Annotated in this window: 48 protein-coding genes (2 of these 48 cut by a window edge); 21 read left to right on the forward strand and 27 right to left on the reverse strand. The window is 72.4% G+C overall.

All coding sequences use genetic code 11. The features are described from left to right. Window positions 1-565 carry the 3' portion of an NAD-dependent epimerase/dehydratase family protein gene (locus ABH926_RS18840; protein WP_370366958.1) on the forward strand. 182 nt of this gene lie to the left of the window's left edge, so only the last 565 of its 747 coding nucleotides appear in the window; the start codon falls outside the window, past its left edge; the stop codon is at window positions 563-565. 31 nt (window positions 566-596) lie between these two features. Here ABH926_RS18840 and ABH926_RS18845 read toward each other — a convergent pair whose 3' ends face one another. From ABH926_RS18845 to ABH926_RS18855, 3 genes are all read right to left on the reverse strand, one after another. Beyond that, complete coding sequence (locus ABH926_RS18845; protein WP_370366959.1) at window positions 597-1,106, reverse strand: GNAT family N-acetyltransferase; 510 nt, start codon at window positions 1,104-1,106, stop codon at window positions 597-599. 169 nt (window positions 1,107-1,275) lie between these two features. Further along, window positions 1,276-3,513: a catalase/peroxidase HPI gene (gene katG, locus ABH926_RS18850; RefSeq protein WP_370366960.1), complete on the reverse strand. Its 2,238-nt coding sequence runs from the start codon at window positions 3,511-3,513 to the stop codon at window positions 1,276-1,278. A gap of 94 nt (window positions 3,514-3,607) precedes the next feature. Next, window positions 3,608-4,051, reverse strand: a complete 444-nt coding sequence (locus ABH926_RS18855; protein ID WP_370366961.1) for a Fur family transcriptional regulator — start codon at window positions 4,049-4,051, stop codon at window positions 3,608-3,610. Window positions 4,052-4,175: 124 nt separating this feature from the next. Here ABH926_RS18855 and ABH926_RS18860 point away from each other — a divergent pair, with 124 nt between their 5' ends. Next, a complete protein-coding gene (locus tag ABH926_RS18860) occupies window positions 4,176-5,126 on the forward strand; it encodes a hypothetical protein (RefSeq protein ID WP_370366962.1) in 951 nt (316 codons plus the stop codon). Continuing rightward, window positions 5,123-5,731, forward strand: coding sequence for a hypothetical protein (locus tag ABH926_RS18865; protein ID WP_370366963.1), 609 nt, complete (start codon window positions 5,123-5,125; stop codon window positions 5,729-5,731). Before ABH926_RS18860 ends, ABH926_RS18865 begins: the two co-directional genes overlap by 4 nt. A 92-nt stretch (window positions 5,732-5,823) precedes the next feature. Here ABH926_RS18865 and ABH926_RS18870 read toward each other — a convergent pair whose 3' ends face one another. Together ABH926_RS18870 and ABH926_RS18875 are read right to left on the reverse strand one after the other, a co-directional pair. After that, window positions 5,824-6,465: a LuxR C-terminal-related transcriptional regulator gene (locus tag ABH926_RS18870; RefSeq protein ID WP_370366964.1), complete on the reverse strand. Its 642-nt coding sequence runs from the start codon at window positions 6,463-6,465 to the stop codon at window positions 5,824-5,826. After that, a complete protein-coding gene (locus tag ABH926_RS18875; RefSeq protein ID WP_370366965.1) occupies window positions 6,453-7,685 on the reverse strand; it encodes a sensor histidine kinase in 1,233 nt (410 codons plus the stop codon). Before ABH926_RS18875 ends, ABH926_RS18870 begins: the two co-directional genes overlap by 13 nt. A gap of 163 nt (window positions 7,686-7,848) precedes the next feature. On the opposite strand from ABH926_RS18875, the gene ABH926_RS18880 reads away from it, so the two are divergent. The 4 genes from ABH926_RS18880 (at window position 7,849) to ABH926_RS18895 (ending at window position 13,512) form a co-directional block, all read left to right on the forward strand. Further along, window positions 7,849-8,589 (forward strand): ABC transporter ATP-binding protein, encoded by a 741-nt coding sequence (locus ABH926_RS18880; RefSeq protein ID WP_370366966.1) that lies wholly within the window; start codon window positions 7,849-7,851, stop codon window positions 8,587-8,589. Next, a complete protein-coding gene (locus tag ABH926_RS18885; protein ID WP_370366967.1) occupies window positions 8,586-11,087 on the forward strand; it encodes an FtsX-like permease family protein in 2,502 nt (833 codons plus the stop codon). The genes ABH926_RS18880 and ABH926_RS18885 overlap by 4 nt, the downstream gene beginning before the upstream one ends. Window positions 11,088-11,299: 212 nt before the next feature. Next, on the forward strand, window positions 11,300-11,794 hold the full coding sequence (locus ABH926_RS18890) for a hypothetical protein (RefSeq protein ID WP_370366968.1): 495 nt from the start codon (window positions 11,300-11,302) through the stop codon (window positions 11,792-11,794). Between the two features lie 86 nt (window positions 11,795-11,880). Further along, window positions 11,881-13,512 carry a GMC family oxidoreductase gene (locus ABH926_RS18895; protein WP_370366969.1) on the forward strand — a complete coding sequence of 544 codons (1,632 nt, stop codon included), beginning with the start codon at window positions 11,881-11,883 and terminating at the stop codon, window positions 13,510-13,512. A 102-nt stretch (window positions 13,513-13,614) separates the two neighbouring features. Here ABH926_RS18895 and ABH926_RS18900 read toward each other — a convergent pair whose 3' ends face one another. Both ABH926_RS18900 and ABH926_RS18905 read right to left on the reverse strand, forming a co-directional pair. Continuing rightward, a complete protein-coding gene (locus tag ABH926_RS18900) occupies window positions 13,615-16,092 on the reverse strand; it encodes a VIT domain-containing protein (protein WP_370366970.1) in 2,478 nt (825 codons plus the stop codon). A gap of 35 nt (window positions 16,093-16,127) precedes the next feature. After that, entirely contained in the window at window positions 16,128-16,868 is a 741-nt protein-coding gene (locus ABH926_RS18905; protein ID WP_370366971.1) for a MerR family transcriptional regulator, read from the reverse strand. Window positions 16,869-16,985: 117 nt separating this feature from the next. Here ABH926_RS18905 and ABH926_RS18910 point away from each other — a divergent pair, with 117 nt between their 5' ends. After that, on the forward strand, window positions 16,986-18,218 hold the full coding sequence (locus tag ABH926_RS18910; protein WP_370366972.1) for a D-alanyl-D-alanine carboxypeptidase family protein: 1,233 nt from the start codon (window positions 16,986-16,988) through the stop codon (window positions 18,216-18,218). Window positions 18,219-18,304: 86 nt separating this feature from the next. On the opposite strand, the gene ABH926_RS18915 is transcribed toward ABH926_RS18910, so the two are convergent. Then, the gene (locus ABH926_RS18915) at window positions 18,305-20,746 is read right to left on the reverse strand and encodes a PQQ-binding-like beta-propeller repeat protein (RefSeq protein ID WP_370366973.1); all 2,442 of its coding nucleotides are present in this window, start codon (window positions 20,744-20,746) and stop codon (window positions 18,305-18,307) included. 462 nt (window positions 20,747-21,208) lie between these two features. On the opposite strand from ABH926_RS18915, the gene ABH926_RS18920 reads away from it, so the two are divergent. Next, a complete protein-coding gene (locus tag ABH926_RS18920; RefSeq protein ID WP_370366974.1) occupies window positions 21,209-21,421 on the forward strand; it encodes a hypothetical protein in 213 nt (70 codons plus the stop codon). A 172-nt stretch (window positions 21,422-21,593) separates the two neighbouring features. Here ABH926_RS18920 and ABH926_RS18925 read toward each other — a convergent pair whose 3' ends face one another. From ABH926_RS18925 to ABH926_RS18955, 7 genes are all read right to left on the reverse strand, one after another. Then, window positions 21,594-24,785: a BTAD domain-containing putative transcriptional regulator gene (locus ABH926_RS18925; protein WP_370366975.1), complete on the reverse strand. Its 3,192-nt coding sequence runs from the start codon at window positions 24,783-24,785 to the stop codon at window positions 21,594-21,596. 151 nt (window positions 24,786-24,936) lie between these two features. Then, window positions 24,937-25,221, reverse strand: coding sequence for a hypothetical protein (locus ABH926_RS18930; protein WP_370366976.1), 285 nt, complete (start codon window positions 25,219-25,221; stop codon window positions 24,937-24,939). A gap of 122 nt (window positions 25,222-25,343) precedes the next feature. Continuing rightward, window positions 25,344-26,624: an ATP-grasp domain-containing protein gene (locus ABH926_RS18935; RefSeq protein ID WP_370366977.1), complete on the reverse strand. Its 1,281-nt coding sequence runs from the start codon at window positions 26,622-26,624 to the stop codon at window positions 25,344-25,346. Continuing rightward, entirely contained in the window at window positions 26,621-27,064 is a 444-nt protein-coding gene (locus ABH926_RS18940) for an FAD-dependent oxidoreductase (RefSeq protein WP_370366978.1), read from the reverse strand. The genes ABH926_RS18935 and ABH926_RS18940 overlap by 4 nt, the downstream gene beginning before the upstream one ends. A gap of 26 nt (window positions 27,065-27,090) precedes the next feature. Continuing rightward, a complete protein-coding gene (locus ABH926_RS18945; RefSeq protein WP_370366979.1) occupies window positions 27,091-28,362 on the reverse strand; it encodes a hypothetical protein in 1,272 nt (423 codons plus the stop codon). Further along, window positions 28,359-30,395, reverse strand: a complete 2,037-nt coding sequence (locus tag ABH926_RS18950; protein ID WP_370366980.1) for an anthranilate synthase family protein — start codon at window positions 30,393-30,395, stop codon at window positions 28,359-28,361. The genes ABH926_RS18945 and ABH926_RS18950 overlap by 4 nt, the downstream gene beginning before the upstream one ends. Beyond that, window positions 30,392-31,048 (reverse strand): isochorismatase family protein, encoded by a 657-nt coding sequence (locus ABH926_RS18955; RefSeq protein WP_370366981.1) that lies wholly within the window; start codon window positions 31,046-31,048, stop codon window positions 30,392-30,394. The genes ABH926_RS18950 and ABH926_RS18955 overlap by 4 nt, the downstream gene beginning before the upstream one ends. 236 nt (window positions 31,049-31,284) lie before the next feature. Here ABH926_RS18955 and ABH926_RS18960 point away from each other — a divergent pair, with 236 nt between their 5' ends. The 4 genes from ABH926_RS18960 to ABH926_RS18975 are packed head-to-tail and all read left to right on the forward strand — an operon-like array spanning window position 31,285 to window position 35,864. After that, complete coding sequence (locus tag ABH926_RS18960) at window positions 31,285-32,685, forward strand: peptide ligase PGM1-related protein (protein WP_370366982.1); 1,401 nt, start codon at window positions 31,285-31,287, stop codon at window positions 32,683-32,685. Between the two features lies 1 nt (window position 32,686). Continuing rightward, on the forward strand, window positions 32,687-33,505 hold the full coding sequence (locus tag ABH926_RS18965; RefSeq protein WP_370366983.1) for an SDR family NAD(P)-dependent oxidoreductase: 819 nt from the start codon (window positions 32,687-32,689) through the stop codon (window positions 33,503-33,505). A 41-nt stretch (window positions 33,506-33,546) separates the two neighbouring features. Further along, window positions 33,547-35,175, forward strand: coding sequence for a carbamoyltransferase C-terminal domain-containing protein (locus tag ABH926_RS18970; protein ID WP_370366984.1), 1,629 nt, complete (start codon window positions 33,547-33,549; stop codon window positions 35,173-35,175). Next, window positions 35,175-35,864 carry a methyltransferase gene (locus ABH926_RS18975; RefSeq protein WP_370366985.1) on the forward strand — a complete coding sequence of 230 codons (690 nt, stop codon included), beginning with the start codon at window positions 35,175-35,177 and terminating at the stop codon, window positions 35,862-35,864. The genes ABH926_RS18970 and ABH926_RS18975 overlap by 1 nt, the downstream gene beginning before the upstream one ends. Before the next feature lie 16 nt (window positions 35,865-35,880). Here ABH926_RS18975 and ABH926_RS18980 read toward each other — a convergent pair whose 3' ends face one another. Together ABH926_RS18980 and ABH926_RS18985 are read right to left on the reverse strand one after the other, a co-directional pair. Beyond that, on the reverse strand, window positions 35,881-37,971 hold the full coding sequence (locus tag ABH926_RS18980) for a LuxR C-terminal-related transcriptional regulator (RefSeq protein WP_370366986.1): 2,091 nt from the start codon (window positions 37,969-37,971) through the stop codon (window positions 35,881-35,883). Between the two features lie 179 nt (window positions 37,972-38,150). After that, window positions 38,151-38,696 (reverse strand): N-acetyltransferase family protein, encoded by a 546-nt coding sequence (locus ABH926_RS18985; protein ID WP_370366987.1) that lies wholly within the window; start codon window positions 38,694-38,696, stop codon window positions 38,151-38,153. Between the two features lie 365 nt (window positions 38,697-39,061). Here ABH926_RS18985 and fusA point away from each other — a divergent pair, with 365 nt between their 5' ends. Beyond that, the gene (gene fusA, locus ABH926_RS18990; RefSeq protein WP_370366988.1) at window positions 39,062-41,134 is read left to right on the forward strand and encodes an elongation factor G; all 2,073 of its coding nucleotides are present in this window, start codon (window positions 39,062-39,064) and stop codon (window positions 41,132-41,134) included. 234 nt (window positions 41,135-41,368) lie between these two features. On the opposite strand, the gene rpmB is transcribed toward fusA, so the two are convergent. Beyond that, window positions 41,369-41,590 (reverse strand): 50S ribosomal protein L28, encoded by a 222-nt coding sequence (gene rpmB, locus ABH926_RS18995; RefSeq protein WP_370366989.1) that lies wholly within the window; start codon window positions 41,588-41,590, stop codon window positions 41,369-41,371. Window positions 41,591-41,902: 312 nt separating this feature from the next. On the opposite strand from rpmB, the gene ABH926_RS19000 reads away from it, so the two are divergent. Further along, complete coding sequence (locus tag ABH926_RS19000) at window positions 41,903-42,808, forward strand: arylamine N-acetyltransferase (protein ID WP_370366990.1); 906 nt, start codon at window positions 41,903-41,905, stop codon at window positions 42,806-42,808. Between the two features lie 304 nt (window positions 42,809-43,112). Here ABH926_RS19000 and ABH926_RS19005 read toward each other — a convergent pair whose 3' ends face one another. Genes ABH926_RS19005 through ABH926_RS19025 form a run of 5 tightly spaced genes read right to left on the reverse strand, consistent with a single transcriptional unit; the run spans window position 43,113 to window position 50,432 of the window. Beyond that, window positions 43,113-43,706, reverse strand: coding sequence for a hypothetical protein (locus tag ABH926_RS19005; protein WP_370366991.1), 594 nt, complete (start codon window positions 43,704-43,706; stop codon window positions 43,113-43,115). A gap of 9 nt (window positions 43,707-43,715) precedes the next feature. Continuing rightward, on the reverse strand, window positions 43,716-44,441 hold the full coding sequence (gene narI, locus ABH926_RS19010; protein WP_370366992.1) for a respiratory nitrate reductase subunit gamma: 726 nt from the start codon (window positions 44,439-44,441) through the stop codon (window positions 43,716-43,718). An 11-nt stretch (window positions 44,442-44,452) separates the two neighbouring features. Then, window positions 44,453-45,121: a nitrate reductase molybdenum cofactor assembly chaperone gene (gene narJ / locus ABH926_RS19015; protein WP_370366993.1), complete on the reverse strand. Its 669-nt coding sequence runs from the start codon at window positions 45,119-45,121 to the stop codon at window positions 44,453-44,455. Next, entirely contained in the window at window positions 45,121-46,704 is a 1,584-nt protein-coding gene (narH, locus tag ABH926_RS19020) for a nitrate reductase subunit beta (RefSeq protein WP_370366994.1), read from the reverse strand. The genes narJ and narH overlap by 1 nt, the downstream gene beginning before the upstream one ends. After that, window positions 46,704-50,432, reverse strand: coding sequence for a nitrate reductase subunit alpha (locus tag ABH926_RS19025; RefSeq protein WP_370366995.1), 3,729 nt, complete (start codon window positions 50,430-50,432; stop codon window positions 46,704-46,706). Before ABH926_RS19025 ends, narH begins: the two co-directional genes overlap by 1 nt. 189 nt (window positions 50,433-50,621) lie before the next feature. Between ABH926_RS19025 and ABH926_RS19030 the strand changes: the two genes are divergently transcribed. Beyond that, window positions 50,622-51,062, forward strand: a complete 441-nt coding sequence (locus ABH926_RS19030) for an SRPBCC domain-containing protein (RefSeq protein ID WP_370366996.1) — start codon at window positions 50,622-50,624, stop codon at window positions 51,060-51,062. A gap of 128 nt (window positions 51,063-51,190) precedes the next feature. Next, the gene (locus ABH926_RS19035; protein WP_370367073.1) at window positions 51,191-51,511 is read left to right on the forward strand and encodes an ArsR/SmtB family transcription factor; all 321 of its coding nucleotides are present in this window, start codon (window positions 51,191-51,193) and stop codon (window positions 51,509-51,511) included. Window positions 51,512-51,693: 182 nt separating this feature from the next. On the opposite strand, the gene ABH926_RS19040 is transcribed toward ABH926_RS19035, so the two are convergent. The 4 genes from ABH926_RS19040 to mug form a co-directional block, all read right to left on the reverse strand. Then, on the reverse strand, window positions 51,694-52,641 hold the full coding sequence (locus ABH926_RS19040; RefSeq protein WP_370366997.1) for an N-acetylglucosamine kinase: 948 nt from the start codon (window positions 52,639-52,641) through the stop codon (window positions 51,694-51,696). 34 nt (window positions 52,642-52,675) lie between these two features. Beyond that, window positions 52,676-52,894, reverse strand: coding sequence for a hypothetical protein (locus ABH926_RS19045; protein WP_370366998.1), 219 nt, complete (start codon window positions 52,892-52,894; stop codon window positions 52,676-52,678). Window positions 52,895-52,965: 71 nt separating this feature from the next. After that, on the reverse strand, window positions 52,966-53,430 hold the full coding sequence (gene paaI / locus ABH926_RS19050) for a hydroxyphenylacetyl-CoA thioesterase PaaI (protein WP_370366999.1): 465 nt from the start codon (window positions 53,428-53,430) through the stop codon (window positions 52,966-52,968). 10 nt (window positions 53,431-53,440) lie between these two features. Next, complete coding sequence (gene mug / locus ABH926_RS19055; RefSeq protein WP_370367000.1) at window positions 53,441-54,007, reverse strand: G/U mismatch-specific DNA glycosylase; 567 nt, start codon at window positions 54,005-54,007, stop codon at window positions 53,441-53,443. 85 nt (window positions 54,008-54,092) lie between these two features. On the opposite strand from mug, the gene ABH926_RS19060 reads away from it, so the two are divergent. The 4 genes from ABH926_RS19060 to iolC form a co-directional block, all read left to right on the forward strand. Then, window positions 54,093-55,352, forward strand: a complete 1,260-nt coding sequence (locus ABH926_RS19060) for a cytochrome P450 (protein ID WP_370367001.1) — start codon at window positions 54,093-54,095, stop codon at window positions 55,350-55,352. A 131-nt stretch (window positions 55,353-55,483) separates the two neighbouring features. Then, window positions 55,484-56,536 carry a Gfo/Idh/MocA family oxidoreductase gene (locus ABH926_RS19065; protein ID WP_370367002.1) on the forward strand — a complete coding sequence of 351 codons (1,053 nt, stop codon included), beginning with the start codon at window positions 55,484-55,486 and terminating at the stop codon, window positions 56,534-56,536. Between the two features lie 59 nt (window positions 56,537-56,595). Next, window positions 56,596-57,462, forward strand: a complete 867-nt coding sequence (locus ABH926_RS19070; RefSeq protein ID WP_370367074.1) for a sugar phosphate isomerase/epimerase family protein — start codon at window positions 56,596-56,598, stop codon at window positions 57,460-57,462. Beyond that, window positions 57,459-57,482 carry the 5' end (the start) of a 5-dehydro-2-deoxygluconokinase gene (iolC, locus tag ABH926_RS19075; RefSeq protein WP_370367003.1) on the forward strand. The gene runs 921 nt beyond the window's last position, so 24 of the gene's 945 nt are visible here — the first part of the coding sequence; it begins with the start codon at window positions 57,459-57,461; its stop codon lies beyond the right edge, outside the window. The genes ABH926_RS19070 and iolC overlap by 4 nt, the downstream gene beginning before the upstream one ends.

Raw genomic sequence — 57,482 nt, forward strand, 5'->3', positions numbered from 1 at the left:
GGTGCACGCCGCGATGGGCCGGCGCTCCGACACCGACTGGCCGCACCCCGACACCGCCAGCGCGTTCGAGGTGAACGTGGCCTCGGTGTACGCGACGCTGGAGGCCGCGCACGCCGCCGGCGTGCCGCGCGCGGTGCTGATCGGCAGCCTGTCGGTGTTCGACGAGGGCCGGCTGATCGACCGGGACGTGGACGAGGACAGCGAGCCGGACGGCACGAACGTCTACGGCGTCACCAAGCGCCTGGCCGAGCAGGTCGGCCGGATCGCCGCCGACGCCCACGGCCTGACGGTCACGGTCCTGCGCCTGGCCTTCCCGACCCCGGACGAGGTCTGGCCGCGCTGGGCCCTGCCGGTGGCCGAGGAGCCGGTCGAGATCCGGCGCGCCGACGGCAGCCTGGTCCCGGCGCTGGCGGCCTCGGACCTGTCCGCCGCGGTGTCGGCCGCGCTGGAGCGCGACGGCGGCGGCTACGACGTCTTCCACATCGTCGGCGCCGACGACTCGGGCCCCGGCTGGCGTACGGACAAGGCGCGCGACGGACTCGGGTGGGTCGCGCGGCACCGGTAGAGCGGCAGCAGGCGGGCCGCGCTGCGGGCGATCACTTCTCCAAGTCGAGCCTCCACACGTTCGAGCGGATGAAGTTCCCCTTCGGGTATTCGAACTCCGACTCCTCGACGAGCTCGAATCCCGCCTTGCGGCACACGGCGTTCGACGCCGCGTGCTCGACCGACGGGAACGCGTACAGCCACCGGTGCCGGCCGTCGGCGCGCGCCGCCTCGGCGGCCGCGAGCGTCGCGGCCACCGCCAGCCCGCGCCCCTGGAACTCCGGCAGGATCCCGTATCCGGTCTCGTAGGCGGCCTCGCCGGCCCACTCGTGGTCCCAGAAGCCGGTCGAGCCCGCGACCTGGCCGTCCGGCAGCACGATCAGGAACATGGTCCCGTTCTCGGCCGGATCGAGGTAGCGCCGATGCCGGTCGGCGAGCTTCTCGGGGCTCTCCGGGCCGCCGAGGTGCTCGGTCATCTCCGGCGTGTTCTGCTTCTGGAGCACCTCGAAGCCCGCGTCCGACCAGGGCGCGAGGGTCAGCGGGGGAGTGTCGGCGGCGTTCATGGTCACCACGGTACGGCCGAGCACTGACAAGGACTGACAAGTCCTGTCCTCGACACCGCGCACACAGCAGAAAGCCCCGCCCGGACGCCGCGAAGCGTCCAGACGGGGCCCGGGTCAAACCTTCGGCCCGACAAGCCTGCTTACTTGTGCAGGCCTACTTATGCGGGACTTACTTGTGCAGGTCGTACCGGTCCAGCTCCAGCACCTTGCCGAACGCCGCTGCGAACTCCTTCGCGAACTTCTCCTTCGCGTCGTCGCCCGCGTACACCTCGGCCAGCGCGCGCAGCTCGGAGTTCGAGCCGAACACCAGGTCGGCGCGGGTGCCGGTCCACTTCACCGTGCCGGAGGCGTCGCTGCCCTCGAACGTGGTGGCGTCGGCGTCGACCGGCTTCCAGGTGGTGTCCAGGTCCAGCAGGTTGACGAAGAAGTCGTTCGTCAGCTTGCCGGGGGTGTCGGTGAACACGCCGGCGGTGCTGCCGCCGTGGTTCGCGCCGAGCACCCGCAGGCCGCCGACCAGGACGGTCAGCTCCGGCGCGGACAGGTTGAGCAGGTTCGCCTTGTCCAGCAGCAGGTACTCCGCCGGCAGGGCGGTGTCCTTGCCCTGGTAGTTGCGGAAGCCGTCGGCGCGCGGCTCCAGGTAGGACACCGACTCGATGTCGGTCTGCTCCTGCGTGGCGTCGGTGCGGCCCGGGTGGAAGGGCACGGTGACGTCGAAGCCGGCGTCCTTCGCGGCCTTCTCCACGCCGGCGGCGCCGGCCAGGGCGATCACGTCGGCCAGCGAGACCTTCTTGCCGCCGGCCGCGCCGGCGTTGAACGCCGAGACGACGCCCTCGAGCTTGCCGAGCACCGGGGCCAGCTTCTCCGGCTCGTTGACCTCCCAGCCGGACTGCGGCTCCAGCCGGATGCGGGCGCCGTTGACGCCACCGCGCTTGTCGCTGCCGCGGAAGGAGGCGGCCGCCGCCCAGGCCGTGGTGACCAGCTGCTGCACCGTCAGGCCCGAGGCCAGGATGCTCGCCTTGAGGGCCGCGGCGTCCGCGTCGTCGATCAGCGGGTGGTCGACGGCCGGGACCGGGTCCTGCCAGGACAGGCGCTCGCTGGGGACCTCCGGGCCCAGGTAGCGCTCGATCGGGCCCATGTCGCGGTGGGTGAGCTTGAACCAGGCGCGGGCGAAGGCGTCGGCGAAGGCCTGCGGGTCGTCCTTGAACCGGCGCGAGATCGGCTCGTAGATCGGGTCCATGCGCAGCGACAGGTCGGTGGTGAGCATGGTCGGCTGGTGCGTCTTGGAGCCGTCGAAGGCGTCCGGGACGGTGCCCGCGCCGGCGTTCTCCTTCGGCCGCCACTGGTTGGCGCCGGCCGGGCTCTTGAACAGCTCCCACTCGTAGCCGAACAGGATCTCGAAGAAGCTGTTGTCCCACTGCGTCGGGGTGTTGGTCCAGATGCCCTCCAGGCCGGAGGTGATCGCGTCGGCGCCGACACCGGTGCCGTGCGAGCTCTTCCAGCCCAGGCCCTGCTGCTCGATCGGGGCGTCCTCGGGGTCGGGGCCGACGGCTTCGGACGGGCCCGCGCCGTGGGTCTTGCCGAAGGTGTGGCCGCCGGCGATCAGTGCGACGGTCTCCTCGTCGTTCATCGCCATCCGGCCGAAGGTCTCGCGGATGTCGCGGGCCGCGGCCACCGGGTCCGGGTTGCCGTTGGGGCCCTCGGGGTTGACGTAGATCAGGCCCATCTGGACGGCGGCCAGCGGCTCCTCCAGCTTGCGGTCGCCGGTGTAGCGCTGGTCGTCCAGCCACACCTGCTCCGGGCCCCAGTAGACGTCGTCGTCCGGCTCCCAGACGTCGGGACGGCCGCCGGCGAAGCCGAAGGTCTGGAAGCCCATCTCCTCCAGCGCCACGTTGCCGGTCAGGATGATCAGGTCGGCCCAGGACAGCGACTGGCCGTACTTCTTCTTCACCGGCCACAGCAGGCGGCGGGCCTTGTCCAGGCTGGCGTTGTCCGGCCAGGAGTCCAGCGGGGCGAAGCGCTGCTGGCCGGTGCCGCCGCCGCCGCGGCCGTCGTGCACGCGGTAGGTGCCGGCGCTGTGCCAGGCCATGCGGATCATGAACGGGCCGTAGTTGCCGAAGTCGGCCGGCCACCACGGGCGCGAGTCCGACAGCACCGCGGCGATGTCGGCCTTCACCGCGGCCAGGTCCAGCGTGTTGAACGCCGCGGCGTAGTCGAAGTCCGCGCCGTTCGGGTTCGCCACCGCCGGGTTCTTCGCCAGGATCTTCAAGTTCAGGCGGTTCGGCCACCACTGCCGGTTGCCGCCGCCGGCGGTCGGGTGCGCCGCCCTTCCGTGCTGCACGGGGCAGCCGACACTCGCCTGGGCGCCGTGATCGATGTCGACGTCGATGTCGCCATGGTTCTCAGACATCTGGGGGAGTCCTTCCGGTTTCTGGCGGTTCACGCTGTTCGGATGTTCTCTGTCGTGATGTACCTGATGCGATGCTGCCGGTCCGGCCCGCGAGCTACCCCCGGGGGCCGTCCGGGACGGCGCAGTCGGGGCACAGGCCCCAATAGACGACCTCGGCCTCGTCGATGGTGAAGCCGTGGTCGTCGACCGGGTCCAGGCAGGGGGCCGCGCCGACGGCGCAGTCCACGTCCACCACCGTCCCGCAGCTCCGGCACACGAGGTGGTGGTGGTTGTCACCGACCCGGCCCTCGTAGCGCGCGGGGCTGCCGGCCGGCTCGATCCGCCGCACCAGCCGGGCGGCGGTCAGCGCGTGCAGCGCCTCGTAGACGGCCTGCAGGGAGACGTGGCCGACCCGCTCGCGCACCCCGGAGGCGATGGCGTCGGCGTCCAGATGGTCGCCGCCGCGCACGGTCTCGAGCAGGGCCACGCGAGCCGCGGTCACCCGGAGTCCGGCGCCGCGCAACTCCTGCGCGGCGGTCGGCGGGTGCGATGCGGTCATGGCTTCAACCTATCGGTCTAGAGACGAACAATTCAAGATAACGAGTAGTCCAACTTTTTGAGCGGCCCAACTACTCCGTTCGGGGGACGGACCCTGTCGGCCGCCTCCGCCATAATCGGCGCCCATGGACGACCCCGGCCCGCCCCGCGACCGCGACACCTGCCACCGCCTGGCCCTGGACCACGTCCTGAGCCTGATCGCCGGCGCGCGGTGGAGCGGCCACCTGGTCCTGCGGGGAAGCATGCTGATGACGGCATACGCCGGATCCGCGGCGCGCAAACCCGGCGATCTGGACTTCATCGTCGTGCAGGACGGCTGGCCGGTCGACGACCTGGACCCGTATCCCTACGTCGACGACCTCGCGCACGTCCAGCAGTGGCCGGAGGTCGCCGACGGTGCCGGGGCCGGCGACCTGTGGGCCGACGAGGAGTTCGAGGCCGGCGGGCAGCATCCGCGGGTGGCGCCGGAGGGGCTGCACTGGATCCGGACCGGGGACTGGGAGGAGTCGGCGCCGTTCGAGGACTTGCAGCGGCGCATCCGGGAGAGCCCGCAGGTGGGGGCCGGGGTGGTGCTGGAAGCGGAGCAGTTCGAGGACTCCGGCGGCTGGGCGTATGCGGACTACGCGGACTATGCGATGCGGGGGACGCGGGTGACGGTGCCCTGGCGGGTCGAGGGGTCGGAGGTCTGCGGCAAGGTGCAGATGGACTTCGCGATGGACGAGCCGATGCCGGCGCGGCCGCGGTGGACGCGGATACCGCGGCTGGACGGCGGGTTCAGCGTCGTGCTGGGCGCCGGCCCGGAGCTGTCGCTGGTGTGGAAGCTGATGTGGCTGATGGAGGACTCCAAGGAGGGCATCAGCCAGGGCAAGGACTTGTACGACGCGGTGGTGCTGGCCGAGCTCGCCGGCCTCCGGGAGGGGATCCGGGCCGGGGGTTCGGCGCGGGCCGGGTTGAGGCGCCGCGATGTGGAGGGTTGGGAGGTCGGGTGGGAGTCGTTCGTCGCCGAGAACCCGGAGGTGGAGGGCTCGCTCGAGCAGTGGAAGCGGCGGCTCGTGGACGCGCTGGGGCTGGCGTGAGCGGCGAGTTCGAGTTCCACATCACGGTCGGTGCCGGCGATGCCGCCGGGCTCGCGGCGTGGGCGGGGGAGCGCGGGGCGAAGTTCACGCACATCGTGTTGGCGCGTGGGGAGACGGTGTCGCAGCCGATGCTCACGGTGCGGGCCGACGGGGCGATGGAGGCGGTGCTCGGTGAGGCCGAGGGCATGGCGGGGGAGCTGTGTGCTGCGGGTTTTGAGGTGACGCGGGTGAAGGTGGAGTCCTCGCCGTACGGGGATGGGGTGCCCGCGACGGCTGCGGAGGCTTTGGAGCAGCCGGAGGACCGGTACTTCGAGCACCATCTCAAGCTGCTGCTGGCGCCGGGCGTCGATGAGGCGGCGCTCGCCGAGTTGGTGACGCCGCACGGTGCGCACTTGTCGCGGAACGCGCGGCGGGTGCGGGAGGACGGACGCGCGGAGCGGTTCGTGACCCAGCGGTGCTACCGGGTCGGTGCGGACGCGGCGGTCGGGGAGTTGGAGCGGCTGGTCGCGGCGGTGCGGGGCGCGGGGTACGAGATGGTCGGTTTCGAGCGTGAGTACGTGGTCTACGACAGTCGGCCGTCGGTGGACGCCGGGTGGATCGGGTGAGGGGAAATCGACTTCAGCCGCTGGTTGGCTGAGCACCCGCGGCAGGCCACGGAGATCCGCGACCGGTTCGTGGCAGGGACGCCCGCGCCGCCTCAGTCCCCCGCCTCCAAATAAGCCAGCACCGCCCGCACCCGCCGGTCCCCGGCCTCGTCCGGCGGCAGCCCGAGCTTGCCGAAGATGTTCCCGATGTGCTTGCTCACGCTCCGCTCGGTGATCACCAGCGTGGTGGCGATGGTCGGGTTGTCCAGCCCCTGCGCCATCAGCGCCAGCACCTCGCGTTCGCGCGGGGTCAGGGCGTTCAGCGGGTCGCGGCGGGTCAGGAGCTGGGTGACCACCTCGGGGTCCAGGGCGGTGCCGCCGGCGGCGACGCGCTCCAGGGCCTCCTGGAATTCCGAGACGCGGGCCACGCGGTCCTTGAGCAGGTAGCCGATGCCGCTGGCGCCGTCGGCCAGGAGTTCGGCGGCGTAGGTCTCCTCCACGTACTGCGACAGGACCAGGATCGGCAGGCCGGGGAGGAGTTTGCGGGCCTGGATCGCGGCGCGTAGGCCCTCGTCGCGGAAGCCCGGGGGCAGGCGGACGTCCAGGACCGCGGCGTCGGGGCGGTGCTCCAGCAGCGTGGGGACCACCTCCGGGCCGCTGCCGGCCACCGCCACCACCTCGTGGCCGACCGTGGTCAGCAGCAGTTGCAGGCCCTCGCGCAGCAGCACGTTGTCCTCGGCGATCACAATCCGCACGGAAGCTCCACTTCCACGTTCGTCCCGGTGCCGTCTTCCCGGGCGCCGATGCGGGTCACGCCGTCCAGGGCGGCCACGCGGCGCCGGATGCCGGCCAGGCCGCTGCCGGCCGACGGGTCCGCGCCGCCGCGGCCGTCGTCCCTGATGGCGATGGTCAGGTATGGGCCATGATGCCGCACCGTCACCCAGGCGTGTGCGGCACCGCTGTGCTTGGCGACGTTGGTCAGGGCCTCGGCGACCACGTAGTACGCCGCGGCCTCCACCGCCGCCGGGCAGCGGCGCTCCGGGTCCGGGATCTCCACCGACACCGGCATCGGGCGGCCGGCGGTCAGGGCGCGGACCGCCCCGGCCAGGCCGCGGTCGCTCAGGATCGGCGGGTGGATGCCGCGGATCACGTCACGCAGCTCGGCCAGGGCGTCCTCGATGCCGGCGCGGGCGTCGAGCATCAGCTTGCGGGCTCCGCCGGGGTCGCCGTCGAAGGTCTGGTCGGCCAGGCCCAGCCGCAGCGCCGCGCTGACCAGCTGGGCCTGGGTGCCATCGTGCAGGTCGCGTTCGATGCGGCGCAGCTCGGCGCCGTGCGCCTCCAGCGCCTGGGCACGGGTCTCGGTCAGCGACTCCACACGGGCCGCCAGCTCGGTGCGGCGGGTCGGGCCGAGCAGGCGCGCGGCGTACCAGCCCTGGAAGCGGGCCAGCTGGGGCTGCAGCCACAGTTGGAGGATGGTCAGGAATACCGCCATCCCCAGCGGGTAGGCGATGGCCTGCGGCCAGGTGTAGATCTGCGCGCCGGCGCCGAGCGTGCCCGGTTTGAGCGTCCACCACCAGAACGGCAGCCCCAGGTCCCACGGGATCCCGATCCACAGCTCGACCGAGATCACCGGGACGAGCAGGCCGAGGAAGCCGTGCACCACCATCCACGCGATGTCCCGCCACACCGAGGCCGAGCGCATCAGCGCGAAGTACTGCCGGTAGGGGTCGCTGTGCAGCGGCGTGGACGGCTCCCGGATCGGGTGCCCCAGCACCTTGGCCGCCCGGCGGCGCTCGACGTTGGTCAGGGCCCGGATCCGCCCGGCCACCCAGGGCAGCCCCGGCACCCCGAACGCCAGCAGCAGCGCCAGCGGCAGCAGGCACACGCCCAGCAGTGCGGGCAGGGCGGTGCGCAGGCCCGCGACCAGGTACCAGGTCGCGCGCAGGCTTCGAGCGAACCGGGCGCGGATCTTCATCGTCCCCAACTCTAGAGCCCAGGTGGCAGTGCGTCGGCCGGGCGTGCCCCACCTCCGATGGTGTAGCGCGCTACACCATGAAGAGGGGACCGGGGCTGCTGGGGCCGGCGGTGATCGGAAACTAGCGTCGAAGGCGTCCTGATCCACCGACCGCAGGAGCCCCATGACCGCCCCGAACACCCTCGCCGCGACCGGCACCGCCGTGTCGCTGGAACGCGTGACCAAGTCCTACGACCGAGGCCGCGTGACCGCCCTGGACAACGTCTCCTGGGCTTTCCGGCGCGGCACCTTCACCGCGATCATGGGTGCCTCCGGCTCCGGCAAGAGCACGTTCCTGCACTGCGCCTCAGGCCTGGACCGGCCCAGCTCCGGCACGGTCCGGCTCGGCGAGACCGACCTGGGCGCCCTGAAGGAGACCGAGCTGACCCGGCTGCGGCGCGACCGCGTCGGGTTCGTGTTCCAGGGCTACAACCTGGTGCCCTCCATGACCGTTGAGCGCAACATCACGCTGCCGTTGTCGCTCGGCGGGCGGCGCGCGGACCGCGGCTGGTTCTCCGAGGTCGTGCACCGGGTCGGGATGGCCGAGCGCCTCGGCACCAAGCCCTCGCAGCTGTCCGGCGGGCAGCAGCAGCGGGTCGCGGTGGCGCGGGCGCTGGTGACCCGGCCGGAGATCGTCTTCGCCGACGAGCCCACCGCCGCGCTGGACCCGCGCACCGCCGGGCACGTGCTGCGGCTGCTGCGCGAGGCCGTGGACGCCACCGGGCAGACCGTGGTGCTGGTGACGCACGACCCGGCCGCCGCGGCGTGGGCCGACAGCGTCGTGTTCCTGTCCGAGGGGCGGATCGTCGACGAACTGCCGCGCCCGACCGCCTCGGCGGTCCTGACCCGCTGGGAGACGCTGTGAAGAAGGGCATCGCCTTCGGGGTCGCCACCGCGCTGGCGGTGGCGGCCATGATCCTCGGCGCCTTCGGGGTGCTGATCGAGTCCGGCGTCCGCGCGCACGGCACGCTGGAGCGCTACGCCTCTGCCGCCGCGGTGGTCCACGGCCATCAGAGCGTGACGCATGTCAAGGGCAGCGGAGACAACAAGAACTCTGAGAGCCGGCCGCTGGTCGAGCCGAACCGGGTGCCGGTGGCGGATGGAGCGGCGCTGAAGGCGGTGGCCGGCGTCGGGGACGTGGTCGCGGACTTCTCCCTGCCGGTGGTGGTGGCGGAGTCCGGGGCCGGTGCTACATCTGGTGCCACCTCCAGTGCGACATCCGCTTCCGTCTCCGGGACCACGCTGACCGGCCACGGCTGGGACTCGGCGAAACTGACCCCGACCACGCTCGCCTCCGGACACGCACCGGCCTCGGCGCAGGACGTGGTCCTCGATGCGAAAACGGCTGCCGGCTTGGGAATCAGCGCCGGTCTCCACCTCCGGTTGCAACTCGGGGGCGAGCCCCAGAACTACCTGGTCTCCGGCCTCACATCCGGCGGCCCGGCCGGGACGCTGTATTTCACCCAGCAGCAGGCCGCGACGCTGTCCGGCCACCCGGACCGCGCCGACGCGCTGGTCGTGCTGCCGGCCGCCGGCGCGCACGTCTCCGCCTCCGCGCTGCGCGCGGCCGTCCCGGGCCTGGACGTGGCCACCGGCGCGGCACGCGGCGACGTGGAGAACCCGGCGATCCAGGCCGGCCGCTACGACAACCTGGGCTCGGCCGGCACGCTCGGCGGCGTCGGGCTGCTGGTGGCGCTGCTGGTCGTCTCCGGGCTGCTGGAGCTCTCGGTGCGCGACCGGACCCGGGAGCTGGCGGTGATGCGGGCCGTGGGCGCCACACCGCGGCAGGTGCGGCGGGTCATCGTGCGCGAGATGCTCAAGATCGCGGTGCCCTCGGCGCTGCTCGGGGCAGTGGCCTCCCTCGGGCTCGGAGCACTGCTGCATGCCTGGATGACGTCGCAGGGCGTGCTGCCCGCCGGCTATGCACTCGCCCTGAGCCCGATCCCGGTGTTCGGCTCGGCGCTGCTCACCGTGCTGGCCGCGGTCGGCACCGGCTGGCTCGCCTCCCGCCGGGTGTCGAAGATCAAGCCGGTGCAGGCGCTCGGCGAGAGCGCCGTGGAGCCGACCCGGCTGCCGCGCTGGCGGGTCATCACCGGGGCGGTGTTCCTGGTGTTCGGCGCGGGGATGCTGGTGCTGACCTTCACCGCCGGCGGCCAGACGGCGGCCTCCTCGGTGGCCGGGCTGGTGATCTCGCTGATGTGGGCGGTGGCGCTGCTCGGGCCGTGGATCGCGCGCGCCGGCGTCCGGGTGCTGGGCGCGCCGCTGCGCCGGCTGTGGCCGATCACCGGCGACCTGGCCGCCACCTCGGCGCGCGCCGCCGCGGTGCGGATGGCCGCCGTCATCACGCCGGTCGCGCTGGCGGTGTCCTTCGGCGGCACGCAGCTGTTCGCGCAGACCACCACCGCCAACGCCACCTCCGCCCAGGCCCGCGACGGCCTGCACGCCACCAGCGTCCTGACCTCCTCCGGCCCCGGCATCCCGCACGCCGCATACGACGCCGCCAAGGCGCTGCCGGGGGTGACCGACGTGACCGCGGTGAAGCGGACCACGGTGGTGATGCTGGTGTGGAACCTGGACATGTCGCTGCAGTCGCTGTCGGCGCAGGGACTGGAGGGCGGAGCGTCCGCGACACTGGACCCGACGGTCACCGCCGGCTCGCTGGCCGGGCTGAACGAGCCCGGTACCGTCGCGCTGAGCACGATGGTCGCGCACGACACGAAGGTCGGCGACGTGCGCCAGCTCTGGCTCGGCGACGGCACGCAGGTGTCGCTGAAGGTGGTGGCGCTGTACGACCGGGGGCTCGGCTTCGGGGACGTGCTGCTGCCGCGGGACCTGGTGGCCGCGCACGCCGCCACCTCGCTGGACGACGACATCCTCGTCGACGGCACCGGCGATCTCAGCCCCCTGATGGCGCGGTTCGCGGGGCTGCACACCGCCTCGGCCGCGGACTATGGCAGCACCCTGAGTGAGCAGGCCCACCGCGACGGCCTGATGGGCCTGATGGCGGTGGTGGCGATCGCCGGCTTCATCCTGATCGGCGTGGTGACCACGCTGGGCGTGGCCACGGCGTCCCGACGCAGGGAACTGACACTGCTGCGCCTGGTCGGAGCGACCCGCGACCAGCTGTTGCAGGCCCTGCGCCTGGAGACGGTGATCATCCTCGGCGTCGGCATCCTGGCCGGCGCGGCGGTCGCGGGCCTCACGCTGATCGCCTTCGCCGCCGGCGTCACCGGCCTGCCGATGCTCTCGATCCCGCCCCTGGCCTGCGCCGGAATCCTGGCCGCGGTGGTCATCCCGGGCGCGGCGGCGGTGCTGGTGCCGGCGCGCCGGATCGTGCGCCGGCGCTCGCCGCGGATCGAGTAGCGCCGAATCAGGGTGCGTTCACGGTCGGTTGCTATGGTGCGGTTGAACCACCTCGCACCGGCCGTGCGTTCCATCGGTGTACACGCCATGGGGCGTGATATGCGCGGCGTGTCCGTCAGGGAGGATTCCCGCAGCCTCCGTTCACTCCCCAGTGGTTGGCGGGCACGCCGCTCGGCGGTTTGTGGCGTCGGCAGGGTCGATAGGCTCGAGCGGTGAGTTTGGTGGCGTGCCTGGCGCGGTTCGCGGAGACGGCCTCGCTCGGACAGATGCGGGTGGGCGCGTCGTTCGAGGACGTGGTGCGGATCCACGGCGAGTACTACGAGGCCGGCGGGCCGCATCGGGGGTGGCCGCGCCTGTTCGGGTTCGGCGACGTCGAGCTGTCGGTCTGTCGGTGCCGGCGCGTGAACTTGATCTGCGTTCAGACATGGCGCGAGGAAACCGAGCTTCCTGATGAGAATCGAGTCGGCTGCCAGGTGTTCCCCGGGCGACCCACGCAGGAGGAGGTCACCGAGGCCCTGGACGCGGCCGGAGTCGGCTGGCGCCCCCACCCGCCCCTGACCCTTCCGGGCCAGACCGCGATCCTCGCCGACATCACCGCCGTCTCGTTCGTGTTCGAGCTCGAAGACGACGAGCCGCCGCATCTGAACGTGGTCGGCGCCCCCGGTGACTACCACGAGTGCCCCGAGGCCCCGGCCCCGCGAAGATGACTCTTGTACCATCACGCAGTCCCTCCTACAGTGCAGCGACCTACCGTGATCACGCGGCGCTCGCCGCGGGAGGGGGTGCCGCCCGTATGGGACAGCGTTCTTCGAAGCCTGCGATACCCGGCGAGGCCGACTACGTCGTCGTCGGTGCCGGCAGCGCCGGTTGTGTGCTGGCCGCGCGGCTGGCCGCGAGCGGCGCCCGGGTGGTGCTGATCGAGGCCGGCGGGTCCGACCGGACCACGCTGGTCCGCAAACCGGGGCTGATCGCCGCGGTGCACAGCGTGCCCCAGTTGAAGGCGCGGCTGGACTGGGGCTACTACTCGGTGCCGCAGGCCGACGCCCTCGGGCGCAAGGTCCCGCAGACGCGGGGCAAGGTGCTCGGCGGCTCCGGGTCGGTGAACGGGATGCTGTTCGTGCGGGGGAACGCCGCCAACTACGACGCGTGGGCCGCGCAGGGTTGTCAGGGCTGGTCGTACGCGGACGTACTGCCCAGCTTCAAGAAGCTGGAGAGCTGGGAGGACGGCGAGAGCGAGTTCCGCGGCGGCGCCGGGCCCATCAAGGTGCGGCGGCAGACCGATGTCACCACCGCGACGCTGGGTTTCATGGAGGCGTTCGCCGACACCGCCGGGGTGAAGGTGCTCGACGACTACAACGGCGAGTCGCAGGAGGGCATCGGGATCGTCCAGCAGAGCGCGCACGGCGGGCTGCGGTACAGCTCGTCGGTCGGGTACCTGGACGACCACGGCATGGCGCAGCTCCACGTCGTCACCGGGGTGACCGTCGCTCGGGTGGTGCTGGAGCAGGGCCGGGCGGTCGGGGTCGAGGTCGTCGCCGAGGGCGGCGGGCGGCAGGTGGTGCGGGCCGCGCGCGAGGTGGTGCTGTGCGCCGGGGTGTTCGGGTCGGCGCAGCTGCTGCAGCTGTCCGGGATCGGGCCGGCCGGGCACCTGCGGTCGGTGGGCGTCGAGGTGGTGGCGGACCTGCCGGTCGGCGACAACCTGCACGACCACTTGTTCGTCCCGATGTGCTTCCTGATGCCCGAGGCGCGGAACAAGGGGACGGCGCCGTACTTCGCGCGGGGCTTCGTCAAGGAGATGACGCGCGGCGGGACGTGGGTGGGGCGCACGGTGTTCGAGGCGGTGGGGTTCGTGCGCAGCCCGTCCGCCGAGACCGTGCCGGACATGCAGATCCATGTGCTGCCGTGGTCGTACCCGGGCCCGAACCAGGACGCGCCGGTCCGGCACAAGGCCGACCCGCGCCGCACGCTGACGGTGATGCCGACGCTGATCTACCCCAAGAGCCGCGGGACGCTGCGCCTGGCCTCGGCCGACCCGGCGGCCGCGCCGCTGATCGACCCGGCGTACCTGCACGACCCGGCGGACGCGAAGCTGCTGCTCGACGGCATGGAGCTGGTCCGCGAGGCGATGGCGCACCGCTCGCTGTCCGGCCGGGTCCACGGCGAGAGCGCGCCGGGATCGGCGCACGCGAACCGCGCGGCGCTGGCCGCCGAGCTGCCGAACCGCGCGACGACGGTGTACCACCCGGTCGGCACCTGCCGGATGGGCGTCGACGAGCGCGCGGTGGTGGACCCGGCGCTGCGGGTGCGGGGGATCGAGGGGCTGCGGGTCGCCGACGCGTCGATCATGCCGAGCATCGTCGGCGGGAACACGAACGCGGCGGCGATGATGATCGGGGAGCACGCGGCGGGGTTGATGCTGGGGTGAGGGGCCGAAGAGCCGGGGGGCTGAGGGGCTGAGGAACTGACACCAGGGGAGAGACGGGCCCGGCTCGGCGGGATGCCGAGCCGGGCCTGTTGTTCTTCTGGCCTACCGCTTCCAGAACGGCGCGCGGCGGGGCTTGGCGGCCGGCTTCAGCGACTCCAGGAACGCGATGGCGCTGCCGCGGCGCTCGTCGACCGGCTTGTCGGAAGCGGTCAGAGTGGTGAGGAGTTCGGCGATCTCCTCGGCGTGTGTGCCCGGGGCGAGCTCTCGCAGCTCGGCGGCGAACTCGGCCAGCAGCTCCTCCTGGACCTCGGCGGTGTCGTTCTCGGCGGCGGTCAGGCGGGCGAGCCAGGTCGTCGCGAGGGTGCCGAGGTCGAGGGCCCCGGGGAACGCGACCTGGTCCAGCGTCATCTTCAGCGACTCCTCCGCGAAGGCGGGCTCCTTCGCCAAAGGCAGCGGCACCTGCCCCCTTGGGGGCGACGCCGGCATCGGCGCGCTGGGAGACGGCAGCGGGGCGCCGAAGCCGGGCGCGCCGCCGGGACCCGCCGGGCTCGCCATGGGCGCGGCGTGCCGGACGCGGATGGATCGGCTGGACACGACCAGATCGTCCAGATCGTCGCTGAGCGCCGAGGCCATGGACAGGCTCGCGTCCCAGCCGTCGGGAAGGTCGACCGGCTGCGTGACCTGCTTGAGGGTGCCGCCCTTGTTCACCACCCGGGTGTCGACCACCACGAAGGCGGTGAAGCGGGACAGCACACTGTGGTCCACCGAGGTCGCGACGATCGCCTGTTCGATCTCGGCCTGCCCGTCGTAGGTCGAGAGGTAGCGGTCCTCCAGGTCGCGGATGCGGCCGCGGGCCCAGAACTGCGCCAGGCCGGCGTCGGCGGCCTCGACGGCGGGCACGCGCGTGTTCCAGGCGGAACCGTCGGCAGCGGTGCCGGTGATGACGATGGTGGGGGAGCCGATGGTGGGGGAGTCGCTGGATTCGGCACCATCGCCGACCGCGGTCTCCGTCCCGCTGAACCGCCCCGCCACCACCAAAGGCGCCCCGACGAACAGATCCGGAAGCCGCGCCGGCGTCACCGAGTCCTGATCCACCACCAGGCCGCCGGCCCCGGCCAGCCGCAGTCCGGTCACCAGCGGCGTGCCGATGCGCCGGTGGATGGCGTCCATCGCCTCGTCCAGGCGGTCCTCGGACTCCACCAGCTCGCAGTGTCCGCCGCCGAGCGTGGCCAGCCGGCGCAGGAATCCGGCGTTGACCGCGCTGTCGATGCCGACCGTGTGGACCCGGATGTGCTTGAGCTTGCGGCCCAGGGACTTCAGCATCCCGTCCTCGTTGCCGACCTGGCCGTCGGTCACCAGGATCAGGACCCTGTCGCGATCCGTGCCGTCGCCGGTCAGCAGGTCGGCGGCCTGGTGCAGCGGCGTCTCCATCTCGGTGCCGCCGCGCGCGTCGACGGCGGCCAGGTGCTGCACGGCGCGGAAGCGGTGGCGGTCGGTGGCCTCGGACAGGCCGGAGGTGAGCCCGTCGGGGACGTCGATCTCGTCGTCGAAGGTCAGCACCGAGAACCGGTCGGCGGCGGTCAGCGTGTCGACGATGCGGGCCGCGGAGCGGCGGGCCGCCGCCATCTTCCAGCCGCTCATGCTGCCGGAGCGGTCCAGGACCAGCGCCACGTCGCGGGGCCGGACGGCGCCGGTCGGCTCGGGCGGCAGGACGGTCAGCAGGAACGTGCCGGCCGGACCCTGCTCGTCCCGGGCCACCGCCAGCGACGTCGCCGCCGCCGAACCGCCGTAGGCCAGGCGCAGCACGAAGTCGCGGTCGGCGCGCGCGCCCGGGTCCAGGCGCACCAGGTAGCGTCCGGCGTCGGGCTCCTCGACGCTCACCCCGTGCAGACTCGACGTCAGCCCGGTCAGCGGCAGCTCCACCGGGTCCACCGCCACCTCGATCGAGAGCCGCACCGGATTCGGGAAGCCGGGCAACAGGATCGGCGGGCTGATGCGGGAGGCGTCGGGCACCTGGTCGGTGTCGTCCGCGGTCCCGCTGCCCACCTGCTCGCCGGGCAGTCCGGCGCCGGGGACGTAGCGGGGCGCGACCACCAGCGGGAAGCGGAACGTGGCCTGGCCGTCCTCGTACGGCAGCCGGCCCGACAGCGTCGTGCGCACCACCACGCGCTCCCCGGGCATGATGTTGCCGACCCGCAGGGTGAACACCCCCGGCCGCTCCTCCTCGGCGATCGAGGCGCGCTTGCCCTCGGCGATCGCCGCGTCGTAGTCGGCGCGCGCCGCCTCCCGCTCCTTCACCACGCCCTCGACCACGCGGTCCGCGGCCTCCATCCGCAGCCGGGTCACCGCCGCGCGGTCCGGGAGCGGGAAGATGTACGTGGCCTCCAACGGCACGTCGTACGGGTTGCGGAAGCCCTGCGCGAGCTCGGTGCGCACCGCCAGCCCGGCCACGTGGGAGCGCACCTCGATCAGCTCCAGCGGGAGGTTCCCGCGCTCGGTCCGCAGCGCCCCGAGGCCGCCCTCGGGCTCGGGCCGCGGCGCTTCCTCGACGACCTCGACGACACCAGTGCGAACAGTCATATCGCTTCCCCCTCTAGGAGCAGTTGCAGGCGGTATCAGGCCTCGGCCAAGCCGAGTCGGTCCAGCAGGTCCAGCAGCGGCCGCGCCGCCTCGGCGATCGCGGCCCGTTCGGCGGCCTCCGGCGCGCGGCCGGACGGCAGGAGCAGGGTGACGCCGGAGCCCAGGCGGATGCCGTGGACGGGTGGTGCGACGTCGGTGGATGTGTTGGCGTTGGCGGATGTGGCGGTGTCGGTGGATGTGTTGGCGTTGGCGGATGTGGCGGTGTCGGTGGATGTGTTGGTGTCGGCGGATGTGACGGGCGAGCCTGATCCGGGTGCTGATCCCGCGGCCGCCGACGGCGCCGGGGACGTGACCCAGAACCGCTTCCTGGCCTCGGGCTCCGAGCTCGCCCCGGGGCTGGCGGGTGCCGGCTCGTCCGCCGCCTCCACCTGGGCCAGCAGCGCGTCCAGGTCGGCGGGCAGCATGGCGATCTCCTCGACCGCGGACTCATCCGCCCCGAGCAGCCGCTCCTGCACCGCCGCCACCGTCAGCCCGCTCGCCTGCAGCCGCTTGATCGCGACCAGCTGCGCCAGGTGCGACCGGTCGTACAGCGCGGTCCGGCCGCGCATCGCCGCCGGACGGCCGAGCAGGCCGATGGAGGTGTACCAGCGGATGGTCCGCACGTCGGGCACCTCCCTGATCCGGCCGTTGGGTTGGGTCGGTGACGCGTCCGTCAGCGCCGCCGCGGCCAGCCGTGCCAGCCGGTCGATGGTCCATGCCGCCGAGTCACCGTTCACGGGACCTATAGTGACACTGTCATATGACAGTGTCAACGTGTCGGGGGATCGTTGATCCGGCGGTAGGGCGCTGATACGGTCCCGCGTGTGGTCGTGAGTCCTCGGTACCGTGCGCCGGTGCTGCTTGCCGCCGCCGCTGTCGTCGCTGTCGTCGGCGCGGCGCTGGCCGCCGCCGGTCCTTTCGCGGCGCCGGCCTCGGCGGCCTCGGCGTCAGGGACGGCCGCGGTGCCGCCCCCGCCGAGCGTGGACGTCGCCTCCTACGTGCTCGTGGACTACGACACCGGCCAGATCCTCGCCGAGCAGGACCCGCACCGCACGCTGTACCCGGCCAGCACGCTCAAGGTCCTGACCGCCGACACCCTCATCCCGCGCCTGGACCCGTCCCGCCGGATCATCCCGCAGGCCGCCGACTTCGCCGCCGAGCCCGACGGCAGCGTGGTCGGCATGACCGCGGGCGTCACCTACACCGTGGCCGACCTGTGGCGCGCGACGTTCGTGGAGTCGGCCAACGACGCCGTCGCCGAACTGGCGCACCTGTCCGGGGGCCTGAACGCCACGGTCGCGGCGATGCGCCACGAAGCCCAGACCCTCGGCGCGCACGACACCACGGTCGTCGACGCGGACGGCTACGACCAGGACGGCCAGCTCACCAGCGCCTACGACCTGGCCCTGTTCGCCCGTGCGGGGCTGCGCCTGTCGGCCTTCCGCGGCTACTGCGACCTGAAGCAGACCACGTTCCCCGGGCCCAAGGGCACGACCCTCACGCTCACCAGCCACGACCCGATGGTCAAGGACTACCCGGGCATGATCGGCATCAAGGGCGGCCTGACCACCAAGGCCGGCCACACCTACGTCGGCGCCGCGACCAGGAACGGGCACACGGTCGTCGAGACCCTGATGCTCGGCGGCACGGACATCTTCGACCAGGCCTCGAAGTTGATGGACTGGGCTTTCCAGGCCGACGGGCAGGTCGCGCCGGTGGGGACGCTCGGGGGCGCTTCCGGTTCCGGGTCGAAGCCTTCGCCGACGCCCAGCCCCACACCCACACCCACGCCTTCGCCGACACCGTCACCCACTCCGACTCCGATGCCGACTCCGACTCCGGCGTCAGTGACAGCGTCGCCGACACTGTCAGATTCAGATACAGACAGCGGAACCGGCCAGACGCCCACCGCGCCGGGGACGGCCACCCTCCGGTATACGGGCTCGAACAACCCCATCGCCGCCGCACGATCGCAGCCCTCTGTGACACCCTGGAAGGGCGCGGCGTGGCTGGGCGCCGCGGCGGCCGTGGCCGCGATCGCCGTGCCGGTGGGCGCGCAGGGAGCCCACCGGCGCCGGAAGCGATAGGGCGAAAACCAACGGCGCCTGGCCCCGAAGGACCGGACGCCGCTGGACGCCAGACGCCGAACGTCAGAGGTTCGCGAGCGAACCCGCTACTTCCCGTTCGCGTTGAACCCGAACACGGCCTGTCCGGCGGTGTAGTACACCTTCCCGCCGCCGGCGGTCAGCGTGGACACGATCTGCCCGGCCATCAGCGAGTTCGAGTACGACCAGTTGCACTTGCCGGTCTTGGCGTCGACCGCGTACAGCGCCAGCTTGTAGTCGGCGACGTAGACCTGGCCGTCGCCGGTGGTGCAGGCGCCGTCGACCTGGAACTGGTCGGAGTCCGGCAGCGTGGACTGCCACAGCAGCTTGCCGTTGCTGCCGTCCACCGCGACCAGGTAGCTCTCCGCGGTCACATAGACCCGGCCGCTGCCGTCGGTGAAGGGGTGGTTGGCCAGGCTGCCGCCCGTGTCGATGCTGCCGAGCTGGGTCGCCCACTTGACCTGGCCGGTGGCCGGGTCCAGCGCGGTGAGCTTGGTGCCGCCGGCGATCAGCATGTTGTCAACGTAGGCGAAGGGGTCCGACCCGGCGCTGCCCATGGTCGCGCCCTTCTGGGTGACCTGCCAGACCTTGGTGCCGGTGGTGGCGTCCAGGCACGTGATCGTGGCGTCGGTGTCGGCGCTGGTGGAGTCGCGCGCGGTGAAGATGTACTTGCCCGACGGCGGCACGTGGATGGCGCCGATGTCGGCGTTGTTCTGCTTCCACACCATCTTGTGGGTGTTCTTGTCCACCGCGAACAGGCCGTCGCCCTGCACGTTGACGTTGGCCGTGACGATGATCAGGTTGCCGATGACGCCGGCCACGCCCTGCGCCTGCCAGTTGCGGTCGAACTGCGCCAGCTGCCACAGGACCTTGCCGGTCTGGATGTTGATCGCGAACAGCGGGTCGCCGCCGTTGGGGTCCAGACCGGTGGTGTAGACCGTGGTGCCGTCGGTGTCCATCGCGGTCAGGATGCCGATGGTGCCGCTGCCGCAGGCGATGTCGGGCCACTTGGTCTTGCCCTGGCTGTTCAGGCCGTGGGTGTTGTTCACGCCCTCCAGCAGCACCACGTCCTGGCCGATCGCGCTGGCGTAGATCTGGTCGTTGGTGGTCTGGTTCCAGGCCGGGTTCGCCTGCGGGGCGCCGCTCAGCGAGCCCGAAGGGGCGGAGTTCGGGTCCTGCAACGTCTGGTTGCCCTGGGTGGTCGGCACGCCGCCGGAGGAGGCGTTGGTGGGCCCGGGGGCGCCGCTGGTGCTCGACCCGTTGTTGACCGGCAGGGTGCCGCCGGTGGTGCTGCCGGCCTGCTTGTCGGAACCGCCGGTCAGGGCTATCGCGGCGCCGCCGCCGCCGAGGACCACCACGCCGCCGCCGATGACGCCGAACAGCGCGCGGCGGCTCAGCTTGCCGGCGCCGTTGGGGTTGGGGCCGGGGTACTGCTGCTGGGGGCCGGAGTTCGGGCCGGGGCCGGGGCCGTAGGGGCCGACGCCCATCATGCCGCTCTGCGCGGTCGGGGCGTAGGCCGGGGTGAAGGTGCCGTTGCCGTGCGGGGGAGTGCCGCCGCCCTTATAGGCCGGCGGGCCGTACGGCGGGGTGTTCGGGCCCACGTGCCCGGTCGGCCCGGAGGTGACGCCCATGTGCGTCATCACGCTGCTGGCCTGCACGATCGCGTCGGTGTAGTGCGGGGGCAGCCAGCCGCCGGCGGTCGGCGCAGGGGCGTTGGCGTCCAGGTATTCCAGGATCTGCTGCGTGGTGGGCCGGCGGGCCGGCTCCTTGTGCAGACACGCCGAGATCATGTCGCGCAGAGAGTCCGGGACACCGGTGATGTCCGGCTCCTGGCTCACCACGCGGTACAGCAGCGCCGGCGTCGGCCCGTCCCCGAACGGGCTGCGCGCGGTCGCGGCGTACACCAGGGTGGCGCCCAGGGAGAACATGTCGGTCTCCGGGCCCACGCGCACGCCCGAGGCCTGCTCCGGCGACATGAAGCCGGGCGAGCCCATCACGGTGCCGGCGGTGGTCAGCGCGGTGCCCTCGGTGGCGCGGGTGATGCCGAAGTCGATGACGTACGGGCCGTCCAGCGCCAGCAGCACGTTGGCCGGCTTCAGGTCGCGGTGGATGATCCCGGCGCGGTGGACCGCGGTGATGGCCTCGGCCAGACCCGCGGTCAGGGTGCGGAGAGCGGGCTCGGGCAGGGCGCCGAAGCGGCTGACCGCGTCGCCCAGCGAGATGCCGGCGATGAACGCGGTGGCGAACCAGGGAATGGGCGCTTCGGTGTCGGAGTCCACGACCGCCGCGGTGAACGCGCCGGAGACGGACTTCGCGGCCTCGATCTCGTTGCGGAAGCGCTGACGGAACTGTGCGTCGTCGGCCAGTTCGGGCCGCACCGCCTTGACCGCCACCGTACGGCCGCCGGTCGAGCGGCCGAGATACACCTTCCCCATGCCGCCGCTGCCGAGCACGCCGAGAATGGCATATGGACCGATGCGTGTCGGATCCCCCGATTCCAGCGGTTGCATTCGCTGACCCCCATCAAGAACTCGTTAGTCGACTGCCCGAACCGGGACAGCAGGATAGGGCTTCCGCCTGGAAGGATTCACCCCAGCCCCCGCACAAACCGTAGCTTGTTTTCGTGATAGAGCGTCAACGTATTGCAGAAGTGCCTATAGGGAACGCGGCCTCAGCCTGTTGTCAGTCTGGCGCCCCGGGTGCTGACGCGGTGTCAAGGCCCGGACACCAGGTCACGGGCGGGTCGGGGAGCCGCGGGTAACGGTTTGGGATCGTTTCCGGCCACGGCCGTCCGTGGTCGGTCGCGTCCGGGGGATTCGCCGGTGTTCACCCGGTTTCGCCCACCGCGGCCGGTCCGGGCCGGTCCGAGCGCGGCCGAGTCGGGCCCAGCCGGGGCCGAGCAGGCCGTAGATCGGACGTAGACGCCGGCTGTGGCAGGCTGGGCAAACCGTTCGCCCCCTGGAAGGAACACGATGGCCACCCGGCGTCACCCCGCCCTGCCGAGGCTCGCGCTCGCCGCCGCCCTCGGCGCCACCGCGCTGGCCACCACCGCCGCCGTCACCGAGCACCCCACCTCGCGTACGGCGGCCGGCTCGCACACCGCCTCCGGCTTCCCCAGCAGCTACGGCGATGTCAAGGACTGGAACACGATGGTGCCGGAGGGCGATCACCCGGCCCAGTCCTGAGCGGCGCGGTACGACGGCCGCCCCGGTGGACACGGCCCACCGGGGTCCTCCCGGGGCGGTCGCGGGCGGCGCATCGCTGTCGACAGCAGCGGTGAGGCCCGCATCGTGGCGGGCGGTGGCGTGCTGTCGAGAGCTGTCGAGGACTGTCGGACCGCGTCAGTCCTGAGCCGCGTCAGTCCTGAGGCGCGTCCAACTCCGCGAGCAGCGCCCGCACCGCGCGCTGGTCCGGGACGCGGCCGTCGGCCTCGAACTCGGCCAGCGCGGCGTGCGCGTGGTCGCGGGCCGATTCGTCGGCGCCGAGCGTGTGCAGCGCCTTGGCCAGCTGGAAGCGGGCGCGGGCGGCACGGTCCAGGGCGCCCAGGGTGCTCCAGTCGGCCGCGGCCGTCTGGAAACGCTCCGCCGCCTCGGCCGGGCGGTCCAGCGCCGCCAGCGCCAGCCCGCTGACATACCGGGTCTGCGCCGCCGAGGCCGCGTCGCCGCGCTCGTGCGCCGAGGCGAGCAGGCCCTCGCAGTCGGCGAGCACTTCGGCGGCGCGGCCGGCGCGCAGGCGGGAAACCGCCATGTTCAACAGCGAGCTCGCCTCGCCGCTGCGGTGCCCGAGGGCCCGGGCCAGCGCCACCGCCTCGCCGAACAGGCCCGCGGCCTCGTCGTACGCGCCGCGGCCGTGCGCGATCACGCCCAGGTCGTTCAGCACCTGGCGGGCGATCACCGGGTCCTCGGCCAGGGTGCACAGCTCCAGCGCCCAGCGGCCGTGCTGCGAGGCCTCGTCCGGCCGGCCCGCCGCCAGCGCCGTGTTCCCGGCCAGGAACCAGGCCCGGCCCTGGGCGCGCACGTCCCCGGCACGCTTGGCGGCGCGCGCCAGGTCCTGCACCGCCGTCCGGGTCCGGCGCCCCCACGGCCCCGGTCCGAACGGGCTCAGCGCTATCAGCAGGTTGATGGCGGCGGGGACCAGGTTCCGGTACTCCCCGGTCAGCGGGCCCTCGGCCAGCGCCTCGGCCGCGATCCGGGCCGTCAGCTCCGCGGCCGTGGCCGCCTCGCCGCGGGCCCAGGCCTGCGCGGCTGCCGGGGAGTCGACCTGGAACTCCCCGACGCCCTGCGGCGCCAGCGTCTCGCGGATCGGGTCCCCGGGCACCACCGCCTCGAACGCCGCGCACGCCCCGGCCAGCAGGAAGCGCAGCAGGCACGAGCGCGCCCGCAGCGCTTCGGCCGCCGCGCGCCCGGGATCCCCGGCCGCGCCGTGCGCGAAGTCCCGCAGCAGGCTGTGATGCCGGTAGCGGTGTTCGGCCGGCGATTCCAGCATCGCCACGTCGACCAGCGATTCCAGCACCGCCTCGGCCTCGGCCACCGGGAGCTCCAGTACGGCCGCCGCGGCGCCCAGCCCGATCTCCGCCGCCTCGACCGCGCCCAGCAGCCGGAACGCCCGCGCCTGCGCGGCGGTGAGCTGCTGGTATCCGACCTCGAAGGCCGGGGCCACCGCCAGCTCGCCGATGCGCAGCTCGCGCAGCCGGGACCGCTCGTCGGCCAGCCGCCCGGCCAGCGAGGCCACGGTCCAGGCCGGCCGCGCGGCCAGGCGCGCGGCCACGATCCGCACCGCCAGCGGCAGCCGCCCGCAGGCGGTGACCAGCGCCCGGGCCGCCTCGGGCTCGGCCTGCGGACGCTCGGGGCCGGCGACCCGGGCCAGCAGGCCCAGCGCCTCGGCGTCGTCGAACACGTCCAGCCACACCTGCGCCGACTTCGGCAGCGCGACCAGCCGGGCCCGGCTGGTCACCAGCACCGCGCAGCCGCCGGCCCCCGGAAGCAGCGGCCTGACCTGCGCGGCGTTGGCCGCGTCGTCGAGCACGATCAGCAGCCGCCGGCCGTCGAGCACGGTGCGGAACAACGACGCGCGCGCCGCGGTGCCCTCCGGGATCTGCTCGGCCGGCACCCCGAGCGCGTGCAGGAAGTCCTCCAGCACGGCCTGCGGCGGGACCGGCGAGGCGCCGGTGCCGCGCAGGTCGGCGAAGAGCTGGCCGTCGGGGAAGGCGGGGCGGGCGCGGTGCGCGACGTGCAGCGCCAGGGTGCTCTTGCCGACGCCGCCCATCCCGGCCACGGCCAGCACCGTCGGGGCGGCGCCGTTGCCGCCGGCGCCGTCGGCCAGTTCCGCGCCGAGCCGTTCGGCCAGCGGGCCGCGGCCGACGAAGTCCGGTTCGGCCGGGGGCAGCTGCGCCGGACGCGGGACGCTCGGTTCGGCCGGGGCCGGGGCCGGCCCGGTCGCGAGCCCGGTGGAGAGCCCGGCCGGAAGCACAGCGGATCCCGTGGATCCAGCGGCTCCCACAGCTCCCGCAGCTCCCGCGGCTCCCGGCGGCCGGATCGCCGAGGCCGCCGACCCTGATATGCCCGATATCCCGGCTATCCCGGCTATCCCGGCTATCCCCGCTATCGTCGCTGTCCCCGGTGCGCCATGCGGCCCCGGCATCCCGCCGGCCAGCACCTCGGCGTGCACCGCCCGCAGCTCCGCGCCCGGCTCCACCCCGAGCTCGTCGATCAGCAGCCGCCGCGCCGCGGTGAACGCAGCCAGTGCGTCGGCCTGCCGCCCGGACTGCGACAGCGCGCGCATCAGCAGCGCGTACAACCGCTCGCGCAGCGGGTGCTCATCGCTGAGCGCCCGCAGCTCCGGCACGCACGAGGCCCCGCGTCCCAGCTCCACGTCCAGCGCGATCCGCCGCTCCACCAGGCTCAGCCGCAGCTCGGCGAAGCGCCGCCGCTGCCGTTCGGCGAACGGGCCCGGCACCCCGGCCAGCGGCACCCCGGTCCACAGGTCCACGGCGCGGCGGAGCAGCTCCCGGGCCTGCTCCGGCGCGCCGGCCGCGCCGGCCTTGTCCGCCTCGGCGGCCCAGCGCTCGGCCTGTTCGGCGTCGACCGGCGGGCTGTCCTCGGACCGGCCGGGCCACTCGGGCCACTCCGTCCATTCGGTCCACTCCGGCGCCGCGGGACGGGCGAGCCCGTTCGGCGCGGCGAGCGCGGAGCCAGTGCCGGCTCCGGCTCCGGCTCCGGCTCCATGATCGTGAGCCAGCCCGATCGAGGGCAGGGCCAGGCGATAGCCGCCGGCCAGCGAGACCAGCACCTCGGAGGCGGCGCCGTCGGCGGCGTTCGGATCCAGCACCCGCCGCCAGCGCCACGCGTACGTCCGCAGGATCGAGCGCGCCCGGCTCGGCGGCTGGTCGCCCCACAGGGCGTCGATCAGCTCCGCCGAACTCGCGGTCCGCCCCGGCAGCAGCAACAGCGCGGCCAGCATGGCCTGCTGCTGCGGGCTGCCCGTGGCCAGTTCCTCATCGCCGCGACAGCCCCGCAGCGGGCCCAGGACCTGAAACCGGATCGCGTTCACGTTCTGACAGATCCCTGTACTTCTCTTGGTGCCCCGCCCGGAGCTGGTTTTGATCAGCGAATACAGCTCAGGCTAAGAGGGTCGGCCCGGCGCGGGCAAGAGACAGTGATCATCAAGGTCGGCCAGGTGCACCGGACCTCTCAAGCGCTTGTCACTCCGGTGGGCCCGGGGGCCCAGTGTGCCGCGGCGCGCCCGGCGCCACCGGCAGGACCACTGGCAGGACCATCGGCAGGACCACCGGCGCGGCCATCGGCGCGGACTCGGCCGCCTCGGCCGGCGCGGGTTCGTCGTCGAGCACCGGGCGCAGCAGCTCGGTGTACCGGTCCAGGGCGGCGAACAGCACCCGCAGCGGTACGTCCGGGCGCACCGCGCGGTCGATGAGCTCTTCGAGCTCGGCCCGGCCCATGGCGGCGATGGCCGCTTCCCTGATCTCCACGCATGGCAAACGCCGCGTGACCGTGTGCGTTACGCGCCGTTCCGCGGTTTGTTCGGCGCGACAAACGCCGGTCGCCCCGGGTTGTGGCACACACCAGCGATTAGCCCGAAAGCGTGGCGCGCTCAGCTCGAGCGCGCCCCAGCCTGCGGCACTGTGTAAGGCGCCTGTTGTTCCCACTCACGGATTGTCCGATAGTCGCACTCGATCTCCGCCGGGTCCGCAGAGCTCAGATAGACGAAGCCCGGCGCCGTACCCAGGTCGTGGGTCACCGGCAGCTCCATCCCCGCCCCCGCCACCGGCGCCACCGCGATCGCCGAGGGCAGCGCCTCCAGGAAGCCGGCCCAGCGCGCCGACGGTACGACCGTCCCGGCGTGCCGGTTGATCAGCGAGACGTAGCGGATCGGGTCCGGCCAGGGCTCCGGGAGCCGGCCGGCCCGGCGCAGCGCCTCGCCGGGGCGCAGGATGCTCTCGGCGAGCAGGCCGGCGTGCGAATAGCCGAGGAACTTCTCCGCGACCCAGGGCAGCACCCCGCCGCCGAGCCGCGCACCGGGGTCGATCAGCACCGGGCCGCGGGCGGTCAGGACCACCTCGCTGTGCGCGGCGCCGTGCCGGATGCCCAGCGCGTCCAGGGAACGCAGGACGTAGTCGTGGACCGCCCGGACTTGCGGCGAGTCCAGATCGGCGGGTTCCTCGAAGTCGAACAGCGGGGCGCCGTGCGGGGTGCGGGACTTCGTGTAGCGCCAGGTCTCGGCGATCAGGTGCATGCCGTCGATCGAGACTGTGTTCACGTAGTACTCGGGACCGGCCAGCGCCTCCTGCACCACAACGCTCTGGTTCGCGCTGCCGAAGACGTTCGCGCCGGCCAGGACCGCGCGGCACGCGTCGCGGACCTGCTCGGCAGTCGTACAGAAGCGGACGTGGTCCGATCCGGCGCTGTCCACCGGCTTCACCACCACCCCGGCCGGAACCTGAGCCCGCACCGAGGCGAACCACGCCACAGCCTCCTGCGCCGAGGTCACCGCGGTGCCCAGCGGCGCGTCCATACCGACTTCGCGCAGCCGCGCGGCCATCCGCTGTTTGTGCCGGCGCGCGCCGGCCAGGTCCGGGACGTTGCCCGGCAGCCCGGTCAGCGCCGTCAGCGCGTCGGCGGTGCCGACCCCGGACTCGTTGCCGGCCACGATCCAGTCCACGCCGAGTTCGGCCAGCCGGGTCGCCAGGCGGCCGGTGTCCCGGTCGTGGCCCAGGTCCAGGTCGTAGTCCTCGGGGCGGAATGTCGCCTCCAAGTAGGCGTTCACCATCGGCCGGCTCTTCACGTGGACGCACTCGGCGCCCCGGTCGGTCAGCTCCCGGGTCAGCCAACGGCCGCTGCCGAAGCCGTCGACGACCGCTACTCGCAGGCTCATGCCATCCCCCTCGCCGCTTCGGCCACGCGCTCGGCGCGGATCGCCTTTTGTCTGCCCGGGGAGAATGCCGGGTCGGCCTCGATGTGCCGCATCGCCGAGAACGGCAATGTGCAGATAGAGAAGTCGGCGCGGAAGGCGCGGCGGTCGGTACCGGTGCGGGTGTGGACCGTCACTGAATCAGGATCCTGGTTTTGGTGGAAGGCCGCCGGGAGCTGGTCCATGCCGCCGACGACGGTCAGGACCCCGTAGCGTTCGATCGCGGCCTCGGACAATCCCTCGGCCTTCAGGAAACCGCGGGTGGAATAGGAATTGTATTTCTGCGCGATCTCCTCGAGGGCGCCGATGCCGATCTCGGCCAGACGGTCGCGCACTTCCTCGGTGGTCTCCGCCCACAGGTCGTCGTTGGAGCGGCCGCGCTCGTGGCGGGCCAGCGGGAACACGTGGACCAGGTTCCGCGGCGGCCGGGTCACGAGGTGGCTCCGTCGGGGAGGTGGGCGTTCGAGGGGCTGTTCGCCTTCTGGCGATCGGGAGTGGCATCGGCAGCGGGTCGCGTTTCGCCGAGCCCTGAGGCCCGCTCGCTGAACCCTGAGATCCGCTCGCCGACCGCGCTCACGGCCCCGAGCGCCGCGCAGATCGCCACACCGGTGAGGATCGCGGCGCCGGCGGAGACGTGGTCGACCAGCACCGCCGCCACAGCCGCGGTGATGGAGTAGCCGATGCCCTGGATCGAGTACATGAGCGAGTAGGCGGCGGTCTGCGCCTCGTCGGGCAGCGCCGAGCGCAGGCTCAGGCCGCGGGTGATCATCACCACCGGCTGCAGGCACCCGGCCAGGAGGAACCCGGCGACGATGCCCGGCAGGTCCGGCACCAGCGCCTCGACCGAGACCGCGCCGGCGGTCGCGGCCAGGAACAGCATGCTGTGCCGCCGTGCCGAGCCGGGCCAGGTGCGCAGGCCGTACAGGAACGAGCCGAGCGTGGACAGCGCGCCGAAGGCCACCAGCAGCACGCCGGCCAGGCCGACGGCCGCGTGCCGGGACTGCAAAAGCGGCGGCAGATCGAGCTCGGCGACGGCGCTGAGCGACATCGCGGCGGCGGCGGTGACGTAGATCGGCCAGCCGGAGACCAGGACCCGCGCCGCCGGACGCCTCGGCCGCGACTCCTCCGCATCGGGACGCAGCGCCCTGAGACCGAGCGCGGCCAGCGCGGCCCCGGCCATCGACGCCGCGCACAGACCCAGCGGCGCCCGCGCCGAGACCCGCAACGCCAGCAGCACCACCACACCGGGCGCGGCCATCCAGATCAGCTCGGTCAGGACGGAGTCGGCACTGAGCGCCTCGGGCAGATCGGCCTCGGCGACGCTGCCGGTGAGCACGCTGCGCAGCGCCCCGGGCGCCACCGCCGGAGCGGCCCCGGCCACGAACGCCCCGATGCCGAGCACCGCGGTCGGCGCGTGCGGATCGGCGAACACCACCCCGAACCCGACGGCCCCGACGGCGATCCCCGCCACCAGGTTCAGCCGCATCCGGTGCGGCGGCAGCAGCGTCCCCAGCAACCCGGAACCCACCACCTCGCCGACCACGTACACCGCCGCGAGCGTCCCGCCCTCGGTGTACCCGCCGGCCGAACCGCGGCCGAGGAACACCATCGCCATGGCAGCCATCGCCACCGGCAGCCGCACCAGCGTGGAGGCCACAACCCACCCGAGCAGCCGCGGAGTCAGGACCATGCGATAGCTCATGACGCGCCCACCCCGCCCCGGTCGACGAGCCGCCGGTAGCCGGCGTGGACACCTGCCAGCGCCTGGTCCAGGACGCGCAGGCCGTCGGGGCTCAGGACGGACTCGGGGTGGAACTGGCAGGTCCACAGGCCTGGGCGGCGCAGGGCGTAGACCTCGCCGGTGGCCGGGTCGCCGCTGATCGCCACCTCCGCCTCGCGCTGGGCTGCCGGCTTCGATATCGGGGCGAGTGCGTCGCCGGCGCTGAATCCGATCAGTCTGTCCCGAGCCTGGAACGTGTCCAGGTCGCGGTATGCCGCGAAGGAGTTATAGAACCCGACCCGCACCGTCTCCCCGAACACCTCGATCCGCCGCTGCGACCCCTGCCGGGGCCGGGGCAGCGGCCGCACCGGCAGGCCGAGCCGCAGCGCCACCACCTGGTGCCCCAGACACAGCCCGAGCAGCGGTTTGCCGGCGGCGAGCAGCCGCTCGGCCAGCCCGGCCAGGCGCAGCATCTTCGGGTCGTCGTCGCGGCGGGGGTCGCCGGGGCCGGGGCCGAGGACCACCAGGTCGGCGGCGTCCAGGTCCAGGGGCTCGTCGAACCGGCTGACCGTCGCCGACAGGCCCAGGGCGCGCAGCTGGTGCGCCAGCATCGCGGTGAAGGAGTCCTCGGCGTCGATGATCGTCGCGCGCAGGCCGGTCGGGGACGGGGCCGGGCGGGCGGCCCCGGCCAGCCAGAACGTCGCCAGTCCGTCGTTGCGGCGGGCCAGCGACCGGCGGATCGCCGGGTCCGTGCCCAACTCCACCACGGCCTCGGCGTGGCCCGCCGCGCCGCGCCTGGCGCCCGAGCGCAGCGCCGCCAGCAGGCCGGCCGCCTTGCCGACGGTCTCGGCGGCCTCGGCGTCGGGGTCGGAGTGCCGGACCACCGTCGAGCCGACCGTCAGGGACAGCACGCCGGCGCGCGTGATCCGCGCCGTGCGGATCAGGATCGAGGAGTCCAGCGTCGGCCGGCCCGCCTTGTCCGCGCCGAACAGCGCCACCACGCCGCCGTAGTACCCGCGGCCCTGCTTCTCGCGGCGGGCGATCACGCGGAACGCGCTCGCCAGCGGGCTGCCGGTCACGGCCGGGGAGAACAGGGTCCGCCGGAGCACCTCGCGGGTCGGCAGGGTGGTCGCGCCCTCGATCAGGTACTCGGTGTGTGCCAGGTGCCCCATCGGCTTCAGGAACGGGCCGAGCGCGCGGCCGCCGCCGTCGCAGACCTCGGCCATCATCTTCAGCTCCTCCTCCAGGACCATGGCCAGTTCCTCGGTCTCCTTGCGGTCGTCCAGGAACGCCGCCACCGCCTGCCGGTCCGGGCCCGCGGGGCCGAACACGTGCGTGCCGCTGATCGGGTTCATCACCGCCACGCCGTCGTCCACCGACACCTGCCGCTCCGGGCTGGCGCCGACGAACGTGTCCTCGCCCAGGTGCACCAGGAACGTCCAGTACGCGCCGGTCTCGGAGGTCAGCAGGTTCCGGAACAGCGCCGCAGCTTTAACCCGCGAGTAGTCCTGCACGCAGGCCACATACGTGCGCGGCACGACGAAGTTCGACCCCTCACCCCGGCCGATCTCCTGGTCCTGCACGAGCCGCACGCACTTGCTGTAGTCCTCGTCGCTGACGTCGAACCCGACCTCGTCGAGCCGGATGTCCGCCGCCGGCAGCGCCGCGATGACCGCGTCCCGGTCGATCGCCTCCGCGTGCCGCACCCGCAGCGCCACCAGCTCCGCGCCGTCGTCGGCGACCGCGAACCCGCGCTCGGCGATCTGCCGGAACGGGATCACGGCCAGCAGATCGTGGCGCGCGCCATCGCCATCGCTGTCGCCGGCCGCGCAGGCGCCGGGCGTCGAGGGCAAGACCAGCAAGGTCTTGGCGCCCACCAGGTCGCCGGTCAGCAGCTCCACCTTCGCCCCGCCGTCGCTGTGGCGCTCGGGCCGGTACAGCAGCGCGAACGGCGGCGCGTCAGGCCTCAGACAATCCCTCAGGCAATCGCTCAGGCGATCCGTCGGCGCGCTCATCGGGCCGCCTCCGCGAGCGCTCGCAGTAACCGGTCCGTGGTGGGCGTGGCCGCACAGGACTCGGCCGCCATCGCCAGCGCCAGACGGTGCTTCTCGGCGCTGAAATCGGCGACGGCGTCGGCGGCCAGGAACGCCTGCACGTCCCGGCTGAAGGCGTCCACGCAGCTGGTCAGGCACCCGATGTGGGCGAAGACCCCGCACACGATCAGCTGGTCGCGCCCGGTCTGCCAGAGCACGTCGGCCAGCGGCGTGCGGTGGAAGGCGCTGTAGCGCCACTTCGTCAGGACCCGGTCGCCGGGCTTCGGCGCGAGCTCGGGCACGATCGCGCGGTCGGCCTCCACGGCGCCCATGCCCGGGCCCCACAGCTCGGCCAGCAGCCCGCGCTGGCGCGGGCTCATCGCCCCGGGCTGCGCGGTGTAGACCACGGGGACCCCCAGATCCGCACACGCCTCGCGCAGCCGGACGGCGTTCCTCAGCACCGTCTCCAGCGGCTCCCGCCCGGCCGGGAAGAACCGCAGGAAGTACTCCTGCATGTCATGGATCAACAACACGGCACGGCCCGGATCGGCGCTCCACGCGGCGCGTTGCACGGGCAGCTCGCTCTCGGTGGGTACCGGATAGGGCTCGATGGGATCGATTCCGGACGCGGTCACTCGCTGATCCCCCTCCGACGCGACCCGGGGTGCGCCAGTGGTCTGTCAGTGGTCTGCCAATGGTCTGGACCACCTGCACCCTTCTTCCGTCTCAGGACTCTAAGGAAGATCGCAGGGCCCTCACACCCACCCGTTCGGGTAGGTGATCAAGCACTGCCCACCCGGAGCGGGCGCGGCGCCGTGCCTACCCCAACGGGCAGTTGTCGGCCGCCGCCGCGTTGGCGAGGCTGATGCTCATGAGTCAGCTCATCATCGGCAACCAGCTCACCGAGGAGACCGCCGAGGGCGAAGGCGCCCTGCCGTCGGAGTACCGGCGGTTCCTGTCCGTGATCTCGCACCGCATGGTGTGGTTCGCACAGGACGGTGATGTTCTGGTCCTGCCGTCGCGCCCCGGCGAGGGGTTCCTGGCATACGTTCGGCGGGTCAACGGATTGGCGGAGGGCGAGCCGCTCATCGTGGTCCCGCAGCCGGGCCGCCAGGGTGCGGAGCTGCTCTATGACGACCGGCTCGCCGCCCCGGAGTTCGTGGCGGGTCTCCGGACGCTGATCGCAGAGCGGGGGGTGGACCGGGTCTTCCCGTTCCACCTCGGCGCGGCGGTCCTCCGCCTGGCCCGGGAAACCGGGCTGGACGGGCCGTTCGGCGGGGTGGCGTTCCTCGCTGAGCGAGGCGGCGAGCTGGTCAACAGTAAGGCGGCGTTCCGGGCGGTCGCCGCCGGGAACGCCGTCCCGATCCCCGACGGCAAGGTCTGCGTCGAGCCGGCCGAGGCCGAGGAGTTCGCATGGCCGCTGCTGGCCGGCGGGCAGTCCGTGATCGTCAAGCAGGACCTGCACGGCGGCGGCTACGGCAACGAGCTCCTGGTGCCCGCCGAGGGCGTGACCGGCGTCGGGGCCACCAACACCGTCGTGGTCCCGGACCGGGCCGCACTGGCCGCGCACCTGGTCCGCTCCTGGCCGCGCTACTCCTACGGCGGCTCCCGGCCGGTCGTCGTCGAGCACTACATCCACGACTGCGGCCAGCTCTACATCGAGTTCCGCGTGACCGCCGAGGCCGTCTCGGTCCTGGACTACGGCCAGGTGCGGATGGAACCGATCATGCACGGCCTGGTGCTGCCGCCGCCACCAGAGGAGGTGCCGGACCTGGCGGAGTTCGTCGCCGGGGCCACCCGCGTCGCGCAGGCGCTGCGCGCCGTCGGCTACCGCGGCTACGCCGGCCTGGACGCGATCGTCACCCCGGCCGGGCGCGTGCTGTTCAACGAGGTCAACGGCCGGGTCGCCGGATCCACCCACCTCGACGCCCTCGCCCGCCGCGCGGTCGGCGAGGACTACCTGACCGCCAGGGTCCTGATCTCCCGTAATCGGGTGCCCTGGCCTTCCTTCACCGAGGCCGAGGCCCTGCTGGACAAGCACGGCCTGGCCTTCGACCCGGATGAGCGCACCGGGATCCTGCTGCCCGGCGACGACGACGCCCCGGACGGCCCGACCGGCCAGTTCCTGGTCGTCGGCCGGGACCACGGGCACGCCGGCGAGCTGGAGCGGCGCGCCCTGGCCGCCTTCGGCCTGGACGGTGGCCCGGACGGTGCCCTGAACGGCGCCCTGAACGGCGCTCCGGACGGCGCCCCGAACGAAACAGAGGTCTGACATGCGCGCGGACGGACTGGCCGGCCGGACGGCCCTGGTCACCGGAGGGGGCTCGGGCATCGGCCGGGCCGTGGCGGTCGCGCTGGCCGCCGCCGGAGCCCGGGTGATCGTGGCCGGCCGGACCGCCGCGACGCTGGAGCGGACCGTTGAGCTGGCCGACGAGGCGACCGCTGTGTGGGGCGGCGAGTCGCTTGTGGGCGGCCAAACCTGGGCGCCGGTCGTGCCGGCCGGCGCCCAGGCACACATCGCGGACGTCACCGACGCCGGCGCCGTGCGGGCGCTGTTCGCCGCGATCGAGCACGAGCACGGCCGGCTGGACATCGCGGTGAACAACGCCGGCCGGCCCGCCTGGGGCCCGGTCGAGCAGACCCCGCGCGCCGAATGGGACGCCGTGCTCGGCGTGAACCTCACCGGCGTGTGGCTGTGCCTGCAGCAGGAGATCGACCTCATGCGCCGCGGCGGCGGGGGAGCGGTGGTCAACGTGGTCTCCCGCATCGGCATCCCGATGCGCGAGGAGAACCAGGGCGTGTACGCGGCCAGCAAGGCCGCGCTGAGCATCCTGACCCGGACCGCGGCCCGCGAGTGCGCCGGCGCCGGCATCCGGATCAACGCCGTCAGCCCCGGCCCCACCGACACCGCGATGGCCCGGTGGGAGGCCGAGAGCCCGGCCGAACGCGACGCGCGCGTGGCCCGCACCGTCCCGATCGGCCGGCTGGCCGACCCCGCCGAGATCGCCGCCGCCGTGCGCTGGCTGGTCTCCGACGAGGCCTCCTACGTCGTCGGCCACGACCTGGTGGTCGACGGAGGGCTGAGCGCCTGAGGGCGGCTCGGCCGACCCCTCATCCGACAAGGAGATAGCCGATGCTCATCCTGTCGTTCAAGGAAGGCCATGACGGTGCCGTGGCGGCGCTCGACGACGGCCGTCTGCTGTTCTCGCTGGAGGCGGAGAAGGACAACTTCCCCCGCTTCGACCGCCTGACCGCCGAGGTCGTGGCGCGGGCCCTGGACCGGTTGCCCCGGCCCCCGGACGTGGTCGCGGTAGGCGGCTGGGTCAAAGGGTTCTTCACCACCGAGCCCAAGGCGCTGACCGGCTACTTCGGCGTCGGCCCGGGCTCGGTGAGCGATGGGCGGGGCCGCTTCGCCGGGTTCGACGTGCGCCGCTTCTCCTCCACCCACGAGCGCTCTCACATCATGTCCTCATACGGCATGGCGCCGATCATCGAGGGAGAGCCCTGTTACGCCCTGGTCTGGGAGGGCAACATCGGGTCCTTCTACCGTGTGGACTCCTCCGGCCGGATCGAGCACCTCAAGCACGTGATGACCGACCCGGGCAGCAAGTACGCCTTCCCTTTTGCCGTCGCCGACCCGGCGTTCCGGGCCAGCGCTGGTACCGGCACTGGTACCGGCACCAGCACCAGCACCAGCACCAGCACCAGCACCAGCACCGGCACCGTGCGGCTGCACGACGCCGGCAAGGTGATGGCGCTGACCGGCTTCGCCGAGAAGGGCCCGGCCACCGAGGCCGAGCAGGACGTCATCGACTTCATCCTGGCCCAGGAGGCGCTGGTCCACGAGGTGTCCAAGGACGATCCGCGCCTGGCCCGATGGCGCGACGTCGGCGTGAGCGCACAGGGCTTCAAGAACCTGGCCGCCCGCCACTCCGAGGCCATCTTCGACCGCTTCCACGACTGGGCCGCGGCCCACCTGCGCGAGGGCCTGCCGCTGCTGATCTCCGGGGGCTGCGGCCTGAACTGCGAGTGGAATCGGCGCTGGGCCGAGTCCGGACTGTTCTCGCAGGTCTTCGTACCGCCGGTGCCGAACGACAGCGGCTCGGCGCTGGGCACGGCCATCGACGCCCAGCACCACTACACCGGCGTGGCCGCGATCGACTGGGACGTCCACGCCGGCCTGGAGTTCGTCCAGGACACCGCCTTCGACCCGGCGCGCTACCACACGCGCGACCTGGACCCGGCCGAGGTGGCCGCGTTCCTGGCCGAGGGCACCGTCATCGCCTGGGTGCAGGGCCGCTGGGAGATGGGCCCGCGGGCGCTGGGCCACCGCTCGCTGCTGGCGGCGCCGTTCGACGCGGGCATGACCCAGCGCCTGAACCGGATCAAGAAGCGCGAGCCGTACCGGCCGATCGCCCCGGTGGTGCTGGAGTCCGAGGCGCACCGGTGGTTCCGCGGCTCGATCCCGGATCCGTACATGCTCTATTTCAGCGAGGTGACCACACCGGAACTGGCGGCCGTCACCCACGTCGACGGCACGGCGCGGACCCAGACGGTGAACCGGCACCAGAACCCCGAACTGGCCGCGCTGCTGGCCGCGTTCGGCGAGCGCACCGGATTCAGCGTGCTGTGCAACACCTCCCTGAACTTCTCCGGGCGCGGCTTCATCAACCGCACCTCCGACCTGATCGCCTACGGCGAGCGGCACGGGCTCGACGGCTACGTCGTCGGCGGCTCGTTCATCACCAAGCGGGGGTCGTGATGGGGGTCGACGCGATGGCCGCCGGCGCCGCCCTGACCGAGCGGCACGGCGAGCTCCAGGGCCGCCCTGAGCAGTTCGAGCTGCTGGGCCGCACCTGGTCCCTGCTTCCCGGGGTGTTCGCCCCGGTGCACACCGCCTCCACCGAACTGTTCTCCACCTGGCTGCCGTACCCGGTCGGCGGGGCGTTCCTGGAGATCGGCTCGGGCGCCGGGGTCACCGCGGTGAGCGCCGCGCTGGCCGGCTGCGCGCACGTCACCGCCGTGGACATCGCCACGGCCGCCGTGGCGAACACGCAGGCGAACGCGCGGCGCCACGGGGTGGCCGACAGGGTCAGGGTCCTGCGAAGCGACCTGTTCGACGCGCTGGACGGCGACCAGCGCTACGACGTCATCTACTGGAACTCCAACGTGATCGACGCCCCGGAGGAGTTCGAGTACCTGGACGAGCTGCAATGGGCCTTCTTCGACCGCGGGTACGCCGCGCACAGCAGGTTCCTGAGCCAGGGCCCGAAGCTGCTGGCCCCCGGCGGCCGGATGTTCCTGGGCTTCAACACGCTGGGCAACAAGGAACGGCTGCGCGTCATGGCCGACGGGCTCGGGCTGGAGCTGGCCACCTACCGCCGCCGGCCCGGCGCGGTCGGGGCGATCTCCGTGGAGCTCAGCCTGCTGGAGATCCTGCCGGCCTGCTGACCGGTGCTGACTCGTGCTAGCTCGGCGCGCCCGAGGCCAGCACGAACCGGGCGATCTCCACGCGCGAGCCGATCCCCAGCTTGCGGAAGATGTTCCGCAGGTGGAACTTCACCGTCTCCGGCGAGCACCGGATCCGCTTGGCGATCTGCTGGTTGGTCAGGCCCTGCACCACCAGCCGGGCCACGGTCTGCTCGCGGCGGCTGAGGGCCGACCACTCCTCGGCCGCCGCGGGGTCGTGCGTGGGCTGCGGCGTGCTCTGGGACCCGGAGGCAGCAGAGGCAGCAGAGGCTCCGGAAGCCCCGGACGCGGCGTCCCGGTCCTCGGCGCGCGCGTCCTCCTGCTCCGGCAGCGCCGAGTCCAGCCGCAGATCCAGCCGCTCGTTCAGCTCCGCCCACAGCGTCATGTACTTCTCGGACGTGGCGGTGTCGCCCTGCGCGAGCGCGACCCCGGCCAGGTTGCGGTAGGCCGCGGCCTCGATCTCCTGCCATCCCGAGCCCAGGCCGAGCTCGACCGCGCGCTGATAGTTGTCCTCGGCCTCGCCCAGCCGGTTCGCGGCGAAGCAGGCCATGCCCAGGCTCAGGTGCATCGCGGCCTGCGCGCGCAGGTTCCGCTCGTGGCGCGCGGCGGCCATCCCGATGTCGGCCATGCGCGTCCATTCGCGCAGCCGGCGGCGCTGGTGGTAGTAGCCGCGCAGGGCGTCCGGGATGATCCAGCACACCGCCGGATCGCCGGAACGGCGGTGGTGCCGGACCAGCGCCAGCAGGTTGTGGCGTTCGGCGTCCAGCCAGGCCAGCGCCGCCTCGCGGTGCGCCGGGGCGGCGTCCTGCGGGCCGGCGGTGGTCGTGTAGCGGCCGTTGCGGGCGGGCGACCGGGCAGCAGCCCCTAATCCGCCGGCGGCATTGGCATCAGCATCGGCTACGGCATTGGCATCAGCATCGGCTACGGCATCGGCCTCGGGATGAGCCCCACCCTCGGAAGCCGGCAGCCGCACCAGGCACGGGTTCACCAGATCCGCGGCGTCCCGCAGCCGGGACAGCACCCACCGCAGGTGCCCGGCCTCGGCGGCGTGCACCGCCTCGGGGGTCTCGTCGGCGGCGAGCCGGTCGGCGGCGAACAGCCGGGCCAGCGAGTGCAGGCTGTAGCGGCCGGTCTCGGCCTCGGGACGGACCACGCTGCGGTCGGCCATCCGGTCCAGCGCCTCCTGCGCCTCCTCCCGGGTGATCCCCGCGACCTGCGCCGCGGCCTCCGGGCAGAAGTCGAACCCGCGCAGCAGCGCCAGCCGCCGGAACACCTTGCGGTCCCCGGTCTCCAGCGCGTCGTAGGACGAGGTCAGCACGCCGTGCACGGTGATGTCGCCGGCGGTGAGCCGTTTGAGCCGGCGGCGCTCGTCGCGCAGCTGGTCGCAGAGGTCGTCGACGCTCATCTGGGGCCGCGACAGCAGCCGCGCGGCGGCGATGCGGATCGCCAGCGGCAGGTACCCGCACAGCGCCAGCAGCCCGTCCACATCCTCGGTGCCGGTCCAGCGCGCGCCCAGCACCCGGGCCAGCATCGCCGCGGCCTCGGCCTCCGGCATCGGCCCCAGGCGCAGCGGCAGCGCCCCGGCCAGCCCGCCGAGCCAGTTGCGGCTGGTGACCACCGCCAGGGTGTCCGGGCCGGCCGGCAGCAGCGGGCGCACCTGCGCCTCGTCGGCGGCGTCGTCCAGGACCACCAGGGTCCGCCGGCCGGCCAGCGTGGTGCGGAACATGCCGACCAGCTCGGTCTGGTCGGCCGGCAGCGGACCGGTGGCGCCCAGGGCGCGCAGGAACCGGCGCAGCACGTCCGGCACCGGGGTCGGCGCGCCGGTGTAGCCGCCGAGGTCGGCGTACAGGTGCGCGTCCGGGAAGGAGTCGCCGGCCAGCCGCGCGGCGCGCACCGCCAAAGCGGTCTTGCCGGTCCCGCCCGCACCGGTCACCACGAACAGCTGGCTGGCGTGCGGGGCGGTTTTGGAGGTGCACAGCGTGTTCGGATCGGTGAGCGCGGCCAGCTCGCTGAGCCGGCCGGTGAAGTCGGTGGTGTCCGGTGGCAGCAATCGGGCGCGCGTCGGCGCGCCGTCGAGAACTCCCCGCATGCGAGCGCCCCCTGGCAAGAGGTCTGATTTCACCTCGTCGTGCCGAGGCGTGCTGAATGAGAACCGATGTTCTGTTCTTGTGAAAAGTATCGCACAGGGGGTGATCTATGGCTACTGACGATGACTTGAGAATCGCTCACAGTGTTCGATGTCGCCCACGGTCGCGCCGGTCACGGGTGTCAACCGATCGCGATGGTGGCGGGGATCACTTTCTTCGTACCCTCATCCGGTCCCACGTTGCGGTTTCCGGCCCCGCCGGGCACGGCCGGCTTGGCGAAGGTGGCCCCCAGGGCCGCCAGGAACCTGCGGCCCGGCGCCCAGCCCTCGACGACGTGCGTGCTGATCTGCACGATGTCCTGCTCGGCCGCCGCGGCCGACAGCGCCCGCACCACCGCCGTCCCGATCCCCAGCCGCCGGAACTCCGGGCGGATCACGAAGGTGCCGATGCCGACCGAGGCGGTGTGCGGGAAGCCGCGCAGCGCGTCCACGAACCCGACGACCTCCCGGGCGGCCTCGATGACCAGCAGCACTTTGTCGTCGAACTCATAGCCCTCCGGCAGCGAGTAGTAGGCGCTCTGCACGTCGCCGGGCGCCGAGGGCTGGCCGGTGGCGGCGACGAACCAGTCGTCGGAGGCGGCGAAGACGGCCAGCACCGCTTCCTCGTCGGCGGGCTCCAGATCGCGGACGGCGACCGGGTGGCCGTCCACGGACAGATCGATGCGCATGGCGCCAGTCAAACACCTGACGCCCGGTGCGGTCATCCGTGCTGCCGGAGGTGGGACCGTGGCGGAAACCAGTTTCGCCGTCGCGGGTGATCGGCTAGCCTCGGCGCATCGACACGCTCAAGGACGGGGAGGGATCATGACACGCGGCAACTCCGCCACTGTGGCTTCCCGGCACCCCTTCGAGGTGATCCTGGTGTCTTCGCCGGCTCGGCGCCGGCTGCGCGGCCTGCGCTGAGACACCTCCCGGACGCTATCTTCGGCCCCTGATATATGGGGCCTGATGTCGTGTGCGCTCTTCGCCGCGGCGTCGTGTCCGGGTATCGCGCTGTCCTGATCCACGGCGATTCCCAAAGGATCGATCCATCATGCGTGCAGACTCCACCCGCCGTTCCCTGTCCCTGGTCCGCAATCTGGGCATCCTGGCCCACGTGGACGCCGGCAAGACCACCGTCACCGAGCGCGTGCTGTTCCTGACCGGCGCCGTGCACAAGCGCGGCGAGGTGCACGACGGCACCACCGTCACCGACTTCGACTCCCAGGAGCGCGACCGCGGCATCACCATCTTCGCCGCCGCCGTCAGCTGCGACTGGGCCGGCCACCGGCTGAACCTCATCGACACCCCCGGGCACGTCGACTTCTCCGCGGAGGTCGAACGCTCGCTGCGGGTGCTCGACGGCGCGGTCGCGGTGTTCGACGCCGTGGCCGGCGTGGAGCCGCAGAGCGAGTCGGTGTGGCGGCTGGCCGACCGGTACGGCGTGCCGCGGATCGCGTTCGTCAACAAGATGGACCGCACCGGCGCCGACCTGGACGCGGCGCTCGCCTCGATCCGGGACCGGCTGCATCCGGTCCCGCTGGCGGTGCAGCTGCCGATCGGCAGCGAGAGCGGCTTCAGCGGCGTCGTCGATCTGGTCGGTATGCGGGCCCTGACATGGTCCGACGGCTCCGGCGAGATGGGCTCCTCGGCCGTCCCCGAGGCGTTGGCCGACGAGGCCGTGCGGCGCCGGCGGATGCTGGAGGAGGCAGTGGCCGAGCGGAACGCGGCGGCGCTGGAGGAGTTCGTCGAGCGCTCGCAGCTCTCGGAGCGAACGCTGGTGGCGGCGTTGCGCGAGCTGACGGCTGCCGGGGAGGTCGTCGTGGTGCTGTGCGGTGCGGCGTACAAGAACCGGGGTGTCGAACCGCTGCTGGACGCGGTGGTCGCCTACCTGCCCTCGCCGTCGGACCGGCCGGCTGTCGGCGGGACCGACGGGACTGACGGGGCCGCCGGGGCCGCCGGACAGCGCGCCGCCGACCCGGCCGAGCCGCTGGCGGCGCTGGTGTTCAAGGTGCAGGCGACCGGTACCGGACGGCTGACGTTCGTGCGCGTCTACTCCGGAACGCTGCGCAAGGGCGACTCGGTGCTGGACGTCGGCGCCGGCCGGACCGAGCGCGTGGGCCGGATCCTGCGGGTGCAGGCCGACCGGCACACGGAGATCGAGCAGGCGGCGGCCGGCGACATCGTCGCCCTGGTCGGCCCGAAGCACGCCGTGACCGGCGCGACCCTGGCCGCCCCCGACGCGCCGATCCTGCTGGAGGGCTCCGGCGGGCGGGCCGCCGAACCGGTGGTGTCGGTCGCGGTCGAGGCCGACCGCAACGCCGACACCGGCCGCCTGGCATCGGCGCTGGCGCGCGCGGTCGAGGAGGACCCGTCGCTGAGCGTGCGCACCGACCCCGAGACCGGCCAGACGCTGCTGTCCGGACTCGGAGAGCTGCACCTGGAGGTGGCGGTGGAGAAGATCCGCAGGGAGAAGGGGATCGCGGTGAACGTGGGACGCCCGCAGGTGGCACTGCGCGAGGCGGTGGTGTCGGGCGTGTCCGGCTTCGTCTACCGGCACGTCAAACAGGAGGGCGGCTCAGGCCAGTTCGCGCACGTGGTCCTGGACGTCAGGCCGCTGACCGGCACTGTCGGCGACACCGGCTTCACCTTCGAGTCGAAGGTCACCGGCGGCCGCGTCCCCCGCGAGTACATCCGCGCGGTGGAAGCAGGCTGCCGCGACGCCCTGGCCGCCGGCCCGCTGGCCGGCCACCCGGTGACCGGCCTGCACGTGACGCTGGTCGACGGAGCCACGCACGTGAAGGACTCCTCGGAGATGGCCTTCCGCACCGCCGGCGCCCTCGGCCTGCGCGCGGCACTGCGCGCGAGCAGGCTGACCCTGCTGGAGCCGGTCGCCGAGCTGACGGTCACCACCCCGGAGGACGGCGTCGGCGCGGTCCTCGGCGACCTCGCGGCCCGCCGCGGCCGGGTGACGGACTCCACGAGCCGCGGCGGCGCGGCGGTGGTGACGGCGACGGTGCCGCTCGCGGAGGTGTTCGGCTACGCGACGCGGCTGCGGAGCCGGACGCAGGGGCGGGGGGTTTTCACGATGCGGGCGGCGGGTTATGTGGCGGTGGTCGGGGGGTGAGGTTCGGCGGGGCTGAGGTTGGGCGGGGCTGAGGTTGGGCGGAGCTGAGGCTCGGTAAGGGACCCGGCCGGTCTGTCTTTCGGGGCGGGCCGGCCGGCCCCGGGGACGCGGTGGTCGGGGCCGGTGGCTTGGCAAGGTGGATAACAGGCCCCATCTGGCCCTGCCTGGCCACCGCACCGGACGGGGCCCGCCGACACGGGCCCGTCTGCGTACTAGCGGGGTACTAGCGGGGTACTACGAAGTGCGGCGCTGGACCTTTCCGGCCTTCAGGCACGCGGCGCAGACCTTGAGCCGCACCGGCCGGCCGTCGACGGTCGCCTTCACCGGCTGGATGTTCGGGCGGAACATCCGCGCCGAGCGCCCGGTCACCCGCCGCCGCTGGGCGTTGCGCCCCAGCCTGGCGACCTGGTTGCCGAAGCTCGGCTCCTTGCCGCACACGTCACAGCGTTTTGACATCAGCATTCTCCTCGAAAAGTTCGCGATGGCATGCCGACCGCCCATCGCGATGTCGATCGAGAAGGGAGAAGTGCCGCTGCGGAAGCGGTGGTCGGCGGCATGGGAAACAAGGGCAGGACTCAGCGCGCAGCGTCGGCGAATCGACCGCTGCCGCCTGCCTGATGAGGTGTCTCGACCTATGCCGCCTTTAGAACATGCGGCTGACCGTAACGGCCTGCTCCAGCACGTTCAACTGGTTTACGACCTGCGCCAGTGCGGCGCCGCGTTTAATCCTTGAAGGATTGCCGTAGCGCTGCCCTAGTGTTCGGAGCCATGACCTCGAAGACAAACGATCATCCCGCCTGGGTCGCGCCCTACCTGGCCAAACTCGGCGTCGACGACCCGGAGACCCTCGGCGCTCCGTCGCTCGACACTCTGCGCCGCCTTCACCGCGCGCACGTCGAGCTCATCGCCTTCGAGAACTTCGACATCCAGCTCGGACGCCCGCAGGGCATCGACCCGGCCGAGTCCATAGCCCGTATCCTGGCCGGCCGGGGTGGCTACTGCTTCAACCTGAACAATGCTTTCGCCGAGCTGCTGACCGTCCTCGGGTACGACGTCACTATGCACCGCGGCCAGATCAACGGCAGCGCCGAGACCGCCAAGGCGACCGCCGACGAATACGACACGCACATGGCCCTCACCGTCGTGATCGACGGCGAACGCTGGTCGGTCGACGTCGGCCTGGCCAACTCGCATCACGAGCCCATCCCGCTCCGGGAGGGCGTCCATGTCCAGGGCCCCTTCACCTTCGAACTGCGGCCGCTGCCGGAGATCGGCCCGGACGCCTGGCGGTTCCACACCGATCCGGCGCAGACCACCTTCCACAGCATGGACTTCACCCTGGCCCCGGCCACATGGGAGGACTTCAAGAGCTTCCACACCCATTTGTCGACGTCGCCGGACGCTCCCTACGTCAAGTGGTTCGAGCTCTTCCGCCGTGACGCGAACTGCGCCGAGTACGTGCTGGGTGACACGTACACGCGCGACGAGGGAGCCGGACAGCGCACGACACGCATGCTCGAAGCCGCCGACGAGCTGTTCAAGATCGCAACGGACGTGTTCCACCTGGACCTCTCGGACGTCGACGACGCCGACCGTGAAGCCATGTGGGACCGCATCCAGATCGCGGAGGCGGAGTGGCGAGCGAAGCGTCAATCGGTGGAGAACCAGGCCTGAGGTCGCCGCAGCGGATGACGGCTTGGCCCAACGCGGAGAAGTACAGCTCGACGCGCAGCGGACGTACTCGAGCTCCCGGCGGGCCGCCCGTCCGGGCGTGACCGGAACGTCGGGGTGCTTGCGGGCGCGGGCGGCGACCGCGGTCTTCTCGTCGATCGACAGCAGCACCGCGCCCGGCGGCGGATTGAGGTACAGCTGGCGGATGTCGGTGGCGCGGTCCCAAGACACTAGGTCGTCGCGGCGGTTGAGCCAGCGGCGGACCTTGTGCCGCAAGCGCGCCCGGCAATCAGCTCCCGTGCCCCGCCTAACTCCCGCCCCGCACCCGCCGCAGCGCCCGCGCCTGGGCCCGCGTCGACACCCGGATCAGCTTCTCCCCGTACTCGTCCTCGGCGATGGCCACGCTCTGGGGCTTCATCGGGAAGTCGGTCCGGATCGGTTCCTGCTCGAGCACCGCGTCCATGATGGAGATCCCGGGTCGGTGTGCCTCCTTGCGCCGCCGGTGGTCGCCCAGCGCCTGCCGCTTCCAGCGTCCGAAGGGGGTGAGCCCGGCGTTGGCGGAGATCAGCGCTATGGCGGCGACGCGGGCCGTCTCGACCGAGATGATCGCGTCGGCACGGGGCATGAACTGCGGGGCCCATTCCTCGCCCTCGACGATCCACCGGTCGGTGGCGGCGGCCTCGTCGGCGTTCGCTCCGAGGCGCTCGGCGCGCGAGTAGCCGATGGAGTAGCGCAGGGGCGGCAGGCCGAGCGTTTGCGGGAAGTAGAGCTCGAGCATGCTGCGCCGTATCGCCGGTCCGAGGACCACCACCCGGTCGCAGTCTCCGCCGATCAGCCGTCCCCACAACTCGGCGCTGCCATACAACCGGTCCGTCGCCGCGTCCCACTGGTCGTCGTACATGCGCGCATGCTAGCTCCCGATCCGTTCCCACCCGCGCCGCACCGGCGCCTCGCTCAGGCCGTGGGGGTCGCGGCTGCGGTACACGATGTACGGCCGGAACAGGTAGTGGATCGGCGCGCTGAACATATGTACCAGGCGCGTGAAGGGCAACAGCGCGAACAACAGCATGCCGATCACCGCGTGGATCTGGAACGGGATCGGGGCCTGGGCCATCAGCCCGGTCTTCGGCTGCAGCAGGAACAGGCTGCGGGCCCAGGGGGCGATGGTGGCGCGGTAGTCGTAGCCCTTGGCGAGTCCGGCGTGCGTGAGCTTGGCGACCAGCCCCATGACGATCGCGGTCAGCAGCACCAGGTACATCAGCTTGTCGTTGCGCGTCGTGGCCAGGAACACCGCCGGCGTGGTGCGCCGCCGGTAGATGAGCATGAGGATGCCGACGACCGCCAGCACCCCGGCGGCGGTCCCCGCGAACAGCGACAGCAGGTTGTACCCGTGTTCGTGCAGGCCCAGCGCGTACGTCCACGACGAGGGCACGAACAACCCCATCAGGTGCCCCGCCAGCACGAACAGCAGGCCGTAGTGGAACATCGGCGAGGCGATGTTCAGGATGCGCCGCTCGTAGCTCTCCGACGAGCGGGTCGTCCACCCGAACTTGTCGTAGCGGTAGCGCCACACCAGGCCGGTGACCAGTATCGCGGCGGCGATGTAGGGGAGCGCGCCCCACAGGAACGTCTGCACGTCGTGCTCCTCTATCGATCCGGAGTTAATACGGGGAGCAGATCGAGATGGCCGTACGGACGCAGCGCCGCCGTATCCGGATCCAGCCCGACCGTCTCGCGCGGCGGCCTGGCAGCGGCCAGCGCCCCCGCGGCGGCCCGGTCCTTCGGCGACGGCCCCGGCAGCGTCGAGCACACCGCCGCCAGCACTGACCCGTACGCCGTCCCGTGCTCCACAAGCGCCAGCCGCAGCAACTCCAGCCCCGGCCGGTGGCGCAGCAGCAGCCCCGCATCCCCGCGAGCCGCCGCGAACTCCAGTACCACCGGCAAGAAGTCCGGCAGCTCCGTCTCGCCGAAGTCGAACCCCGCCTCCCGGAACGTGGCCTTGAGCTCGACCAGCGACGCGCCCCGCCGCCGGGTGTCCCCGTCGAGCCACCACGTCAGATACAGGCTGTGCCGGTTCTTGAAGTCGAACACTTCGACGTAGTGCGAGGCCGCCTGCGTCGCCGGCATCGCCGAGACCTGGTCCACGAACGCCACCAGCGTGCGCGCGCCCCGGCCGCCGACCGCCACCAGCGCCGAGCGCACCAGCGCAAGACGCTCCCACCACGCCGCATCGGGATAGTCGAGCAGGTGTGCGGCGGCCTGAAGCACCACCCGATCCCGCCGCCGGAGGGCGGCAGCGCTGGAACCCCGGGCCATCAGACCTCCTCCTCCCGATCAGCCGTCTGACGCCGCCGCATCCCGCGGAAGTCCTCCAGTGAGATCAACGGAAGCCGTCTCTTCTTCCCCGAGTCGTCGCCGAAGGGCCCGTTCTCGCCGAGGGACCCGGTCTCGGCGTCGGCGTCGGAAACGCTGCACCCGGACCCCAACGCCGCCTCCTCCAAGGCGTGCGCATCGGCCATCGCCGCTGTGGGGATCACATAGCGGTCCTCGTACTTGGCGATCGCCAGCAGCCGGTACATGTCTTCGATCTGCGCCGAAGGCTCCTCCGGAGCCGTCCCGAGGTTCACCTCCCGCATGTACGCGCGCATCGCGGCCAGCCGCCCCAGCGCCGCACGCACCGGGACGACGTCCCCGGCGGTGAACAGCTGCGCCAAGTACTCGACGGGGATGCGCAGCGCGTCGATGGCGCCGAACAGGTTGTCCCCGTCCTCGCCGTCGTGACCGGACTCGGCGATGGCCTCCACGACCGGCGACAGCGGCGGGATGTACCAGACCATCGGCAGCGTGCGGAACTCCGGGTGCAGCGGCAGCGCCACCTTGTAGTCACAGATCAGCTTGCGCACCGGCGAGCGCCGCGCGGCCTGCATCCAGTCGTACGGGATGCCGGAGGCTTCGGCGGCGCGCGCCACCTCGGGGTCGTCCGGGTCGAGGAACACGCCGAGTTGCGCCTGGTACAGGTCGCGGTCGTCGGCGGTCTCGGCCGCGGCGGTGACCCGGTCGGCGTCGTAGAGCATGACGCCGAGGTAGCGCAGCCGTCCGGGGCACGTCTCCGAGCACACCGTCGGCAATCCGACCTCGACGCGCGGATAGCAGAACGTGCATTTCTCGGCCTTGCCGGTGCGGTGGTTGAAGTAGATCTTCTTGTAGGGGCAGGCCGTGACACACTGCCGCCAGCCCCGGCAGCGGTCCTGGTCCACCAGCACGATGCCGTCCTCGGTGCGCTTGTACAGCGCGCCGGACGGACACGAGGCGACGCACGCCGGGTTGAGACAGTGCTCGCAGATCCTCGGCAGGTAGAACATGAACGCTTGCTCGAATGCGAACCGCACCGTCTCCCCGACCTGCTCCCGCATCTTCTGCACGATCGGGTCCTGATCCCCGCGCTCGGAGGTGCCGCCCAGGTTGTCGTCCCAGTTGGCGCTCCACCGGACGGTGTCCATGGGCTTGCCGGTCAGCAGCGAGCGGGGCCGGGCCACGGGGTAGTCGTCGCCCAGTGGCGCCTGCTGGAGGTTCCCGTAGTCGTAGGTCCAGGGCTCGTAGTAGTCGTCGACGGTGGGCAGCACCGGGTTGGCGAAGATCTCGGCGAGCTTCTTCAGCCGGCCGCCCTGCTTCAGCTTCAGCCGGCCGCGCCGGTCCCGCTCCCAGCCGCCCTTCCACCGCTCCTGGTCGGAGTAGCGCCGCGGGTATCCCAGGCCGGGCCGGGTCTCGACGTTGTTGAACCAGACGTATTCCATGCCGCGCCGGTTGGTCCAGGTCTGCTTGCAGGTGACCGAGCACGCGTGGCAGCCGATGCACTTGTCGAGGTTCATCACCATCGCGATCTGCGCCATGACGCGCATCAGTACTGGACCTCCTGCGATCGGCGCCGGATGACGGTGACCTCGTCGCGCTGGTTGCCGGTCGGGCCGAGGTAGTTGAAGGCCCAGGACAGCTGGGCGTAGCCGCCGATCAGGTGCGTGGGCTTGAGCATGACCCGGGTCAGGGAGTTGTGGATGCCGCCGCGCTTGCCGGTCTTCTCGGCCTTGGGCACGCCCACGGTGCGGTCCTGCGCGTGGTGCATGTAGACCGTCCCCTTGGGCATCCGGTGCGACACGACGGCGCGCGCGACGACCACCCCGTTGCGGTTGACCGCCTCGATCCAGTCGTTGTCGTGCACGCCGATGGCGGCGGCGTCCTGGTCGGACATCCAGATGACCTGTCCGCCGCGTGACAGCGAGAGCATGAACAGGTTGTCCTGGTACTCGGAGTGGATGGACCACTTGTTGTGCGGCGTCAGGTACCGGACGGTGACCTCGGCCTGGCCGTCGGGGCCGAGCCGGGGCTCGCCGAACAGCCGGTTCATGTCCAGCGGCGGCCGGTAGACCGGCAGCGCCTCGCCGAACTCGTGGATCCAGTCGTGGTCCAGGTAGAAGTGCTGGCGGCCGGTGAGGGTGTGCCAGGGCTTGAGGTGTTCGGTGTTCAGGGTGAAGGGGGCGTAGCGGCGTCCGCCGGATTCGTTGCCGGACCATTCCGGAGAGGTGATGACCGGGACCGGTGCGGCCTGGGTGTCGGCGTAGGTGATCTGCTTGCCCTCGTTCTCGGCGGCCAGGTGCGCGAATTCCTTGCCGACCTGCTTCTCCAGCTGGTGGAAGCCTTGGACGGCCAGCCGTCCGTTGCTGGTGCCGGACAGGTGCAGGATCGCGTTGCAGGCCTTGATGCCGGTGTCGATCAGGGGGCGTCCGTCGGCCGGTCCGCCGCGCGCCGTCCCGTTCAGGGCCTTCAGAGCCTCGACTTCTTTGTCGGGGACGAATTTCAGGCCCTTGACCGGCAGCCCGAGCTTCTCCACGTTCGGCCCCAGCGTGGCCATCTTCGCCGCGACCGCCGTGTAGTCGCGCTCGACGACGGCCAGCGCGGGCATCGTCTTGCCCGGCACCGGTTCGCACTGGCCGAGCTTCCAGTCCAGCACCACGCCGCCGGGCTGCGCGATCTCGCCGGGGGTGTCGTGTTGCAACGGTGCGGCGACGATGTCGTGCCGGGTGTCCAGGCGTCCGGCGGCCAGTTCGCTGAAGCGCCGGGCGACGGCGTGGAAGGCGTCGAAGTCGGTGCGGGCCTGCCACGGCGGGTCGACGGCGGGGCTGAAGGAATGGATGTAGGGATGCATGTCCGTGGAGGACAGGTCGTGCTTCTCGTACCAGGTGGCCGCCGGCAGGACGACGTCGGACAGCAGCGCGGAGGACGTCATCCGGAAGTCCAGCGACAGCAGCAGGTCCAGCTTGCCCTCGGGGGCTTGCTCCCGCCAGGTCACGTCGTGCGGCCGCACGTCTTCGTGTGCTTCCTCGGCGCTGAGGGAGGAGTGCGTTCCCAGCAGATGCTTGCTGAAGTACTCCGCGCCCTTCGCGGAGGATCCCAGCAGGTTGGCACGCCACAAGGTGAGGATCCGGGGCCAGTTCTGCGGCGCGTCGGGGTCCTCGCAGGCGAAACCGAGCCGTCCGGCCTTCAGTTCGTCCACCACGTGCGCCGCCGGCTCCTTGCCCGCGGCTCGTGCCTCGTCGACGAGGTCCAGCGGGTTCCGGTCGAAGGTCGGGTAGGACGGCATCCATCCCAGCCGCGCCGAGCGCGCCAGACAGTCGGCGCCGGTCATGCCTCGCATGGTGCCGGAGGCGAGCGGGGAGGTGAGGACCTCGGTGCGGAACTGGTCGTAGCGCCACTGGTCGGTGTTCAGGTAGAAGAACCCGGCGCCGATGGCCTGGCGGGGCGGGCGTGACCAGTCGTTGGCCGAGGCCAGGGTGGCCCAGCCGGTGGCCGGCCGGCACTTCTCCTGGCCGACGTAGTGGGCCCAGCCGCCGCCGTTGCGGCCCTGGCAGCCGGTGAGGGTGAGCAGCGCCAAGAAGGACCGGTAGATGGTCTCGGAGTGGAACCAGTGGTTGGTGCCGGCGCCCATCAGGATCATGCACCGGCCGCCGGATCTCGCGGCGGTGTCGGCGAACTCGCGGGCGATCTTCACCGCGAGCCGGGCCGGGACGGAAGTCTGGGCCTCGGCCCAGGCCGGGGTGCCCGGCGCTGTGGCGTCGTCGTAGCCGGTGGGCCAGATGCCGGGCAGGTCGGTGCGCGCCACGCCGTATTGGGCGAGCAAGAGGTCGAACACGGTGGTGACCAGCGGTCCGCCGGGGTGCAGCCGGATGGCCGGGACGCCCCGGGTGTGGATCTCGCCGCGGCCCTGGCCGTGTGCTCCGCCGTCGGTGTCGAAGCGGGGGAGCAGGACTTCGGCGGGGATCGCTTCGGGCAGTCCGAGCACGCTCAGGCGCGGTTCGACGCCGTCCAGGTCCAGGTTCCAGCGGCCCTGGCCGGACTCGGTCCAGCGGAAGCCGATGGAGCCGTTGGGGACGACGGGGCGGCCGGTGGCGGCGTCCAGGACGACGGTCTTCCAGGCAGCGCCGTCGGTTGCCGGTGCCTGGCTGTCCGCACCGTCGTCCAGGTCGGCGGCGCGGACGAACTTGTCGGGGACGTAGTAGCCGCCCCGGTCGTGTTCGGCCAGGGTGATCAGGAACGGCAGGTCGGTGAACTGCTTGACGTAGGAGTCGAAGAACTCGTTGTGGCCCTCGACGAAGTGTTCCTTGAGGATGACGTGGCCCATGGCGATGGCCAGCGCGGCATCGGTGCCGGGGTGCGGGTGCAGCCACTCGTCGGCGAACTTGGCGTTGTCGGCGTAGTCCGGGGCGACGGCCACGACCTTCTGGCCCCGGTAGCGGGCCTCGGCCATCCAGTGCGCGTCGGGGGTGCGGGTGACCGGGACGTTGGAGCCCCACATGATCAGGTAGGCGGCGTCCCACCAGTCGCCGGACTCCGGGACGTCGGTCTGGTCGCCGAAGACCTGCGGGGAGGCCACCGGCAGGTCGGCGTACCAGTCGTAGAACGACAGCATGGTGCCGCCGATCAGTGACATGAAGCGGGCGCCGGAGGCGTGGGAGACCATGGACATGGCCGGGATCGGGGAGAAGCCGGCGACGCGGTCGGGGCCGTGCTCGGCGATGGTGTGCACGTGGGCCGCGGCGATGATGTCCACGGCCTCGTCCCACGTGGCGCGCACCAGGCCGCCTTTGCCGCGGGCCTGCTGGTAGGCGCGGCGGCGCTCGGGGTCGGCCTGGATCGCGGCCCACGCGGCGACCGGATCGCCGCCGGCGGCGGTCTTGGCGGCGCGGAACTGCTCCAGCAGGACGCCGCGGATGTAGGGGTACCGCACGCGCGAGGGGGAGTAGGTGTACCAGGAGAAGGAGGAGCCGCGCGGGCAGCCGCGGGGTTCGTACTCGGGGCGGTCCGGGCCGACGGAGGGATAGTCCGTGGCCTGCGTCTCCCAGGTGATGATGCCGTCTTTGACGTAGACCTTCCAGCGGCACGAGCCGGTGCAGTTGACGCCGTGGGTGGAGTGGACGATCTTGTCGTGGCTCCAGCGGTCGCGGTAGAAGACGTCGCCTTCCCGGCCGCCCTGGTACTGGACGCTGTGCAGGTCGTTCGCGGTGCTGCCGCGGAGGAAGTACTTTCCGGCCGCGAGCAGGAGCGCGTCGGGCTCCGTGGATCCGTCGCTCGGCACCGGGCCTCCTTGATGGCGAGTCTCCTTCACTCCTTGTGGTGACCCGTGCGGGAGGTGCGAACCGGCCGGTCACCTGTCCGGAGCAGCGGGGACGCGTTATGTGCAACCCACCGGTTGCGTGTTCGGGCACCCATGTGCAACCCTGGAGTTGCACGTTACGATCGCACTGAAGGAACGAGGGAGCACGCCATGAGCACCGACATCCAGGACCGCATCGAGCGCGAGACCCTGATCGCCGCCTCCCAGGACCGGGTCTGGTCCCTGGTGACCGAGCCCGGCTTCTGGGTCGCCCCGACCGGCGCCACCGCCGCCGCGGGCCAGACCACCGTCGCGCACCACGACGAGTACGGCGACTACCCGGTGCGGGTGGAGAAGGTCGACCCGAAGAGCTATGTGTCCTACCGCTGGGCCAGCGCGTACAAGGGGCAGGAGTTGCGTGAGGGCATCACGACCCTGATCGAGTTCACCCTCACGCCCGAGGACGGCGGCACCCGGCTGCGCGTGGTCGAGAGCGGCTTCGCCGCGCTGGACGGCGGCGAGGACACCCGGCGCGGGGCGCTGAAGGACAACACGGAGGGCTGGGCGCAGGTGATGGAGGCGCTGCGCAAGCGCGCCGAAGAGGCTGCGTGAGGTCGCGGGGGGTTTCGATGGATCCGATAGCGGGGGGTGGCGGCGGGGCCGCGGCCGCGACGTCCGGCGGCGATGAACCCGGCCTCGCTGCCGAACCCGGCCTCGCTGCCGAACCCGTCGACGAGGTCCTGGCCGCCCTCGCCGACCCGACCCGCCGCCGCCTGCTCGACCTGATCTCCGCCCGCGGTACCGCCTCGGCCACCGAGCTCGCCGGCGGGCTGCCGGTCACCAGGCAGGCCGTGGTCAAACACCTGGCCGTCCTCGACGCCGCGGGCCTGGTCACCGGGCGCCGGCAAGGCCGTGAGGTCCGCTACGAGGTCCGCTCCGCCGCCCTGGATGCCACCGCGCGCTGGATGGCCTCCCTGGCCGCCGACTGGGATCGCCGCCTGGCACGGATCAAGGCCGTCGCCGAAGCGGCGGAGGTTGCGGCGCGCGACGAGCACCACTGATACGCCAGTATGCCGCTACGCCGGTATGCCGATATGCAGTGACGACACGCCGACCGCGCCCCGCCGCGTTTCTTAACGAGAATTTCAGGTCCGCCTGCAAAGCTGTCTAGCTCCGGTGATTCGCGCTGCTGTCGACAGCGCGAATCACCGGAGCCTGTTTTCAGGCCGGTTTCAGACCGGTCTCAGGCCGGGGAGGCGACCGGCGCGTCGACGCCCCAGCGCCCCACCGCGTAGCGCACCGCCCCCACGACCGGAGCGTCGGTCACCACCGTGATGGGTCCGGGCGCGCGCTCCCGGACCCGGTGCAGCAGCCGGGGATGTCCTGCGGCCGCCACCGAGCCGCCGAGCAGGACCGGCGGATCCTGCAGATCCAGACGGCGGGCCGCCGACCCGGCCATGCCCGCGATCTCGTCGGCCAGCACGTCGATCAACCAGCCCGCGACCGCATCGCCGGCATCCGCCGCGGCGAACACCGCCGGCGCCAACCCGGCCAGCCGCCGGTCGGACTCCTGGCCGCGGTGGATCGCCAGGACAACGTCCAGGGCCCGCTCCCGGCCGAAGTGCGCGGTGACGGCGTCGAGCAGCGCGGTCGCCGGACCCCGGCCGTCCTCGGCGCGCACCGCCCAGAACAGCGCGGCCCGGCCCAGATCCCCGCCGCCGCCCCAGTCCCCGGACTCCCAGCCCAGGCCCGGGAACGTCGCGGTGCGGCCGTCGGGGGCCACCGCCACGCAGTTGATGCCGGTGCCGCAGACCACTGCGACGCCCTGCCGCTCCGGCGAGCCCGCGTAGAGCACGGCGAAGGTGTCGTTGGCGACGTAGACCTCCTCGGCCCAGCCGCGCGCCTCGACCTCGGCCTGCAAGGCGGCGATCTCCTCGGGCAGGTCGGCGCCGGCCAGGAAGGCCCCGATGCCGCGCACCGGGGCGCCGCCGCCCTCCTGGAGTACCTCGGCGACCAGCGCGTCCAGGACCGCCATCGCCGCCGGCACGCCCAGCGCCTGCGGCCGGAACGCCCCGCCGACGGCACGGCTCACCTGCGAGCCGTCGGCGCGGACCAGGCGCACATCGGTCTTGCTGTTGCCGCCGTCAACGGCGAGAAGCAGTACGTCGCGGCGTCCCTCAGCGGTGCTCATGAGCGGCACCCTATCGCCGCCGCGCGATCTTCCCTCACTCGCCGCTGGGCGGCACCTTCGGCCTGGGCTGGATGGACAGCGGGCTGATCCCCACCATCGTCAGACCGGCGCGCGCATAGCTCAGGAACACCGAGCGCGCGGCCCGGCAGACCGCGCATCGTGCTCGCTCCCGTCGCCAGACCCCGGACAGCTCACGCCCGAGCTCGTCGGCGTATCGCTGGAACACCACCCGGTCTTGGTCGGCGACGGACATCGGCGGCTCCTGACTGCGACTGACAGATGTGATCTGGGTTACAGCCATATTGCTGACACCTGCTTGAAAGGTCAACGACCAGTGACGACTCGGCTCCGACCGCGGAACTCGGCGACGATCTCCTCAGTCGGACCAGCACCATCGCCCGAGCCGTCCGCACCACCCCGCGTTACCGTCACGTCATAGATCCCGCTCCGCCCGGCCAGCACCCGCTCGACCGCGCACGCCGTGAGCACATCGCCCTCGGCCACCGGCGCCAGGAAGCTGACGTCGGCCCCAGCCGCGACCGTCACCGGCCCATGGCTGTTGCAGGCCAGCGCGAACGCGGTGTCGGCAAGCAGGAACACGTACCCGCCATGCCCGATGGCGTGCCCGTTCAGCATGGAGGCGGCCACCCGCATCCGCGCCACAGCCCGCCCCGGCGCCAGCTCGACAAGCTCGATCCCCAGCCCCGCCGAGGCCTTGTCGGCGTCGAACATGCGGCGTGCGGCGTCCAGCCCGGCGGCTTCTTCGGCGGCTTCTCTTTCGGTGTGCATGCCAGCGACTTTATGCCGCCGTGGGATCCGGCCCGCGCACGGCCACCCGCAGTTCGGCGAACGCCTCGGCCAGCGAGTCCGGCGTGTAGTGCGCGTTCAACCCGCTGGGATTGGGCAGCACCCACAACCCCGTCGCCCCCACCGTCTGCTCCTGACGCCCCATCACCGCCTTCGGCGCGTCGAACGCGACCCGGTACGCCCCGATCCCGACCACCGCCAGCCAGCGCGGCCGGAACTCGGCCACCTTCGCCCGCAGCACCTCCCCGCCGGTGCGGTACTCCTCCGGCCGCAGCTCGGCGGCGCCGGCCGTCGCGCGCGCCACCACGTTCGTGATGCCCAGGCCCAGCCCGATCAGCTGCTCCTGCTCGGCCGGCGCGAGCTGGCGCGGGGTGAAGCCGGAGCGGTGCAGGGCGGGCCAGAAGCGGTTGCCGGGGCGGGCGAAGTGGTGTCCGGTCAGGGCCGAGAGCAGGCCGGGGTTGATGCCGCAGAACAGGACGTCCAGGTCCGGCGCGATGACGTCGGCCAGCGTGCGGCCGTTCGCGGCGGCCAGGTCTTCGGGGGTGTGGCGGGCCGTCATGGGTACGACCGTACGCGACGCTGCCGGGCCCCGCCGCCCGCGCGCCACCGTGACGGGCGCCCCAGAACGAGTAAGAATCCTGAGTATGTCGGATCTTCCCGTTCTGAACACTTCGGACCCCGAATACGCCCGCGACCCCTACGCCGCGCTGGCCCCGATCGTCGAGGCCGGACCGGTGGTCCGGGCCGTGGTGGACGGACTGGCCGTCTGGCTGGTCACCGGCTACGACGAGGCCCTGTTCGTACTGTCCTCACCGCAGATGAGCATCGACGGCATCAAGAACTCCGGGCCGGAAGCGCGCGAGGTGTTCTGGGCCGGCGCCGCCGACCATGGCCTGCAATCGCACATGGGACGCGTGGACCCGCCGGACCACACCCGGCTGCGCGGCCTGGTCCAGCAGACCTTCACCCCGCGCCGGGTCGCGGCGTTGGAGCCGTGGATCCGGGGGATCGCCCGCGACCTGATCGCGGCGTTCCCCACCGGTGACGCCGAGATCGATCTGATGGAGGCGTTCGCGCTGCCGCTGCCGATCACGGTGATCGCCGAGCTGCTGGGCATCGACATCGCGCAGCGCGCCGATTTCCGGCACTGGGCCGACACCGTCCTGCAGGCCGACGAGCGGCAGGTGCCGGAGTCGGCCGTGGCGGCGCGCGAGATCTCCGCGCTGTTGGCCGGGCTGATCGAGCAGCGCCGTGCCGCCATCGGCGACGCGCCGCTGGACATCTCCCATGAGGGCACGTTGATCGACGGCCTGATCCGGGCCCACGACCGGGGCGACAAGCTGAACGAGGCCGAGCTGGTCTCGCTGCTGTTCCTGTTGCTGGGCGCCGGGTACGAGACCACGGTCAACCTGATCGGCAACGGCACGCTGACCCTCCTGTCCGACCCCGCGCGCCTGGCCGCGCTCCGGGACGACCCGGCCCTGCTGCCGGCCGCGATCGAGGAGTTCCTGCGGCTGGACCCGCCGGTGAAGGTGGTGTTCCCGCGCTACCCGCTGGCCGACGTCGAACTCGGCGGGGCGCTGATCCGCGCCGGCGAGCCGGTGGTGGTGCACTTCAGCGCGGTCAGCCGGGACGAGCGCCGTTACAACGACCCGGCCGTCTACCGTCCTGGCCGCGGCGCCGACCGCTCCGAGCCCTCGCACCTGACGTTCGGCTACGGCCTGCACCACTGCCTGGGCGCACCGCTGGCGCGGCTGGAAGCGCGGATCGCTTTCGGTGAGCTGCTGAGCGCATATCCGCACCTTGAGTTGGCGGCCCCGGAAGAGTCGCTGCACTGGGACCACAGCCGACTGTTCCGCGGGCTGTCCGGGCTGCCGGTGCGGCTGGGGGACCGGGCCGCCTGAGAGATGTCAACCCCATGATGACAACCTGTCCGGACGTTAAAATGTCATAACATTCGGTTGACCGGCTGCCCGGTCCGCAGGAAGCTCGCACCAAGTGGCCACCACAAGCACCGGTAGCGACGGAGGCTGGCATGACACTCTTGGGGCTGGTCGGCGTCGGGCGCATCGGGGCCTTCCACGCCAGGACCCTGCACGGTCTGCCGGACGTCGAGGTGGTGGTCGCCGACGTGCAGGCCGGCCGGGCCGAGGAGCTGGCCGCCGCGCTCGGCACGCGCTGGGCCCCGGACATCGGCTCGCTGCTGCGCACCGATCTGGACGCGCTGGTCGTCGCCACCTCCACCGGCAGCCACGCCGAGCTGATCGAGCGTGGCGTCGCCGCCGGCATCCCGGTGTTCTGCGAGAAGCCGGTCGCCGAGAACAGCGCCAAGACGCTGGAGGTCATCAAGAGCGTCGACAAACACGGCGGCCGGGTGCAGATCGGGTTCCAGCGGCGCTTCGACGCCGGCTACGCGGCGGCGCGCGCCGAGGTGCGGGCCGGGGCGCTGGGCCGGGTGCACACGGTGCGGGCCCAGACCTGCGATCCGGTGCCGCCGCCGGCCCGGTACATCGCGACCTCCGGCGGGATCTTCCGGGATTGCAGCGTGCACGACTTCGACGCGATCCGCTGGGTGACCGGCCGGGAAGTGGTGTCGGTGTTCGCCTCCGGTTCGAACCGGGGCGCGCCGTTCTTCGCCGAGTTCGGGGACGCTGATACCGCCGCGGCCGTGCTGCGGCTGGAGGACGACGCGCTCGCGACCGTGACGGCGACGCGGTATCACGGTGCGGGGTATGCGGTGACGCTGGATGTGGCCGGGACGAACGCCAGTGTCGGCGCCGGGTACGACGACGGGCTGCCGGTGCGGCCGGTGGGCGTGCCCGTGCCCGATCCCGGCGGCGGCCGTGGTGGGGGCGGCGGTGGCGGTGGCGGCGCGGCGTGGCCGAAGGGCCCGGCGTACGCAGGCTTCATGGACCGTTTCCACCAGGCCTACATCGATGAGCTCCAGGCCTTCGTACGCTTCGCCCAGGGCCGGATCGAGAACCCCTGCCCGGTCGGCGACGCGCTGGAGGCGCTGTACGTCGCAGAGGCCTGTGACGTGTCGCGAACCGAGAACCGGCCGGTGACGATAACGGAGGTGCGGCGATGACCGCAGAGCGGATCACGGATGGGAACACGGAGCGGAACGCAGACCGGAACGCAGACCGGATCACGGACCGAATCGCCGGCGCGCCGATCTCCTGGGGCGTGTGCGAGGTCCCGGGCTGGGGCCACCAACTGTCCGCCGAGCGCGTGCTGACGGAGATGGCCGAGGCCGGCCTGCGGGCCACCGAGTTCGGCCCCGACGGGTTCCTGCCCGAGGACCCCGGCGAACGCCGCGCGCTGCTGAAGGAGTATCAGCTCCTTGCGGTCGGCGGGTTCGTCCCGGCGGTGCTGCACGAGCCGGGCCACGACCCGTGGCCGGCCGTGGCCGAGGCGCTGTCCGGGTTCACCGCCTCCGGCGCGGATCTGCTGGTACTGGCCGCCGCGACCGGCGCGGACGGCTACGATTCGCGTCCGGTGCTGGATGCCGGCGGCTGGCGGACGCTGTTCACGAACCTGGACCGGATCCGCGCCCGCGCCGTGGGCCTGGGCATCCGCACCTGCCTGCATCCGCACGTCGGCACCATGATCGAGACCGGCCAGGAGGTGGACCGGCTGCTCGACGCCTCGGACACGCCGCTGTGCCTGGACACCGGACACCTGCTCATCGGCGGCGGCGACCCGGCCGCACTGGCCGCCCGGGCCCCGGACCGGATCGCGCACACGCACCTGAAGGACGTGGACGCCGCCCTCGCCGAGCGGGTACGAGCCGGCGAGATGACATACTACGAGGCCGTATGCGCCGGTATGTACCGGCCGCTGGGGCGCGGAGACGCCGACATCGCAGGAGTCGTATCGGCGTTGGAAGGGAACGAATACCGGGGCTGGTACGTGCTGGAGCAGGACACGGTGCTGGACGCCGAGCCCGGCCGCGGGGCCGGGCCGGCCGCCGACGTGCGCGCCTGCGCCGCCTACCTGGAGGGCCTGGCATGACCTACGACGTCGTCACGATG

This window comes from Catenulispora sp. GP43 (assembly GCF_041260665.1).
Classification (GTDB): Bacteria; Actinomycetota; Actinomycetes; order Streptomycetales; family Catenulisporaceae; genus Catenulispora.

Coding starts and splice junctions, on each gene's coding strand:
- ABH926_RS19045 (WP_370366998.1), bottom strand. CDS start 52,894: ATGTCCGTCGCCGACCAAGACCGGGTGGTGTTCCAGCGATACGCCGAC.
- ABH926_RS18920 (WP_370366974.1), top strand. CDS start 21,209: ATGGCCACCCGGCGTCACCCCGCCCTGCCGAGGCTCGCGCTCGCCGCC.
- ABH926_RS18900 (WP_370366970.1), bottom strand. CDS start 16,092: ATGACTGTTCGCACTGGTGTCGTCGAGGTCGTCGAGGAAGCGCCGCGG.
- rpmB (WP_370366989.1), bottom strand. CDS start 41,590: ATGTCAAAACGCTGTGACGTGTGCGGCAAGGAGCCGAGCTTCGGCAAC.
- narH (WP_370366994.1), bottom strand. CDS start 46,704: ATGCGCGTCATGGCGCAGATCGCGATGGTGATGAACCTCGACAAGTGC.
- ABH926_RS18895 (WP_370366969.1), top strand. CDS start 11,881: ATGGGACAGCGTTCTTCGAAGCCTGCGATACCCGGCGAGGCCGACTAC.
- ABH926_RS18915 (WP_370366973.1), bottom strand. CDS start 20,746: ATGCAACCGCTGGAATCGGGGGATCCGACACGCATCGGTCCATATGCC.
- ABH926_RS18975 (WP_370366985.1), top strand. CDS start 35,175: ATGGGGGTCGACGCGATGGCCGCCGGCGCCGCCCTGACCGAGCGGCAC.
- ABH926_RS19000 (WP_370366990.1), top strand. CDS start 41,903: ATGACCTCGAAGACAAACGATCATCCCGCCTGGGTCGCGCCCTACCTG.
- ABH926_RS18970 (WP_370366984.1), top strand. CDS start 33,547: ATGCTCATCCTGTCGTTCAAGGAAGGCCATGACGGTGCCGTGGCGGCG.
- narJ (WP_370366993.1), bottom strand. CDS start 45,121: ATGGCCCGGGGTTCCAGCGCTGCCGCCCTCCGGCGGCGGGATCGGGTG.
- ABH926_RS19040 (WP_370366997.1), bottom strand. CDS start 52,641: ATGAGCACCGCTGAGGGACGCCGCGACGTACTGCTTCTCGCCGTTGAC.
- ABH926_RS19065 (WP_370367002.1), top strand. CDS start 55,484: ATGACACTCTTGGGGCTGGTCGGCGTCGGGCGCATCGGGGCCTTCCAC.
- ABH926_RS18980 (WP_370366986.1), bottom strand. CDS start 37,971: ATGCGGGGAGTTCTCGACGGCGCGCCGACGCGCGCCCGATTGCTGCCA.
- fusA (WP_370366988.1), top strand. CDS start 39,062: ATGCGTGCAGACTCCACCCGCCGTTCCCTGTCCCTGGTCCGCAATCTG.
- paaI (WP_370366999.1), bottom strand. CDS start 53,430: ATGCACACCGAAAGAGAAGCCGCCGAAGAAGCCGCCGGGCTGGACGCC.
- ABH926_RS18880 (WP_370366966.1), top strand. CDS start 7,849: ATGACCGCCCCGAACACCCTCGCCGCGACCGGCACCGCCGTGTCGCTG.
- ABH926_RS19060 (WP_370367001.1), top strand. CDS start 54,093: ATGTCGGATCTTCCCGTTCTGAACACTTCGGACCCCGAATACGCCCGC.
- ABH926_RS18985 (WP_370366987.1), bottom strand. CDS start 38,696: ATGCGCATCGATCTGTCCGTGGACGGCCACCCGGTCGCCGTCCGCGAT.
- ABH926_RS18855 (WP_370366961.1), bottom strand. CDS start 4,051: ATGACCGCATCGCACCCGCCGACCGCCGCGCAGGAGTTGCGCGGCGCC.
- ABH926_RS18945 (WP_370366979.1), bottom strand. CDS start 28,362: ATGAGCTATCGCATGGTCCTGACTCCGCGGCTGCTCGGGTGGGTTGTG.
- katG (WP_370366960.1), bottom strand. CDS start 3,513: ATGTCTGAGAACCATGGCGACATCGACGTCGACATCGATCACGGCGCC.
- ABH926_RS18875 (WP_370366965.1), bottom strand. CDS start 7,685: ATGAAGATCCGCGCCCGGTTCGCTCGAAGCCTGCGCGCGACCTGGTAC.
- ABH926_RS18860 (WP_370366962.1), top strand. CDS start 4,176: ATGGACGACCCCGGCCCGCCCCGCGACCGCGACACCTGCCACCGCCTG.
- ABH926_RS19030 (WP_370366996.1), top strand. CDS start 50,622: ATGAGCACCGACATCCAGGACCGCATCGAGCGCGAGACCCTGATCGCC.
- mug (WP_370367000.1), bottom strand. CDS start 54,007: ATGACGGCCCGCCACACCCCCGAAGACCTGGCCGCCGCGAACGGCCGC.
- ABH926_RS18950 (WP_370366980.1), bottom strand. CDS start 30,395: ATGAGCGCGCCGACGGATCGCCTGAGCGATTGCCTGAGGGATTGTCTG.
- ABH926_RS18960 (WP_370366982.1), top strand. CDS start 31,285: ATGAGTCAGCTCATCATCGGCAACCAGCTCACCGAGGAGACCGCCGAG.
- ABH926_RS18935 (WP_370366977.1), bottom strand. CDS start 26,624: ATGAGCCTGCGAGTAGCGGTCGTCGACGGCTTCGGCAGCGGCCGTTGG.
- ABH926_RS19005 (WP_370366991.1), bottom strand. CDS start 43,706: ATGTACGACGACCAGTGGGACGCGGCGACGGACCGGTTGTATGGCAGC.
- ABH926_RS18845 (WP_370366959.1), bottom strand. CDS start 1,106: ATGAACGCCGCCGACACTCCCCCGCTGACCCTCGCGCCCTGGTCGGAC.
- ABH926_RS18965 (WP_370366983.1), top strand. CDS start 32,687: ATGCGCGCGGACGGACTGGCCGGCCGGACGGCCCTGGTCACCGGAGGG.